This is a genomic window from Streptomyces sp. V3I8, assembly GCF_030817535.1.
In the GTDB taxonomy this organism is placed as follows: domain Bacteria; phylum Actinomycetota; class Actinomycetes; order Streptomycetales; family Streptomycetaceae; genus Streptomyces.
In genome coordinates this window covers 4,676,955-4,733,866 of the sequence record NZ_JAUSZL010000002.1, presented here as the reverse complement: position 1 = coordinate 4,733,866, position 56,912 = coordinate 4,676,955, and the positions used below count along the sequence as shown (strand labels likewise).

Below are 56,912 nucleotides of genomic sequence, written 5' to 3'. Positions count from 1 at the left end.
AGAGCTCCAGCGCCGTCGGGTCGTCGAGCGCCCGCCGTACCCGGCCCACCCAGGTCGGGTCCGTACCGACGACGTCGGCCGGTGTCGGGAACTCCCCCGCCTCCGGATTGTCGAAGAGCACGACCCCGGGGGCCGTGGCGAGGATCTCCCGGGCCCGGTCCACCGTCACCTCGCCCTGGAAACGGGCGTGGACGGTCAGCGAGTGCGTGGTGATGACCGGCACCCGTACGCAGGTGACGGCGACGGGCAGATTCGGCAGGCCGAGGATCTTGCGGGACTCGTCCCGCACCTTCATCTCCTCCGAGGACCAGCCGTCCTCGCGCACGGTCCCGGCCCACGGCACCACGTTCAGTGCCACCGGTTCCGGGAACGGCCCGGTGTTCTCCCCCACGGCCCGCCGTACGTCGCCGGGGGTCGTCCCCAGTTCCGTACCGGCGACCAGTTTCAGCTGCTGCCGCAGCGTGTCGACGCCGCGCTGCCCCGCCCCGCTCACCGCCTGGTACGAGGACACCACCAGCTCGCGCAGCCCGAACTCGGCGTGCAGCGCGCCCAGGGCCACGATCATGGACAGGGTCGTGCAGTTGGGGTTGGCGATGATGCCCCGGGGCCGGACGCGGGCCGCGTGCGGGTTGACCTCCGGCACCACGAGCGGCACCTCGCGGTCCATCCGGAACGCGCCGGAGTTGTCGACCACGACAGCGCCCTTGGCGGCCGCCACCGGCGCCCACCGCTCCGCCACCTCGTCGGGCACGTCGAACATCGCGACGTCGATCCCGTCGAAGGCCTCCTCCGACAGGGCCACCACCTCGACCTGCTCACCGCGCACGGCCAGCTTGCGGCCGACCGAGCGCGGTGAGGCGACGAGACGGATCTCGCCCCAGATGTCCGCGTGCTGGGACAGGATCTGGAGCATGACCGTGCCGACGGCTCCGGTCGCGCCCACGACCGCGAGCGTCGGCCGCCCGGTCATCGTCGTACGCCTCCGTACGGGGGGACGGTCATCGTCCGGTGCCTCCGTAGACGACGGCCTCGTCGCTGTCGGAGTCGAGCCCGAAGGCGGTGTGCACGGCGCGCACGGCCTCGTTGACGTCGTCCTGGCGGGTCACGACCGAGATGCGGATCTCGGATGTCGAGATCAGCTCGATGTTGACGCCCGCGTCGGACAGCGCCTGGAAGAACGAGGCGGTGACGCCCGGGTTGGTCTTCATACCCGCGCCGACCAGCGAGATCTTGCCGATCTGGTCGTCGTAGCGCAGCGAGTCGAAGCCGATCGCGCCCTTCGCCTTCTCCAGGGCGTCGATGGCCTTGTGGCCCTCGGTCTTGGGGAGGGTGAAGGAGATGTCCGTCAGGCCCGTGGAGGCCGCGGACACGTTCTGCACGATCATGTCGATGTTGATCTCGGCGTCCGCGATGGTCCGGAAGATCACCGCGGCCTCACCCGGCTTGTCCGGGACGCCGACGACCGTGATCTTGGCTTCGGAGACGTCGTGCGCGACTCCGGAGATGATGGCGTGCTCCACCTTCGCGTCCCCTTGCGGATTCTCGTTGCTGACCCAGGTGCCGCGCAGTCCCGAGAAGGACGAGCGGACGTGGATCGGGATGTCGTAACGGCGTGCGTACTCGACGCAGCGGTGCAGCAGCACCTTGGAACCTGAGGCGGCGAGCTCCAGCATGTCCTCGGAGGAGATCCAGTCGATCTTCCGGGCCTTCTTCACCACCCGCGGGTCGGCGGTGAACACACCGTCGACGTCCGTGTAGATCTCGCAGACCTCGGCGGCGAGGGCGGCGGCGAGGGCGACGGCCGTGGTGTCGGAACCGCCGCGCCCCAGCGTGGTGATGTCCTTCTTGTCCTGGCTGACGCCCTGGAACCCGGCCACGATCGCGATGTTGCCCTCGTCGAGCGCCGTCCTGATGCGGCCCGGCGTGACATCGATGATGCGCGCTTTGTTGTGGACGGAGTCGGTGATGACACCTGCCTGGCTGCCGGTGAAGCTCTGGGCCTCGTGGCCCAGGTTTTTGATCGCCATGGCCAGCAGCGCCATGGAGATCCGCTCTCCCGCGGTCAGCAGCATGTCGAACTCACGCCCGGCAGGGATCGGGGATACCTGCTCGGCGAGATCGATCAGCTCGTCCGTCGTGTCACCCATCGCCGACACCACGACAACGACCTGATGGCCGTTCTTCTTGGCGTCGACGATTCGCTTGGCGACACGCTTGATGCCCTCGGCATCGGCTACGGAGGAGCCTCCGTACTTCTGCACGACAAGGCCCACGTGCGCTCCTCGCTCAGTCCGTCTCGTACCGCACGATCGCGGCCGGCTCAGTCTATCGAGCGGCCGGATCCCACCCGGGTGATATCGCATCGTGAGACGTCCCGCTCACGTGCTGATCACCGGGCGATCCTCCGGCCGCTTCCGGACCGCACCTGCCCAGACCGGACCGGTCCCACTCGCAAAGTGCGCCTAGTCACACGCTCCGGCGCGTCACAGGCAGTCACAGGCAGTCACGCGCTCCGGCGGGCCGGCGGCCGGGTCATTTGACCTGGCGCAGGCCCAGGGGCCCCGCGATCTCCTCGACCATCACGCGGCCCGCCGCCTCCGCGAGGGCCTCCTCGCCGAGGTCCTGGTCCGTGTCCAGGCCGTCCAGCTCCTCCAGGGGCTGGTTGAGCCGGACATGGGCGACCAGGGACTGCAGGGCACGCAGGGTGGCCGAGGCGGTGGAGCCCCAGTTCGAGAAGTACGAGAACTGCCACCACCACATGGCCTCCGTGGTGCGGCCCGCGCGGTAGTGGGCCATGCCGTGGCGCAGGTCCGCCATGACGTCGGCCAGGTCGTCCGAGATACGGGCCGGGACGGGGGACTTGCGCGGCTCGTACGGGTCGAAGACCTCGGAGTAGACGTCGACCGGGTCGAGCATCTCGGCGAGCCGCTCGCGCAGTTCGTCGACGTCCGGCTCGGGGCCCAGGTCCGGCTCGTAGCGCTCGTCGGGAAGGATGTCCTCGTGCGCGCCCAGGCGGCCGCCGGCCAGCAGGAGCTGGGAGACCTCCAGGAGCAGGAAGGGGACGGCCGAATCCGGCTCGTCGCCTCTCGCGACCTCGGTCACGGCGACGAGGAAGCTCTCGATCTGGTCCGCGATCTGGACCGAGAAGTCGTCGGGGTCGGGAGCGGTCGCGTGCAGCGTGGCGTCAGACATCTAGGAGCCGGCCTTCCTCGAGAACTCCATGGCGAAATCCGTGGAGAGATCAGTGGAGAAGTCCGTGGAGAGATCCGCCGGGCACTTCTTCCGTGCGACAACCAGTCGTTCAGACATCCAGCAGCCGCCTTCCCTCGAAGGCACGCCCCAGGGTGACCTCGTCGGCGTACTCCAGGTCGCCGCCCACCGGCAGCCCGCTGGCGAGGCGGGTGACCCGCAGTCCCATGGGCTTGATCATGCGGGCGAGATAGGTGGCCGTGGCCTCGCCCTCCAGGTTCGGGTCCGTGGCCAGGATCAGTTCGGTGACCGCGCCGTCGGCGAGCCGCGCCAGCAGCTCCCTTATCCGCAGGTCGTCCGGGCCGACGCCCTCGATCGGGCTGATCGCACCGCCGAGCACGTGGTACTTGCCCCGGAACTCGCGGGTCCGCTCGACCGCGACCACGTCCTTCGGCTCCTCGACCACGCAGATGACCGAGAGGTCACGGCGCGGGTCGCGGCAGATGTTGCACAGCTCCTCCTGCGCCACGTTGCCGCAGGTGGCGCAGAAGCGGACCTTCGCCTTGACCTCCATGAGGCACTGCGCGAGCCGGCGGACGTCCGTCGGCTCCGCCTGGAGGATGTGGAAGGCGATCCGCTGCGCGCTCTTGGGACCGACGCCGGGCAGTCGCCCCAGCTCGTCGATGAGGTCCTGGACCACGCCTTCGTACACGGATTGCCTTCCTGTTCCTGCTCGTTCTCGCGTTGGTTCCGGTGCTGGTGCTGGTTCCGGTGCTGGTACTCGTGTTCGTCCACGTGCTTCGGCCGGTGCCGCGGCCCGCTCGTCCGGTACGTACCGTAGTCGCGCCCGCTTCCCTGGTACGTACGGTAGTTGGCGGTCGGCCTTCTTAGAAGGGACCGCCGGATCGACTTAGAACGGCAGGCCGGGGATGCCGCTGCCGCCGCCCAGCCCCTGGGCCAGCGGACCGAGCTTCTGCTGCTGGAGCGCCTGGGCGTTCTCGTTGGCCGCCTGGACCGCCGCGACGATCAGGTCGGCGAGGGTCTCGGTGTCCTCCGGATCGACGGCCTCGGGGTCGATGACCAGGCCGCGCAGTTCACCGGAGCCCGTCACCGTCGCCTTCACCAGACCGCCGCCCGCCTGACCGTCCACCTCCGTCCGTGCCAGTTCCTCCTGGGCGTTGGCGAGGTCCTGCTGCATCTTCTGGGCCTGCTGCAGCAGCTGCTGCATGTTGGGCTGGCCACCACCGGGAATCACGATCAGCTCCTGGTTTCGTACGGCTGTCCGGCGGGTTTTCCGCCTTGGGACGAGCCTACGTGGTCTACCGGGCCGTCGCTCCAGCACTCTTTCGAGTGAGGAGAGAGATTGTCCTATACCTGATCAAGCCCCACATCCGGGCGGAAAGGACCGGAAAGTGGGGCCGTCGCCACCCGTTGGGAGGTAGGAAGGGTGCGGTGCATCGGCGCCTCGCACCGTAAACCTCATCACGCAACATCACACAGCGCCACACAAAGTCATATGACATCACGCAGCGTCGCGCTTTAGGGAGCCTCGGGTGAGCCAGCCGGACATGCAGCCCGAGGGGTCGGCCCAGGAGGGCCGGGGCGACGGCCCGGGACCCGGCGAGCTGGAACCGGGCAAGCACCCGCTGGGCGGGCAGCGGCCGGGCGGTGCCGGTCCCGCGGGGCCCCCGGGACTCGTGCCCCGGGGGGCGGCGACCGGCGATCTGACGGGGCGGGCCTTCCCGCTCGGCGACTGGGGCGAGCCGGCCGAGCGGCTCCACGAGCTGTACCGGTGGGTGGAGGCGGGGGCGCTGACCACGGTGTCCTGGTACCTCGCCGACCGGGTGTGGAAGCGGCGGTGCGCGCGGGCGCTGCGCGCCGGGGCGGCCGCCGGAGCTCTCGCCGGTGCCGCCCTGCCGCTGCTGGACCTCGCCGGGGTGCTGGGCGGGGGCGCCTCCTGGGGGTACCTGGCGTTGCTCCTGGCGGTCGGCTGTGTGGCGGGCGACCGGTGCTTCGGGGTGACCTCCGGGTGGATGCGGGACGTCGCGACGGCGCAGGCCGTGCAGCGGCGGTTGCAGGCACTGCAGTTCGAGTGGGCGTCCGAGTGCGTGCGGGAGGTCCTGGGGCCGACCGAGGGGACCGCCGGAGAGGCGGCCGAGCGGTGTCTCGGGGTGCTGCGGCGGTTCTCGGAGGACGTGACGGAACTGGTGCGGGTGGAGACCGCGGACTGGATGGTGGAGTTCCGGTCGGGGGCGACTCCGGGCGCGCTCCGGGCGGGCGGGGGCACGGGGGCCGGTTCCGGCGGCGGGGGCGCCGCCGGCGGGGGCGGGCGGGGTGACGCGTGGGCGCCGGGGTGGCCGCCGGTCCCTCCGGGGACCCGGCCGAACATGCCCCGGCAACGACCTCCGGAGTCTCCTCGGTAGGGAAGGTCCCGCCCCCTCCCCTTGAGGGCCAAGGGGAGAACGGCCGGGTGAGAGCCAGGGGGGGAACGGCCGGGTGAGAGCCAAAGGGGGAACGGCCGGGCCGTCACTGCTTCGTGTACGTCAGTTCGTCGCCGCTGCTCGTGTTCACGCGCCGCAGCCGGCCGTCCGGCAGGACGGTCAGCTCCGTCGTCCCGCCCGGTGCGCAGGACGAGGCCGGCTCTCCGACGGTGACCTCGGACGGGCCGATCCGCAGGGAACCGCCGTCGCCCGGGGCCTCCTCCAGCGCCGCGCTGAACACACAGTGGTACGTGCCGTCGCCCGCCGGTCCGTCCGCCGTCAGCGAGAGCACCGTGTCCCCCACCTCGCCCTGCTCGATGGTGAGGCGGCGGGTGTTGCGGCCCGTGTCATTGTCGATGGACGCGGTCCAGGTGCCGAGGTACGCGGCCGGGACCGCGCCGTCCGCCGGGGTCTCCCCCGCCGTGCTGGGCGGCTGTGTCGAAGGGTCCCGGGTGGACGGTCCGGGAGTGGTCGGCGCACCCGTCGTCGGCCTGCCGGTGGGGTCGCCGCCGGCCCGGCCGTCGCCGTCGCCGTTCATGAGGGCGTACACGGACGCGCCCGCGCCGAGCGCGACGATCAGTGCCACGGCGATCAGCAGCGCGGTGGACCGGCCGCTCCTGCGCGGCGGCTCCGGCTGTCCCGGCTGCGGGGCGCTTCCCGGTCCGTACGGTCCGTACGGGGGCGTCGGTCCGTACGGAGGGGTCGAGCCCGCGGCGGGTGCGTACCCGGCCGGGGCCGCCGACCAGGCATCGGGCCGCTGCTGGTGCGGGTAGCCGTAGCCGATGGGCTGGGGGTGCTGCTGGGGATAGCCGTAGGCGGGATGGACCGGGCCCGGGGGCGGGGGTGTGCCGGGCAGGCCCGCCGTCATCGTGGGGAGGCTGTCGACGGGGGCGCCGGGCGGGCCGGACGGAGGGCCCGGCCGGGACGGGGAGGAGGCGTCGGGCGTGGGGGCGTGTTCCGGGGAGGCCTCGGGGGTGGTGGCCGGGGTCGGGGTGGGCGTGGGTGTGGGTGCGGGTGCGGATGCGGATGCGGGCGCGGGTGTCGAGGGGCTCGGGGGGCCAGGGGGGTCCTGGCCCTCAGGACCCTCGTCGGCCCGGACGGCCTCGTCCTCGAACGCCGGACGGGCTCCGGGGCCGGGCGCCGGACGGGCCGAGGTGTCCGGGTCCTCCGCGTCCAGCAGCTGGACCGCGTGGCGGCCCAGCTGGGCCACCAGCATGCCCGGCAGCCAGGGATCGCGGCTGCGGCCGTCCGCGACCGTGTCCTCCGCTCCCGTGCGCCGCAGGATGTCGTCGAGGGTCGGGCGGGAGGCGGGATCCTTGCGCAGGCACTGCCGGACGAGATCGGCGATGCCCTCCGGGACCCCTTCCAGGTCCGGCTCCTCCTGGGCGATGCGGAACATCAGGGCGTGCCCGCCGCTGTTGGCCGAACCGAACGGCAGGGCCCCGGTGGCCGCGTACGACAGGACCGAGCCGAGGCAGAAGACGTCGCACGCGGGGGTGATCCGGTCGCCGCGGACCTGCTCGGGGGCCATGAAGCCGGGCGAGCCGACCAGGGCGCCGGTGCGGGTGAGGCCGCCGTCGGCGACCGTCTCCAGGGCGCGGGCGATACCGAAGTCGATGACGCGCGGGCCGTCGATCGTGACGAGGATGTTCGACGGTTTGAGGTCGCGGTGGATGAGACCGGCCGTGTGGATGTCCTTCAGCGCGTGGGCGAGACCCGCCGCGAGGATCCGTACGGAACGCTCGGGGAGCGCGCCGTGGTCGTGGCCGACGACCTCCTCGAGCGAGGGCCCCGCCACATAGCCCGTGGCCACCCACGGGACCGCCGCCTCCGTGTCGGCGTCGAGCACCGGCGCCGTCCAGTACCCGCCCACCCGCCGGGCCGCCCGCACCTCCTGGCGGAACCGGGCGCGGAACTCCTCCTGCTCGGCGAGTTCCCGGCGGACGAGCTTGACCGCGACCGTCCGCCCGCGGTCGGAACGCGCCAGGTACACCTGGCCCATCCCGCCGGCGCCCAGCCTGGCCAGCAGTCGATACGCGCCGATCCGGTGCGGATCCGCGGGCCCGAGTTTCTCCATCGAAACGCCGCCCTCCCCCCGTGCATGTGCGACAGGCCGAGGATAGTGCGGCACGACGGGGTGGCGGCAGGAGCGGGGTCTACGGTTCCGTAACAGCCGGTGCCGTCTGCGTGACCGCGTCGGAGAGGGGGCCGGGACCGGGTCACCCGACAACCTGTCGCGTTACCGGCCGCGTCGCAGACAGGACGCCGATGGTGTGCCCGCGCCGGGGCCCCTACGCTCTGGCCGCATGACCCCTCAGCCCCATCCCCGTCCCCGTCCCCGTCCTCATGTCCAGGCCCGTTCCCAGGCCGGCGCCGCCGTGAAGGCCGCGGACCGCGCGCACGTGTTCCACTCCTGGTCGGCGCAGGAGCTCATCGACCCGCTCGCCGTCGCAGGTGCGGAGGGGTCCTACTTCTGGGACTACGACGGCAACCGGTACCTGGACTTCACCAGCGGACTCGTCTTCGCGAACATCGGCTACCAGCACCCCAAGGTCGTCGCGGCGATCCAGGAGCAGGCCGGGAAGCTGGCCACCTTCGCGCCCGCGTTCGCCGTCGAGGCCCGGTCGGAGGCGGCCCGGCTGATCGCCCGGCGGACGCCGGGCGACCTGGACAAGATCTTCTTCACCAACGGCGGCGCCGAGGCCGTCGAGAACGCCGTCCGGATGGCCCGGCTGCACACCGGCCGCCCGAAGGTGCTGAGCGCCTACCGCTCGTACCACGGCGGGACCGCCGCCGCGATCAACCTCACCGGCGACCCGCGCCGCTGGGCGAACGACACCGGGACGGCCGGGGTCGTGCGCTTCTGGGCGCCCTTCCTCTACCGCTCCCCCTTCCACGCCGAGACCGAGCGGCAGGAGTGCGAGCGCGCGCTCCAGCACCTGGCCGACACCCTCGCCTTCGAGGGTCCGGCCACCGTCGCCGCGATCGTCCTGGAGACGATCCCGGGCACGGCGGGCATCATGATCCCGCCGCCGGGCTACCTGGAGGGCGTCCGCGCGCTCTGCGACGAGTACGGCATCGTCTTCGTCCTCGACGAGGTCATGGCCGGCTTCGGGCGGACCGGCAAGTGGTTCGCCGCCGACCACTGCGGCGTCGTACCGGACCTGCTGACCTTCGCGAAGGGCGTGAACTCGGGATACGTGCCGCTCGGCGGTGTCGCGATCTCCGGGGCGATCGCGGACACGTTCGCCCGCCGCCCGTACCCCGGCGGTCTCACCTACTCCGGGCACCCGCTCGCCTGCGCCGCCGCCGTCGCCACCCTGAACGTGATGGAGGAGGAGGGGATCGTCGAGCAGGCCGCCCGGATCGGCGAGGACGTCCTCGGACCCGGACTGCGCGAGCTGGCGCGGCGCCACCCGAGCGTCGGCGAGGTGCGCGGCACCGGAGTCTTCTGGGCCCTGGAGCTCGTACGGGACGCGGAGACCCGCGAGCCCCTCGTCCCGTACAACCCGGTGGGCGAGGCGAACGCCCCGATGGCCGCCTTCGCCGCCGCCGCGAAGGCACACGGTCTGTGGCCCTTCGTCAACATGAACCGCACCCACGTCGTACCGCCGTGCACCATCACGGAGACGGAGGCCAAGGAGGGCCTGGCCGCGCTCGACGAAGCCCTCTCCGTGGCCGACGAACACACCTCTTGACGGGGGTGTCGCACAAACCCGTCGGCCCTTCGTCGAACGCGTAAGGTGACTGGCTCGTAGACATGAGCGAGTACTTATCCGTTGGAGGAAGGACCCGGACGATGCCCGGCACCGGCAGCGGCAATGGCGCCGTCACGCGCAGCACCCTGCGGCAGCAGATCGCGGACGCGCTGCGCGACGAGGTGCTCGCCGGGCGTCTGCAGCCGGGCAAGGAGTTCACGGTCAAGGAGATCGCCGAGCAGTACGGCGTCTCCGCGACCCCCGTCCGTGAGGCCCTGGTCGACCTGTCGGCCCAGGGCCTCCTGGACGCCGACCAGCACCGCGGGTTCCATGTCCACGAGTACTCGCTGAACGACTACCGGGGCATGATCGAGGCCCGCACGCTGGTCACGGAGAGCATCTTCCACGGGCTGCTGGACGCGACCGGCGCGACCACCAAGGGAGCCCGCGCCGCGCTCGCCACCCGCGCAGACGACCCGCGCACCGCCGCCGCGCTCGCCGGGGTGCGCCGCCGCGGCGAGGAGGCGCAGCGGGCCGCCACGGCCGGTGACCTGAACATCCTCATCGGCTACGACCTGCGCTTCTGGCGCGAACTGAGCAACCTGTTCGGCAACCCCTACCTCGCCGACTTCCTGCACCGGCTGCGCGTCCAGTCCTGGGTGTGCGCGGTCCAGCACCTGCGCCGGCTGGAGGATCTGCGGGGCCACCTGTGGGCCGGGCACACGGACCTCGTGGACGCCCTCACGCGCCGGGACGCCCCGGCCGCGCACGACATCGTCGCGGCGTACAACACCCACTCGCTGACCCTGATCGAAGTGCTGTCGCAGGGCTGAGGGCCGCGAATCGGCAACGGAGCGGGCAGGTGGGCCGACTGCGGAGCGGGCAGATGAGCCGGCGGCAGGGCGGGCAGATGGGCCGGCGGGTGTGGGGTATCCGACCCGCACAGGGGGGACCGACCGCGCCCCCACCCATTACGCTGCCTTGACCACCGTGCTGAACGAGGAGCTCTCAGTTGGCCTGTGACCTGTGGCTGGTCCCGCTCGTCGACGTGTTGTGCCACACCCCCGACAACCCCTTCGCCGAGGAACTCGCGCTCTACGACAAGACGCTGGGCGAGGCCGGACTACCGCCGGTACCGGTGTACGCGTACATGCCGGGGCTCTCCGGCGACGTGGCGCCGGTCGCGGGCTTCGACTACGACGCACTGCACTTCCTGCGCCGCGCGTACCTCCTGCAGGTGTGCCAGCTGCCGGTGACCCCGGTCGGCGAACTGGGCGGCGACTACGAGCAGCTGCTGGAGATGTTCGACACGACGGCCCGGCAGTCCCACCTGGTCTGGCACTACGACCACGCGGGCGCGTACGTCCCGGTGGACTTCCCGCATCCCCTGTCGAACGACGAACTGCTCGCCGGCGGCGGCCCGTTGGGATCCTCCCAGGTGCTGCTGCGCGAGCTGGAGTTCGTCGCGCCGTCGATCGGCATCGACCCGGCGAACCCGCCGGTCCCGCCCCGGCCGCCGGCGGCCCCCACGGAGCTGGAGGAGCCGGCCGCGCCCGCGCCCTTCGACGACAGCCCGTTCGCCCGGGAGCGGCACGTCTGGCTGGGCCTGCACGCGGCGGCGACCCGCAGCCTGGCCCAGGGCTCGATGATCATCTTCAGCTAGGCCCGGTACCGGGCCGCGGGTCCCGTGACAGGCCGTGCCCCCGGCCGGCCGGAGCCGGTCGGGGGCACGGATGTCCTGGTCCCGCCGTCTACTTCAGGAACGAGTTGATCTCGATCGTCTCCGTGCGGCCCGGGCCGACGCCGATGGCGGAGATCGGGGCGCCGGACATCTCCTCCAGCGCCTTCACGTACGCCTGGGCGTTCTTCGGCAGGTCGGCGAAGGTCTTGGCCTTCGTGATGTCCTCCGACCAGCCGGGCAGGGTCTCGTAGACCGGCTTCGCGTGGTGGAAGTCGCTCTGCGAGTACGGCAGCTCCTCGACGCGCCTGCCGTCGATCTCGTACGCCACGCAGACCGGGATCTGCTCCCAGCCGGTGAGGACGTCGAGCTTGGTGAGGAAGAAGTCGGTCAGGCCGTTGACGCGCGTCGCGTACCGGGCGATGACCGCGTCGAACCATCCGCAGCGGCGGTCACGGCCGGTGGTGACACCGCGCTCGTGGCCGATCCGGCGCAGCGCCTCGCCGTCCTCGTCGAACAGCTCGGTGGGGAACGGACCCGCCCCGACCCGCGTCGTGTACGCCTTCAGGATGCCGATCACGCGGCTGATCTTCGTCGGGCCGACGCCCGAACCCGTGCAGGCGCCGCCCGCGGTGGGGTTCGACGACGTCACGAAGGGGTACGTGCCGTGATCGATGTCCAGCAGCGTGCCCTGGCCGCCCTCGAAGAGGACCACCTTGTCGTCGTCGAGCGCCTTGTTGAGCACCAGGACGGTGTCGGCGACGTACGGGCGCAGCTTCTCCGCGTAGGTCAGCAGCTCCTCGACGACCTGGTCGGTCTCGATGGCGCGGCGGTTGAAGACCTTGGTGAGGAGCTGGTTCTTGCCGTCGAGGGCCGCCTCGACCTTCTGCGTCAGGATCGACTCGTCGTACAGGTCCTGGACGCGGATCCCGACGCGGTTGATCTTGTCGGCGTAGGTCGGGCCGATGCCCCGGCCGGTGGTGCCGATCTTCCGCTTGCCGAGGAAGCGTTCCGTCACCTTGTCCACCGTCACGTTGTACGGCGTGATGATGTGCGCGTTTCCGCTGATGAGGAGCTTGGACGTGTCGACGCCTCGCTCGTTCAGTCCGTTCAGCTCGGAGAACAGGACCGACGGGTCGACAACGACTCCGTTACCGATGACCGGGGTGCACCCCGGCGAGAGGATTCCGGAAGGGAGGAGGTGGAGGGCGTACTTCTGATCACCCACGACTACCGTGTGGCCGGCGTTGTTGCCGCCTTGGTAGCGCACCACATAGTCCACGGAACCACCGAGCAGGTCGGTGGCCTTTCCCTTGCCTTCGTCACCCCACTGAGCACCGAGCAGCACAAGTGCGGGCACGCGCGTACACCCCTTCCGGGCGGGGCATGTCCAAGGTCGGGGACGTACGCTGCCGCTTCTGGTATGGCTGCGTACGCCCGCGACCATCTTTGGCCGCGACCGTCGGACCGGATGCCCCGGAATAGACGAAGCCCCTGGCGCAATCGCGCAAGGGGCTCTTGCACAAAGATGCTACCCGAGGAAGCGAGGCATGACCGAGGTGGCGACTTCCGACCAGCTCCTGGTGGTCATCGACCCGGTCGCCCGTCACGGTGACGGTGAGGCGGTACGGATCGCAAAAGACGTGCTCAGTGCGGGTGCGACGACGAAAGTGTGCCTCCCCGACGGGCCCGAGGAATTCGACCGGGCACTGGCCCGGAGGGGGTCGCGGCGGCCCGTCGTGATCGGGGACGACCGGGCGCTGCTGCGTGCCGTGTCCCTCCTGCACCGGCGGCGCGAGCTGGCCGGATGCGCGCTGTCCCTGGTGCCGGTGGGCGTGGACGACGGCGCCGTGGCGCTCGCACGGGCCCTCGGGGTGCCCCTGGGGGCCGTCGCGGCGGCCCGCGCCGTGCTCGACGGCTCCGAACGGCGGCTCGACCTGCTGGTGGACGACAGCGACGGGGTGGTGCTCGGCGCGCTGCGGATTCCGCCGCTGGGCCGGGATGCGGATGATCCGGGCGCTCATGCCGGTTCCGGGGACGGCGGGAGCGCCGGGGATGCCTGGGGTGCCGGGGGTGCTTGGGGTGCCCGGAGTGCCGGTTCCTCGGCGGACGGGGGTCACCGGCACCATCACCACCACTGGCTGCACACCTGCCGATCTCTCGTCCGTACGCTCGCCGCGCGTCCCGTCCGGGGTGCGGCGCCCTCCGCGCCCGGGCCCACGCGGTTGCGGATCGAGGTCGACGGTCGCACCCTCGTCGATCTGGACCAGCCCGTGGCGGCCGTGTCGATCACCACGGGGGACGGCGAAGGCAGGGGCGGGGGCGGCGGGGGTGGTGGCGGGGGCAGGGCACGGGTCGTGGTCCGGCCCGCCTCCGTCGGCGCGTCGGCCGCGCCGCTGGAGGCCGTGGCCCGGACGATCACCGTGTCCGGGGCGGACTTCCGCTACCGGGCGGACGCGGTGGTGGGCGGGCCCGTGCGGACGCGGACGTGGGTGGTGCGGGAGGGGGCGTGGGGGCTGACCTTGCCGAGGTGACCCGTGGCGCCGACCGGGGCTCCTCCGGGAGGGAGAGAGGGAGGGCGGCGGGAGCGCGGGAGGGCGGGAGGGGGTGGACGAGGAGTTTGTCGCCCCCGCCGCCCCTACCCGATCCCATCACCTGCTCAGGGGCTCCGCCCCCGAACCCCCGCTCCTCAAACGCCGGAGGGGCTGGGGGAGGCGGGGGGACTGAGGGAGCGGAGAGCGAAGGGGAGAAGGCGGAGGTGTTGAAGGCTGGGTGGCGGGAGGGGCGAGGTGGTGACCAGGAGGCTGGTTTGTCATAGTTCCACTTGGAGTTCCTCCAGTCCTCGGATCACGAAGTTCGGTTTGCGGTGGGGGTCGGCCGCCAGGCGGAGTGACGGGGCCTGTTCCAGCAACGCGCCCATGGAGGCCGCCAGCTCGATACGGGCGAGCGGTGCCCCGATGCAGTAGTGGATCCCCGCGCTGAAGGAGATGTGCGGGTTCTCCCCGCGGGACAGGTCGAGCGTCTCCGGATCGGCGAACACCGCCGGATCGTGGTTGGCGGATCCGAACAGCAGCGCCACCTCGCTCCCCCTCGGGATCACCGTCCCGTCGACCTCGATCTCGTCCAGCACCCAGCGCTCGAACAGCTGCAGCGGGGTGTCGTACCGCATCAGCTCCTCCACCGCCGTGCCCACCAGGCCCCGGTCGGCGCGCAGCGCCGCCAGCTGTTCCGGGTGCCGGAACAGGGCCCACCAGCCGTTCACCGTGGCGTTCACGGTCGCCTCGTGGCCGGCGTTCAGCAGCAGTACGCACGTCGAGATCATCTCCTGCTCACTGAGCCGGTCCCCCTCGTCGTAGGCGGCGATCAACCCCGACACCAGGTCGTCGCCGTGCTCCTCGCGCCGTACCGCGATCAGCTCCCGCAGGAACTCCGTGAACTCGACCGACGCCCGCACCGCCTTCTCCGCGGTCTCCTCGGACGGGCTCAGCTCGTACATTCCGCAGATGTCCGCCGACCAGGGCCGCAGCTGGGCCCGCTCGGACTCCGGGATGCCCAGCATCTCCGCGATCACCGCCACCGGGAGGGGCTCGGCGACGTCCTTCAGCAGATCGCCGCCGCCTGCCGCGACCAGGTCACCGACCAGCTCGGACGCCAGCCGGTCCACGTACGGGCGCAGCCGGTCCACCGTCCTCGGGGTGAACGCCTTCGACACCAGCCGCCTGATGCGTGTGTGGTCCGGGGGCTCCAGGTCGAGCATGCCGTGGTCGTTGAGCACGTGGAACGGTTCGTGCTCCGGGGGTGGAGCGGTCCGGCCGAAGTCCTCGTGGGTGAAGCGGTGCTGGTAGGTGCGGCCGAGGCGGCGGTCGCGCAGCAGCGCCGACACGTCCGTGTGGTGGGGGATCAGCCACTGGTTCGTGGGCTCGTAGTAGTGCACCCTGCCGTGTGCGCGGAGGTCCGCGTACGCGGGGTACGGGTTCTCCACGAAGGCTTGGTCCCAGGGGTCGAAGGACTTCGGGGGGTCGATGGCTGTCATGAGCGGACGCTAGCCGGGGGCGCCCCTGTCTGAACAGGGCCGTCTTCCTCTTCACACGGCTCCGCCGGGGTGCGCGGCCCCCGCGCCGCTGAGGACGTCAGCCCGGAGTCACCAGCTTGGCTTCGTAGGCGAAGACCGCTGCCTGCGTCCGGTCCCTCAGGCCCAGTTTCACCAGGACGCGGCTCACGTGGGTCTTGATAGTGGACTCGGCCACGACCAGGCGGCCCGCTATCTCCGCGTTGGACAGGCCCTGGGCGATGAGCACCAGTACCTCCGTCTCGCGCTCCGTCAGGTCTCCGTACGCCGCGTGCGCGGTGGCCGGGAAGCGGGGCTCCTGGGACATCTTCGAGAACTCCGTGATCAGCCGCTTCGTCACCGAGGGGGCCAGCAGGGCCTCGCCGGCCGCCACCACCCGCACCCCGTCCGCGAGCTGACGGGCCGAGGCGTCCTTGAGGAGGAAGCCCGACGCTCCGGCGCGCAGCGCCTGGTACACGTACTCGTCGAGGTCGAACGTCGTCAGCACGAGCACCTTCGCCGTACCGTCCGCCGCCACGATCTCGCGCGTCGCCTCGATGCCGTTCATCTCGGGCATCCGGATGTCCATCAGGACCACGTCCGGTGTGAGCTCCCTGACCCGGTCGACCGCCTCCCGGCCGTTGACCGCCTCGCCGACGACCTCGATGTCCGGCATCGCGCCGAGCAGCACCGAGAACCCCTCACGGACCATCATCTGGTCGTCGGCGATCAGTACCCGGATGCTCATGCCGGGTCCTCCGTCGCCCCGGCCGACCTGACCGGCAGGAAGACCGCGACCTCGTAACCGCCGTCGTCCGTCGCCTCCGCCGTCATCTCCCCGTCCAGCATCGACACCCTTTCCCGCATCCCCGTGATGCCGTGCCCGGCGCCAGGTGACGGCTTGACCAGCCCGGTGGGCGGACCGTTCACTATGCGCAGTCCGAGCCCGCCGAGCACGTAGCTGACCTCCACCTCGGCCGATGCGCCCGGCGCGTGGCGCAGGCTGTTGCTCAGCGCCTCCTGGACTATGCGGTAGGCGGACAGCTCGACGCCCTGCGGAAGCTCCCGCACCGCCCCGGTGACCGTGCTGTTCACCTGGAGGCCGGCGTCGCGCACGTTCGACAGGAGGCGGTTCAGGTCCGCCAGCTTGGGCTGCGGGGCGTCCGGGGCCTCGTAGTCCTCGGCGCGTACGACGCCCAGGACCCGGCGCAGCTCGGACAACGCTATGACCGCGTTCTCCCTGATCACCTTGAAGGCGTACTCCAGCTCCGGCGGAGGATTCTCCACGCGGTACGGCGCGGCCTCCGCCTGGATGGCGACCACCGACATGTGGTGGGCGACCACGTCGTGCAGCTCCCGGGCGATCGTCGTGCGCTCCTCGAGGAGGGTGCGCCTGGAGCGCTCGTGCGCGGTCACCGTCTGCTGAGCGGTCACCTTCTGCGCGGCCTCGCGGCGCACGTGCCACACCGTGACGACGAGCAGGGCCAGCGCGCTCACGAACAGGAAGGGCATGGTGTTCGTGTAGTAGGAATCACCGCTGAAGAGGATCTCCTCGAAGAGGCCGTAGGCCGCGGTCAACGCCCACATCCAGGCCGCGGTGCGGGGCCTGGTGCGCATCGCCACGATCGTGAGCACGATCAGGTGGGTCGCGAAGGCACCGGGCCGCCAGGGCCAGTCGGCGCTCCCGTCGCTGCCGAACAGGGCTATGACCGGGGTCAGCGCCATGGAGACCCAGAAGGCGCCGACCGGCCTGAGCAGGGTCAGCGAGACCGCGCCCAGCGCCAGGAGGCCGGTCAGGAGCTGTGGCAGGTCGCCGCCGCCGTTGCCCGCGAGGGAGATGAGCAGCGCCATCATGCCGGCCAGCACCACCAGGGCGTGCGGGAGCCGGGTGGCCCGCTCCCGCAGGCGCGGCGGCAGCCGTCGCGTGAGGGGGCCGTCCACGCGCATCCTCGGGAGCGGACGGAAGGCGAAGGCGTCCTGGAACAGGTCCTGCCGCAGCCCCTGCGACGCGTCCATCGCCAGCTGGAACTCGGGGCTGCGCGGCCGGCCGCCGGCCGGCGGTGTCGTCTGGGTCTGGGTCGTCTCGGTCACATACGAACCGTAGGCGGAGACGGGGACGGCGGTCGTCACCAGTGAGAGGGGTCCTGCGGCCTCCCTCTCAGGTACTACGGGTCCTGGCAGGTCAGGGCCGGGACGTCAGTAACCGGTGGGGCGCACCAGCCCGCACTCGTACGCGAACACCGCCGCCTGCGTCCGGTCCCGCAGCCCCAGCTTCACCAGGATGCGGCCCACGTGGGTCTTCACGGTCTGCTCGGCGACGAACAGCCGCTCGGCGATCTCCGCGTTCGACAGGCCCTGGGCGATGAGGGACAGGACCTCGGTCTCGCGCTCGGTCAGCTCGCCGACGCGCTGCTTGAGCGGGGCACGGGGTGCGGAGCCCAGCCGGGAGAACTCGGCGATGAGGCGGCGGGTGATCCCCGGCGCGAGCAGCGCGTCGCCCGCGGCGACGATCCTGACCGCCTCCGCCAGCTGGTCGGCCGACGCGTCCTTGAGCAGGAACCCGGAGGCACCCGCCCGCAGCGCGTCGTACACGTACTCGTCGAGGTCGAAGGTGGTCAGCACCAGGACCCTGATCTGCGGGGTCTCGTCGGTGATGCGGCGGGTCGCCTCGATGCCGCCGAGCTCGGGCATGCGGATGTCCATCAGGACGACGTCCGGGGCGAGTTCGGCCACCTTCGCGATCGCGTCCAGGCCGTCGACCGCCTGGCCGACCACCTCCATGTCGGGCTGGGTGTTGAGCAGCACCGTGAAGCCCTGCCGGACCATCTGCTGGTCGTCGGCGATGAGTACGCGGATGGTGCCGCTCGTCATGTGGTGTCTCCAGTGGGGTTCTCGGGGTCTGTCGTCGGACTCGTGGTGTCCGTCGTCGAACTCGTGGTGTCTGTCGTGGAGTCCGGCGCGGGGCTGGTGGGGCCGCCGGGTGGCGGGCCGGCGGGTGGAGCACCGGCGAGGAGGAAGTCTTCCAGGACCGAGGAGCCGGACGGTCGGCGGTCGGGAGCCGCGCGGTCACCGGGTGCGGGACCGTCGGCAGTGGCGGCGGCACCGGGGCGGCGGTGGCGGCACGGGGGAGGAACGCCGCCACGGTGAAGCCGCCGCACGAGGTCTCCACGGCCATGAGCGTGCCACCGAGCATCGTCGCCCGCTCCCGCATCCCGAGCAGACCGTGGCCCGCGCCCGGCGAGGGCGGGGCGGTGCTTCTCGGCGCCGAGTTGACGACGCGGATCTGCAGGCCGCGCGGGAAGTGCGTGAGCTCCACCCTCACCGTCGAACCGGGTGCGTGCCGCAGCGCGTTGCTCAGCGCCTCCTGGACGATCCGGTACGCGGACAGCTCGACACCGGGCGGCAGCGGCAGCCGTTCGCCGCTGACCTGGGAGATCACCGTCAGTCCGGCGGCACGGGTGTTCTCAACCAGGACCCCGAGGCGGTCGAGGGTGGGCTGTGGCGCATGGGGGGCGGTGCCGGTGCCGGGTGCGCCGAGCCCGTACGGGTCGTCGGGGTTCTCCGAACGCAGCACTCCGAGAACCCTGCGCAGCTCGGTGAGCGCCTCCAGGGCGTTCTGCCGGATGCCGGCGAGGTTCTCCTTCAGTTCGTCCGAGGGGTTCTCCACCAGGTGCGGGGCGACCTGGGCCTGGATGGAGATGACCGACATGTGGTGGGCGACCACGTCGTGCAGTTCGCGGGCGATGCGGTTGCGCTCCTCGAGGAGGGTGCGGCGGGAACGTTCCTCGGCGGTCAGGGACTCCTGCTCGACCAACTGGCTGCGTGCCTCCCTGCGGCCGCGCAGGGCGATGCCGAGGAGGACGAGACCGGCGAAGAGCGCCACCGCGACGACACCCGTCGACGAGTAGTTCGCAGCGCCGATGAGCCCCTGCATGACGTAGGTGACCAGCACCGTCAGGGCCAGGGCCTCGGCGGCGACGCGCACGGGCACCCGCAGCGCCAGCAGGAACAGCACCAGCGCGTGCGCGGCGATCATGGCCGGCCCCCACGGCCATGGAGGCGACACGCCGGCCTGCCCGGACAGCAGTTGGGACCGTGCTTCGAAAGCGATCACCACGGTGGCCGTCAGGGAGAGCCACAGCGCCGGAACCGGCCGCCACAGCGCCAGCGCCACCGCCGCGCCCTGTGCCAGCGAGCACAGCAGGCCGTAGTTCTCGTTCTGGCGGTAACTACTGGTCATGGTTTCGGTGTTGATCAGTATGAGACCGAACGCGGCCAGCAGCACCAGGCTGTGCGGCAGCCAGCGCAGCCACACCGAGGGCGGAAGCGGGTCCGCCCTGCTGGTCCACAGGTCGTCGCGCAGGGTCCGCAGTCCACGCGTCAGCCTCTTCTCCAGCGTCCTCATCCGCACCACCCTAGACATGGCGCACCGCCCCGTCCCTCGTCCTTTTCGGCCGCCGCCGCCCGGTCCGTACCACTCGGGCGGCTCTCGCACCGCGCCTGCGGGCGCCTCCACGTCGGCCGTCCTCACCTCGGCCGTCCTCACCTCGGCCGTCCTCACGTCGATCTCTCTCACGTGGACGGTCTTCATGTCGACCGTCCTTCTCGTAGCCGTGGAACGCGGCCCGGCAGACCATGAGGGCCAGGACGAGGACCGGGAGCCAGGCGAGGCGGAACATCACCCAGGTGAGGTCCTCGGGCCGGGTGTGCAGGCCGGGGAGGCGACCCGCGAGAAGGCCGGTCGCGGTGACCGACATCAGGGCCGTCTGGTGCCACAGGAAGATCGTCATCGCGGAGAGGTTGACGGCTGCCACGCACGCCCAGGGCACGGGTCGCCGCATCACCCGCCGCAGCGGCTCCCTCAGGAGGAGGGCGAGGCCGCACTGGGCCGTACCGAACACCACGGCGGCCAGGGTCGGCGGATCGAGGTTGGAGACCGCGGCGCCGGGGACCCCGACCATCGACGCCGGGTAACCGCCGTACACGACCAGCGCCGCCGTCACCGCCGCGCCTCCCGTGAGCAGTACCCAGCCGGAACGCCGGGTCAGCTCGCCGCGTGTCCAGGCCGCGCCGAGCGTGAACGGCACCAGCCAGCCCGCCGCCACGTTCACCCAGCCCAGCCAGGACGGGCCGCCGAGTCCGAACCGGATGAGGTCCACATGGAGGACGACGGCCAGCGGCCACAGCGGATTGATCCGCGCCACCAGTGGGGTCAGCGCCGTCAGCCCGGCGAACACCAGCAGGAACCACAGGGGGGACAGGACCAGCTTCAGCAGGGCGTGCACGGTGCCCACGTCCGCGCCCGTCAGGAACAGTCCGGCCGTGGCCACGGTCCAGAAGCCGAGCACGGCGGCCACCGGTCCGAAGAGGCGGGAGAGCCGTGTCCGCAGCCACCGCCGGTACGTGGTGCCGCGCGCCCGCGCCGATGCATGACTCCTGGTCGCCACGTGCCCGCCCACCAGGAAGAACACGGCCAGTGTCTGGAAGAGCCACGAGACGGGGGCCAGCCACGGCAGGTGTGTCAGCGGGCTCGACGTGTGCAGGGTGCCGCCGTCGGCGACCAGGGCGGTGACGAGCCAGTGGCCCAGCACCACGCCGAGTATCGCGAAGGCGCGTAGGGCATCGACGCTGCGGTCGCGGTCGGGCGGGGTCGCCGCGTCGATCCGCTTGGCGCGCGCGACGACGCCGGCGGCGGCGGTCGAGGCGGTCGAGGCGGCAGAGGCAGCCGGGACAGCAGCGGCACCGATGCCGGTGACTGTGGCTGTCGCTGTCGCAAGACGGCGTATCGCCTCACGCACGGGTCACCTCCGACGTGCGGCTCAGTACGATCCGGGCGAGGTTGGCCAGGGACACCGAACCCGGCTCGAAGTAGTCGCTGTGGCCGCCGTCGCCCGCCGCGAACACGCGGGCGCCGAAAGCCTCGGACACCGGGTCGGTGCCGAAGCCGACCGTGGTGCCGAACAGGCCGGCCCTGGCGTGCGGGACGTCCGCGATCCAGTCGTCCGCGCCGCGGCCGGCCCAGACACGGGCCTTCGTACGGAGGTCGGCGGCGGACCCCGCTCCGGTGCCGGGGCTGCCGAAGAGGACGAGATCGGTGACACCGCGGCCGTTCGCCGCGCGGGCGCCCACGGCCGTTCCGTACGAGTGGCAGAGCAGGGTAATGCGGACCTGGGCGTTCAGCGCTCTCAGCCGGGCGGTGAACGCATGCAGGCCGGGGGCCGCCTGTTCGGCCCGGGTCGTGGTCAGGACGTCGGGACTGATCGTGCCGGGCGTCTCGTAGCCGAGCCAGGCGACCACCGCGGCACGGGTTCCGAGTTTCCGGTGCAGGGCGAGAGCGCCCGCGCGGAAACGCTCGTAGGTGTCGAGACTCGTGTCGGAGCCCGGTACCAGGACCGCCACCCGGTCGGCCTGCGCCAGATCGCCCAGCACCTCTACGGCCCGGCCGGGGCCCCGTGCGTCGAAGGAGAGGTAGTGGCGGGACGGGTCCGCCATGGTGCGGACGGCGGAGGCGCGGCCGTGGTCGCCGTGGGCCGCGGCCATGCGGGACGCCTCGGCGGCGTTCGCGCGGTTCGCCGCGTACGCCCTGTCCAGGGTCGCCGCGGTGACCGTGCCGACGCGGGCCGGGGCGGGAGCGGGTATCTCCGGGTGCGCCGCCGCGGCGGCGACCGGGACGACCACGGCGCCGGTGACCAGCAGGGCGAGCAGGCCGCGCCGCAGCCTGCCCCCACGGGTGCTGGCGCTGGCACTGGCACTGGCACTGGCACTGGCACTGGCACTGGCACTGGCAACGCTACTGTCGCTGTCGGCGTCGGCGCCACCGCCGGCGCCCTTGTCACCGGTCGGCCGGCTCGGCGTCCCGTCCGGCGGCCGTCCCTGCGACAGGCTCGGCTTCAGATTCAACTTCGGCTTCGGCTTCGGCTTCGGCTTCGGCTTCGGTGCCTGCCGGAAAGCCTGCCCGGCCCTCCCCCACATCCACATGACTCGCCCCGTCCAGTCCGCCCGTTCATCGGGTTCCGCTGGAAAAGAAGCTATGGATCAGAGCTTGTGGTCGGCGTCCCGCCAGGGGACTCACCTGGCGGGTAGCTCTCAGGTACTACGGGTACCACGACCCTGACGGGTACCACGGCGGGCCAAGCCGCCCCGGCTACCAGGCCAGTTGTGCGATCTCCTCCGCCACCACCGCGCACGCGTCCGCAGCCGGGTCGATCAGGGGGAAGTGGCCCACGGCCTCCAGGAGCGTCACGCCCACCACCTCGCCGGCCTTCGCCGCCGCCTCCGCGTACGCCTCCGCGACCGCCTGGGGTACGACGACGTCGGTCGTGCCCTGCACCAGGGTCGTGGCGATCCCCGTCGGGAGCAGCAGGGCCGGGTCGGCGTACGGCTGCCTCTCCTCGAACTTCTCCTCACCGCCCAGCAGTTGGAGCGCTGCCCCGGAGCAGACGTCCAGCTTCTGCGCGACCGTGAAGTCCGCGATCGGGGCCAGTGCCACGACACCGCGCAGCGGGGCCGGCCGGTCCAGGTACCAGGGTGCGTCTTCCGGCAGCAGATGACGGGCCGCGGCCCAGAGGGCCAGTTGCCCGCCCGCCGAGTGGCCCGTGACCACCGTGCGGCGCGCGTCCGCCGTCGGGAGCGCCTGCCGCACCAGCTTCGGCATCGCGTCGAGCGCCGCCGCCACATCGTCGAAGGTGTCCGGCCAGCGTCCCGCCACCGGGCCCGTACCGCCCTGCGCCGGGATCGTGCCGCCGCGCCGGTACTCGACGTTGGCCACGGCGAAACCCCGCCTGGCCAGGAAGTCCGCGAACGGAGTGATGTGCCGCCGGTCGTACGGGGCCCGCCAGGCGCCGCCGTGCAGGACGACGACGAGCGGGGCCGACTCCTCGCCGCCGCGCGGGGCGTAGAAGTCGACGACCTGGTCGGGGTGGTCGCCGTACGCGGCGGTGGCGTCGGGGTCGACGGGCGGATGCGAGAAGGCCGACTCCTCCTCCGCGGCGTCGCGGGCGTCGTCCGGCATGCTCCAACCTCTCAGCGGTGCGGTGTGTGTTTCCCGGACCCGGGGGCTCTCGGCCAAGGTGCGGCGGAGCGCGGGTCGTTGGCCGGACGTTATCAGGCCGGTGACGTGCGCCTACACGGGGTCGTGACGCTCGGTCAGCGACAGACGGCGCTGTTGTTTCGTTACGGCCGACCGTCCTCTCGGTGACGCCGCCGGGCAGTCGCCGCCCTCACCCGGTCCCAACCGGTCCCAGCCAGTCCCAACCGGTCCCGCCCGGCCCTACCCGGTCCCGCCCGGCCATGTTCGATCACGTCCGGTCCCGTCACTTGCTCAAGGGCTCCGCCCCCGGACCCGGCGTCCGTCAGAACATCTCTCCCAGCACCCGAGCCGCCCTCTCCACCTCCCCGAAGCCCACGTACAGCGGGGTGAAGCCGAAGCGGAGGATGTCGGGTGCGCGGAAGTCGCCGATCACTCCGCGGGCGATGAGGCGGCGCATCACGTCACCCGCCTCCGCGCAGCGCAGCGCGACCTGGCTTCCGCGCGACGCGTGGGCGGACGGGGTCACCGACTCCACGGCGCCCCCGGGCACGTACGCCTCGACGCATTCCAGGAAGAAGTCCGTCAGGGCCAGGGACTTGGTGCGGACGGCCTCGACCGGGACGTCGTCCCAGACCTCCAGGGCCGCTTCCAGGGCGAGCATGGAGAGGATGTCGGGCGTACCGACGCGGCCGCGGACGGCGCCCGGGGCCGGGGTGTGGTCCGGACTCATGCCGAAGGGATCGGCGTGGGAGTTCCAGCCCGGCAGCGGGGAGTCGAAGCGGGGCTGGTGGTCGCGGCGGACGTAGAGGTACGCCGGCGAACCGGGGCCGCCGTTCAGGTACTTGTAGGTGCAGCCGACCGCCAGGTCCACGCCGTGTTCGTCGAGGCCGACCGGCAGGGCGCCCGCGCTGTGGCAGAGGTCCCAGACCGACACCGCTCCCGCCGCGTGGACCGCCGCCGTCAGGGCCGGCAGGTCGTACAGGCGGCCCGTGCGGTAGTCGACGTGGTTCAGGAGCACCGCGGCCGTACGCCCGCTCAGGGCGCGCGGTACCTCGTCGGGCGCCACCGGGCGCAGCGTGCAGCCCGTCAGACGGGCCGCCGACGCGGCTATGTAGCCGTCCGTGGGGAACGTGGTCGCGTCCACCAGGATCTCGTCCCGGGTGCCGGCGGCCGAGTCCTGGGAGCCACTCCCGGCCGAGCCACCGGCATCATGTCCGGCCGAGTCGCCGGAGGAACGCCCGTTCGCCAGGCGTACCGCGCCCACGACCGCCTTGAACACGTTCACGCTGGTCGAGTCGCCGACGACGATCTGGCCCGCCGCCGCGCCCACCAGCGGCGCGATCCGGTCGCCGATCCGCTCCGGCGCCGTCCACCAGCCGCTCTCGTCCCAGGACCGGATGCGCAGCGAACCCCACTGCCTGCGCACGACGTCCTCGATCCGTCCGGGCACCGAGCGCGGCAGTGCGCCGAGCGAGTTCCCGTCCAGGTACACCGTGTCGTCCAGGACGAACTGCGCGCGCAGCTTCGCCAGTTCGTCGGCGGCGTCCAGCGCCGCCGCCCTGTGCCGCAATGACTCGCCGGACGCCTCAGACATGCGACCGTGCCGTCCACAGCTCGGGGAAGACGTTCTTGCGGGCCCGCTTCTCCAGCCAGGCCACACCGGCCGAGCCGCCCGTGCCCGTCTTGGAGCCCATGGCCCGCCGGGTGGCGACCAGATGGTCGTTGCGCCAGCGCCACACGAGTTCGGCGACGTCGGTCAACGCCTCGCCGAGCCGGGCGAGTTCGGAGCTCTCGTCACCGGCGTACAGGTCCGTCCACACGGCCTCGACCTCGGGGGACGGCTCGTAGCGGCCGGACACGTCACGCTGGACGACCGACGCCGGGATCGCGTGCCCGCGCCGCGCGAGGAGCCGCAGCACCTCGTCGTACAGGCTCGGTTCCTGCAGGGCCTTCTCCAGCTCGGCGTGGACGCGGGGCGCGCCGCGGTGCGGTACGAGCATCGACGCGGACTTGTCGCCGAGCAGGAACTCCATGCGGCGGTACATGGCCGACTGGAAGCCGGAGCCTTCACCGAGGGCGCTGCGGTACGAGTTGAACTGGGCCGGAGTGAGCTGGCCGAGGGGCTTCCAGGACGCGTTGAGCGCCTCCAGCTCCCGTACCGACCGCTTCAGGGCCGCCACCGCGACCGGCACCCGGTCCTCGCGCAGTGCCTTCGCCGCGGTCTCCCACTCGTGCACGATGACGGTGAACCACAGCTCCATGACCTGGGTGGTCACCAGGAAGACCATCTCTCCGGGGTCGTCGGAGAGGGTGTGCTGGAGGTGGGTCAGGACGTCCGCCTGGACGTAGTCCTCGTACGGGGTCGTGCCCTGGAAGTCGAGATGCGGGGTCTCGGGCTCCGAAGCCACCGCGTGGGCTTCGTGCGCTTCGTGTGCCTTGTTCGCTTCACGGGGCTGAGCCTGTTGGGACATCGCTGTCTCCTGCTGTACTCCGGGTAGCGGTCCGCCCCTGCCGAATTCCGACACGGGGGCCCCGGTCCCCAACCGGCATCCTCCACAATCGTGCCCCAGAACCGCAAGGTCCGCCTGGTCACACCAGGCGGACCTGCACATACGTGGCCCTGCGGGGTCTTACGTGGCCGGTGGGCCGGGACCGAGGGCCGGGGTCAGGAACCGGGACCGAGGGCCGGGGCCGAGGGCCGGGGCCGAGGGCCGGGGCCGGGAGCCGGTGGGGCTAGCCCAGGGTCCGGGCCGCGGTCTCGGAGGAGTCCTTCAGGAACTGCGCGCAGCGCTCGTACTCCGCCTGCTCGCCGATCGCCTGCGCGGCGCGGGCGAGGCCGTGCAGGGCCCGCAGGAAGCCGCGGTTCGGCTCGTGCTCCCACGGCACCGGGCCGTGGCCCTTCCAGCCGCTCCGGCGCAGGGAGTCGAGGCCCCGGTGGTAACCGGTGCGGGCGTACGCGTACGACTCGACGACACTGCCGCGCTCGTACGCCTCGTCGGAGAGCCGGGCCCACGCGAGCGAGGAGGTCGGGTACTTCGCGGCGACGTCGGCGGGCGCCGTGCCGTTCGCGAGGAGTTCGCGCGGCTCCGGGTCGTCGGGCAGGTGGGTCGGGGGCGGTCCCCCGAGGAGGTTCTCGTGAATGGACATGGGTTCCAGTCTGCGGCATTCGCTGCCGCGGGGTCGGCGGGTGGGGGGCCTTTCTCGGAAAAGGTGCCCCCGGGTGTCGGCCTGTGGATGCTCCAGGCCTTCTTGGCGGGGCCGGGCGGGGCCGGGCGGGGCCCGGCGGGACCGGGCGGCGGGACCGGGCCGGACCGGGCGGGGCCGGGCGGCAGTCGTCGACCGCGGGTCGGCTGTGGCTGGTCGCGCAGTTCCCCGCGCCCCTGACGGGGCCGTACGTGGCGGAGCGCGTTCCTCCCCGCGCCCCTGAAGGGGCCCCGTACATGGCGGAGCGCGTCCCTTCCCGCGCCCCTGACGGGGGTCCCTGGAGGGGGCGGGGTTTTACTTCAGTCGTCCCCGGGAGCGGTTCGGTTCCAGTGGGGGTGCCGTCACACCCGCGTGTGTGCGGCATTCCGGGCGGAGGCAGCCCGGCGGGGGCCTGCGTACCGTGGTGAACGCGATCAGCGCGCCCAGCGCGAGGACACCCGCGCACAGCGGCATCGCCCGGTGGAACGCGTCGTCGAAGGCGGACGCCGAGCGGTACGCCTCCTCGCCCATCCCCGCCAGCAGCGGCAGCGCGGCGACCGCGACCAGGCCGGCCGCGCGGGCCGCCGCGTTGTTGATGCCGCTGGCGAGGCCCGCCCGCCCGGTGTCCACCGAGGCCAGCACGGTCGCGGTGAGGGGTGCCACCAGCGTCACCATGCCGGCGCCGAGCACCAGGACGGCGGGCAGCACGTCGGCCACGTACGAGGCGCCCTCACCCACCCGCAGCATCAGCAGCATCCCGGCCGCGCACAGCAGCGGGCCCACGGTGAGCGGGATGCGCGGGCCTATTCGCTCGCTCAGCTCACCCGAGCGGGCCGACAGCAGCAGCATCAGGACCGTCGTCGGCAGCAGGGCCGTACCGGCGCCGAGGGCCGAGTACCCGGCCACGACCTGGAGCTGGACCGCGGAGAGGAAGAAGAACCCGCCGAAGGCCGCGTACACGCACAGCGTGACGAGGTTGATCACCGTGAACTGGCGCGACGCGAAGACGTCGAGCGGCATCATCGGGTCGGCCCGCCGCCGCTCCACGGCCACGAAGGCGACACCCGCCCCGACACCGGCCGCCGCCGTCACCGCCACGACGGGGACCTGACCACCGGGCGCCTCGATGAGGGCGTACGTCACCAGGGCGAGCGCCAGCGCGCCGAGGACGGCGCCGAGCACGTCGAAACCGCGCCCGTGCACCCGGCCGTCCTTCGACTCCGGTACGTGGCGCAGGGCGATCGGGGCGCAGAGCAGCGCGAGCGGCACGTTCAGGAGGAACACCCAGCGCCAGCCGGGGCCGTCCACCAGCCAGCCGCCCAGGAAGGGGCCGACCGCCGCGCCGATACCGCCGAACCCCGACCACAGGCCGACGGCTCGGGCCCGGTCGTCCGGATGGAACGACGCCTGGATCAGGGCCAGCGAACCGGGGGTGAGCAGCGCACCGCCGACCCCCTGCAGGGCGCGGGCCGCGATCAGCACACCCGCGTTCGGCGCCAGCCCGCACAGCAGGGACGCCGCCGCGAACCAGACCACGCCGACGACGAACACCTTGCGGCGTCCGAAGCGGTCACCGAGGGAGCCGCCCAGCAGGATGAGGCCCGCGAGGGTCAGCATGTAGGCGGTGACGGTCCACTGGAGGGCGGCCAGGTCCGCGTCGAGGTCGCGGCCGATCGTCGGCAGCGCGACGTTCACCACGGTCGAGTCCAGCATCGCCATGCTCGATCCGAGCACGGTGGTCAGCAGGATCCACCTCCCCGCGGGAGAGGACATCCTGACAGCCGGAGACTTCGGCGACTCCGCGGACTCCGGAGACTCCTGTGGTGGGGCAGCCATGCTCCGGATGATACGGACATGCGGCGGGGCCCGGTCTGCCTGTGGACAACCGGGCCCCGCCGCACCTGCCTGCTCACCTACCTAGCCAGCCAACCAGGTAGGTAGGTACTGCCTGTGACGCCTACTTGATCCTCGTACCCGTGGAACGCAGGTGGCCGCAGGCCTCGGTGACGCGCTTGGCCATCGAGCCCTCGGCGAGCTTGCCCCAGGTGCGCGGGTCGTACGTCTTCTTGTTGCCGACCTCGCCGTCGACCTTCAGGACGCCGTCGTAGTTGCGCAGCATGTGGTCCGCGACGGGGCGCGTGAACGCGTACTGCGTGTCCGTGTCGATGTTCATCTTCACGACGCCGTTCTCCAGCGCCGTGCGGATCTCCTCCTCGGAGGAGCCGGAGCCGCCGTGGAAGACGAAGTCGAACGGGGACGGCTTGCCGTACTTCGCCGCCACACCCTCGTTGAGTTCCTTCAGGAGCTCGGGGCGCAGGACGACGTTGCCCGGCTTGTAGACGCCGTGCACGTTGCCGAAGGACGCGGCCAGCAGGTAGCGGCCCTTCTCGCCCAGGCCCAGGGCCTCGACCGTGCGGATCGCGTCGTCGACCGTGGTGTAGAGGTTGTCGTTGATCTCGTGCGAGACGCCGTCCTCCTCACCGCCGGTCGGGGTGATCTCGACCTCAAGGATGATCTTCGCGGCGGCGGCGCGGGCCAGCAGCTCCTGGGCGATGGCCAGGTTGTCGGCGAGGGTCTCCGCGGAGCCGTCCCACATGTGGGACTGGAACAGCGGGTTCCGGCCGGCCTTGACGCGCTCCTCGGAGACCGCGATCAGCGGACGCACGTACCCGTCGAGCTTGTCCTTCGGGCAGTGGTCCGTGTGCAGCGCGACGGTGACGTCGTACTTCGCGGCGACGATGTGCGCGAACTCGGCCAGCGCCACCGCGCCGGTGACCATGTCCTTGTTGTGCTGGCCGCCCAGGAACTCCGCACCGCCGGTGGAGATCTGGATGATGCCGTCGCTCTCGGCCTCCGCGAAGCCGCGGAGCGCAGCGTGCAGGGTCTGCGTCGAGGTCACGTTGATGGCCGGGTAGGCGAACTTGCCTGCCTTCGCCCGGTCGAGCATCTCGTTGTAGACCTCGGGGGTTGCGATGGGCATCTGTCCGCTCCTTGTATGTGCGGGTGGCGTTCTGATTACGGCCCTGACCTGGCCCTGACCTAGGGGGCGACGTCATCGTCGGCCCCATCTTCCCAGACGTCGCCGGATGCTCCGGCCTGGGACCGGGATCGGTCCCAGGCCGATCCGGAACCTGGATCGGCCCCGGAACCCGGATCGACCCCGGACCCGGACCGGGTCAGGCGAGACCGAGTTCGTCCTTGGAGTAGGCGTAGAGGTACGGGACGCCCGCGCCCTCCTGGATCTTCTCCGCGGCGCCGGTGGCCCGGTCGACGATGGTCGCGACGCCCACGACCTGCGCGCCGGCCTCGCGCACGGCCTCGACGGCGGTGAGCGGGGAGCCGCCGGTGGTCGAGGTGTCCTCGACGACGAGTACGCGGCGGCCCGCGATGTCCGGGCCCTCGACCCTGCGCTGCAGGCCGTGCGCCTTCGCCTCCTTGCGGACGACGAAGGCGTCCAGGCGCCGGCCGCGCGCGTGGGCGGCGTGCAGCAGGGCCGCGGCCACCGGGTCGGCGCCCATCGTGAGGCCGCCGACCGCGTCGAAGTCCAGGTCCGCCGTCAGGTCGAGCAGCACCTGTCCGACCAGCGGGGCCGCCTCGCCGTCCAGGGTGATCCGTCGCAGGTCGACGTAGTAGTCGGCCTCCAGACCGGAGGAAAGGGTCACCTTGCCGTGCACCACGGCCTTGTCCTTGATCTGCTGCAGCAGCTCGCCGCGCACGTCGTCGCTCATGGGGGTCAGCTTAGAGGCGGCGCCAGGTCCAGGTGGTCGCGGCTTCGAGCGGTTCGATGGGGGTGACCAGGCGGGGCGCGGTGTTGAGACCGTTGGGCGGGCCTGTCTGCGGTTCGACGCACACGGCGGCCTCCTGCTCGTCGTACACGACGACCCACTGCTCGCGGCTCGCCACGTTCAGTTCGAGCTGCCCCGGCCAGGTGAGCGTGACGTGGACGCCGTCGGGCATCCCGAAGCAGTCGTCCCAGGGACTCGGCCGCGGGTCGATGCGGCGGCCGGTCGGCAGGTGGTCGTCGCCGCGCTCCTCCTGCCAGGCGGCGGTGAAGTCGACGCGCACGCCCTGGGGGTCCTGGCCGTCCTGGGCGCCGGTGAGGGTGCGGTTGAACCAAGGGTGCCAGCCGATCTGCGCCGGGAAGCTCTCGTCGTACGTCTCCACCGACATGGTGAGTGTCAGGGAGTCCTCGGTCAGCGTGACGGCCTGGGTGACGCGGCCGGTGTACGGCCAGGGTTCGACGAGGTCGTACGTGATGACGGCCTCGTCGGCGCTCTTGCGCGCGGTGCGCCAGGCTCCGTCGCGGGCGGTGCCGTGGATGGCGTGGGGCGGGGAGTTGAGGGGGAGTTGGTGGGGGGTGGCGCCGTTCAGGAAGTGGCCGTTCCTGGTGCGGCCGCACCAGGGGACCATGGGGAAGCAGCCGAACTTGTCGCCTTGGCGCAGCAGTTCGACGCCGTCGACCTTCAGGCTGCCGATGCGGCCGCCGTTGGCCGGCTGGACGGTGGCTTCCACGTCGCCGTTGCCGGCGGTCAGCGTGATGTCTTCGTTACTCACGGGCCCGACCCTACGGGGTCCTCCGGAAACTCCGCCCCACCGGTCCCGGCCGGGCTCGCCCCTGACCGCCGCCGGTGACGTGGCGCGCCGTTCTCCGCGCCCCTGACGGCACGGCTCCGCCGACGCCCCGTCAGGGGCGCGGGGAACTGCGCGACCCGCCCCCACCACCCGCGGCCGAAACACCCGGTGCAGGACCCTGCCCCGCCGAACCCCGCCGAGCCCCGCCGCAGCGGTCAGTGGCGTTTTCTGAGGGCCCGGCCCACCACGATCGCCGAGGCCAGGGCGAAGGCCGCCGCCGGGGCGGCCCAGCGCAGGGCCGCTCCCGTACCCGCGGACTCCGGCACGGGCACCGGCGCGTACCGGCCCCGCGGCGGCGCGTGGTCGACCTCCTCCGCCGAACGTCCGATCATCGTCCGCCGCGCGTGCGCCGCCTCCGCCGGTGCCCCCGGCGGCGACGACCCGTCGTCCTCGAAGCCGCCCTCGAAGTCCCCCTCGGCGAACGGCACCGCCGAAGCGGGCAGATCGTCGAGGGACGGCATCTCCTCCTCCGACGCAGCCGCAGCCTCGGGCTCGGGCTCGGGCTCGGGCTCGGGCTCGAACTCAGGCTCGGGCTCGTCCGTCGGCGGCGCGTCCCCCAGGTGCTCCGCGAACCGCGTCAGCAGCCGGATCGTCGCCGTCGCCACCTCTTCCGGCGGCAGATCGGCGATGCGGCCGCCGGCCGTGGCCGTACCCGTGAAGGTGACCGTCGTGCCCCCCTCCGCCGGCCCCAGGGACAGCGTCAGCTCCAGCTTCGCCGTGCCGGAGCCCCGCGCCTCCGTGGCGTCCGCCCGGACGGAGTACGAGCCGTCGTCCTGTCCGGAGACGGCGAGCGTGCCGCGGTACGTGATGGAGTGCCCGCCGATACGTACCTTCAGGCGGCCCGAGACGGGCGCCGTCTCCGCGTCCGGCTGGAGGCCGGGCAGCGCCCTGGCCACCCGCGCGGGATCGGCGAGAGCCTCGCGCAGACGCTCGACGGGAACCGGAACGAACACCTCATGCTCCATGTCGGCCGAGCCTACCCAGCACCACCCGTACCGCACCCCCACATGCGCCGATTCCCCCGGATCCACCAGGATCCGCACGGATCCGCACGCGGACGGAGGCAGCCGCGAGGGCAGGCGTGGTGGCAGGCGCGATGGCGGGCGCGGTGGCGGACGCGGACTCAGCCGGCGTACCTCGGATGGACGAGCGTGGAGGGCGGCAGCCCCTCCAGCCGGGTGCGCTCGGCCGCCCGGACGCACGCCCTGAGCGCCCCCGTCCCGAAGTGCGCCCCCGTCCTGAGATACGGCCCTGTCCCGAGGCGCGGCCGCGCACGCGAGGCGAGCACGTACCCCCAGTCGTGGGCGCCCCGCGACCCGCCCGCCGTGTCGCGGCCTCCCACCGTGTCGCGGCCCCTCGCCACGTCACGGCTCCCCACCACGTACGGCACGGTCCGCAGCCCCGCCGCCCGTACCGTCGCGTCGACGGTCCAGAAGGCGCGCGGCCGTGCCGCCACGGGTCCGGCGTGCACGGCGAGCCGCCCGCCGCCGGCCAGCACCTCCCGGGCCAGCCCGTAGAACTCCTGCGAGTACAGCTTCGTACTGGACGTCTCCCGCGGGTCCGGCAGGTCGCAGACCACGACGTCGTACGCGTGCAACGGGGCCCGCCGCAGCCAGCCGAACGCGTCCGCGGCCACCACCCGCACCCGCGGATCCCGGTACGCGTGCCCGTTCAGCGCGGACAGTGCCGGATCGGTGCGCGCCAACCGCACCAGCTGCGAGTCGGGTTCGACGACGTCGACGTGCCGTACGCCCCGGTGGCGCAGCACCTCGCGCACGGCGAGCCCGTCGCCGCCGCCGAGGACCAGCACGCGCGCGCGGGAACCGTTCATCGCGGGGTGGACGAGGGCCTCGTGGTAGCGGCCCTCGTCACTGCCGCTGACCCGCAACCGCCCGTCGAGGTAGAGGCCGAGCCGGCGGCCGTCCGTGCCGCCGGTGAGGACGACGTCCTGCACCTCGGTGTGCAGGACCACGCGTACGTCCCGGCCGTACATCGCGTGCCGCGCGGACCGCTCGAAGTCGTCGACGAGGACGGCGGCCGCGGCGAGCAGCGCGAGCACGAGGAGGTTGGCGGCGACCAGCAGCCGGCGGTCGCGCCGGGTGAGGTCGTGCCGGAACACGCCGAGGACGAGCGCGCCGCCCGCGAGCGCGTTGACCGTCCCGGTGATCAGCGTGGCGCTCAACTGGCCCAGCAGCGGCAGCAGCAGGAAGGGGAACGCGAGCCCGCCGGCCAGGGCGCCCACGTAGTCCGCGGCGAACAGGTCGGCGACCGCACCGCCCGCGTCCTGTCTGCGGACACGCTGGATCAGCTCCATGAGCAGGGGCACCTCGGCCCCGATGAGCAGGCCGATGGCGAGCGAGAACGCGACCAGGAGGTGACTGGAGCCGCCGGCCCAGGCGCCGCCCCAGTCACCGGTCCAGGCGAAGACGGCGTACAGGGCCATCGCGCTGCAACCGCCGACCAGGGCGAGCAGTGCCTCGACGGCGCCGAAGCCGGCCGCCGCACGGCAGCGCAGCCGTTTGGCGAGCAGCGAGCCAATGCCCATCGCGAAGACCATCACGGACAGCACCACGGAGGCCTGGGTGACGGAGTCGCCCATCAAGTACGAGGCGAGGGCGACCAGTTCCAGTTCGTACACAAGTCCGCAGGCCGCACAGACGAACACGCCGGTGAGCACGAGGAACCGCCCGGTGGCCGGCCTGACCGGCAGACGCGCCGGGCCCGGACCGGTGCGGGGCGGCGGTGGGACCGTACCGGGCGGGGCGGGGGCGTGCGACTCGATCACCCAGGGAACGCTACGTCACCGCTCCACTGCGCCACGTCACCCACACGTGTGTAAATCCCGGCCCCTGTGCATACTTCGGTCGTTTTGGGGACGCCTCCGGACCGACCCCGGGAGAGCCAGGACCTACAGGGGCGCGGGCACCCGCGCCCCGACCCTCGTGCGGGTGGCGACCAGTTGGCCTTCCTGGGGGTACGCGTGCCAGGTGCGCCAGTGCACCTGGCCCTCGTGCCGCTGCGCGAGCATGGCGGTGAAGGCGTGAGGGCTGCCGGGGAAGACCCCCGCAAGTCCGTTCGGATGGTCGGCGACGAGGGCGAGCAGCTCCTGGGCCCGGCCCGCGAAGGAGCCGCGCGACAGCGTCTCCACGCGCGCGGCGAACTCGTACTCCCAGTCGCCCACCCGCTTGGCGACGCCGAGCGGCAGCGGTGTGCTGCTGCCGGCGATGCAGGCGACGGTCTCGGAACAGCTGCCCCGCTCCTCCTCCAGGAGCACCTGGTGGGAGGCGCCGAGCAGCCTCAACTGCAGTTTCGCGTCCGCGAGTTCGATGTCGAGTGTCGCGAGCGCGGGCAGCGCTTCGCGTCCGAGAGCCCAGGCGAGGTCGGCCGCGCGCGTGTCGGTGTAGGCGGTGTTGAGGGTCGTGAGCATGGGTCGGCTCCGCTGCACGCAAGGGTGGGGTCGGTCCGTCGCACCCCGGTCGGCACCGGGCGGTGATCGGGCCCGGTCGGCCAGGTCAGAAGGTTGTTCCGGGGTCTGCGTCGGCGATACGAGGGAATCATGAACGGCGCGTCCGCCACAGCGCTTTTACCCAACTTCGTGCGGTTTCCATCCCCCCGGGGGCTCCACAGCTCAACTGTTCACGCAGAAAGTGCGCCCTCGACTCACGCATGCGCCCTCGCGCCCCCCGTCACACAAGGACGGAGCGCCCGCCGGGAGATGGCCCCGGCGGGCGCTCGTCATGCGAGGGGACGTGGATCACGGCGGACGCGGTTCACCCCCGCGGAACCCGGCCGCCCCGTGTCGGCCGCCGTCCCGGTCAACTGCCGCTCCGGTCAGCTGCCTCCGCCGCATCCGCCGCCGCCCCCGCAGGACGAACCGCCTCCGCAGGACGAACCACCGCCGCACGAGTGGTGACCCGACGAACCGGACGAACAGGAGGATGAGGAGCCGCCGTCGCCCCCGCCCACCGCTCCGCTGCCGGCCCACCAGCTGTCACTGTTGCGACGCGAGCGCCCCCGCCCCCGTCCGCGCCCCCTCGACGCGGACGCGGTCCGTGCGACGACGACCACCATGAACACCACGACGAACCCTGTCAGGACGATGCCGAAAACCATGGCGCCACCCTCCTTCCGTTCCCCCGAAGCGGCCCCCCGTGGGCTCTGCTTCTCGTCTGTTCTCCTGCTGTGACCCCTGCTCGATCCCTGCTCGGTTCCGCTCTGATCACTGCTGTTCACTGCTGTGCCGCTTGCCGTGCGACTTGCGTGTGAGGGGGATGCCCTCCTGCCTCACGGACCAAAGCAGAGTTGAGCAACTCCAGAGGTTGAGCGCAGGATGACGGCCGCCGACCCGCTCAGCAGAGCGGCGCAGGGGTTGTCCGCCGTTCATGGAGCCCTGGAGCACATGACGCTCGCGTGAGCCGGGGTTCGACCCTGTTCCCCGCCTCCGGACACCGCTTCATCATGTGCACATGCGATTCACCCAGGCTGAGGCAGTACTCAGTGGCGCCGGAGTGGCCGGCTTTTTCACGCTCCTGGCCGTCCTCGTCACGCATTTCGCGTCACGTCGGCGAGAGCACGATCAGCGACAGGAACAGCGCTACTGGGAACACGAACACCGTCTTTGGGAGCGACGCGCCAATGTGTTCGACGACGTGATGACGGGGGTGCACAAGTTCGCCTCCGTCCGGGAGACCGTCATGGACAGCGAGGAATTTCCCGAGTACGAGCGCTACCTCAAAGAAACGGACGAGTCCTTTCCTGCCCTGGCCGGCCGCATCGAGCTGTACAGCACGGACGAACTGCTCGAGGTGCACGCCAAGATGTTCGACACCAGGCAGGCCTGGATGGCTGCCTGGAGGAAGTACGCCTCCCGGCCACTGGACGAGCGCTTACGCGATGCCGATCCGCGGTGGCAGGAATTCTCCGCACAGGTGGCGGCGTCCAGAAAGGCGGACGTCGAGGTCGTACTCATGCTCCGCAAATACCTTCACAGCAGGGTGACACCACCGGATCTCACGGCATCACCGAATCCCCACTGAGTCACACCTCTCACAGCGAACTCATTCAGCTCATGAGTTCCAGTGCCGGTTGAAGGCCGCACCGATATGAGGATCAAGGCTACGATTGTCCGCTCCGGGAGGGACGCCCGGAATTCCAAGGGCTCAGAGGGGGGCTGACCTGACGCATGACGGACTCCTGGCACCTGATCGACATATATCCCAACGGGCAGCGGCGCTGTCCCGGAATGCGCATCACTCGGACATTTGCGCTGACGGCAGCTCATCAGCTCACCAAGAAGACGGTCGCCGGCGACAGAGTGAAGGCCCGACTGGCCCCCGACGGCAAGAAGATCGATGCCGTGGTGACGAGACGCCACCTCACGTCCGATCTTGCTCTGCTGAAGCTTGAACTGCAGGACGAGTACGGCTCCTTGGTCGGAGTGTGCTTCGACGACGCGCAGGACGAGGAGAGCTGGCGAACCACCTTCGAGGATCCGGCCACCCACATGCCCCTGACAGGCACGGTCGATGCTTCGTCGATCCTCTACGGCAAGTCCCAGGACAATCTGGAAGTGAAGGCCGCCCGCCTCGCGTGCGATGTGTCGCCACCAGGCCAGTCCGCCTATGCCGGCAGCCCGGTCGAGCGCTCCTCCCGATACCCCCTGCCTGTCACTCTTGGTCTCCTCGTCAAGCAGTCCGAGTTACCCGCCGCGGACCAGGAGAAACTCTTCGCCATCACGATCCGAGAGGTCATCAGACTGCTCGGATTCCTTGGGCTGGAGTCCGAGGTGATGCCGGAGGGAGAGTGGCCGGACCCCTCACTCGATCATCCCTTCCGGGTCGTCGAATTCGAAAGGCAGAGTCATGTGAAGCAGGTTTGGCACAATCGGCTCCCCAAAAACTGACCAGGCGAAGAGTAGAGCGCATATGAATCAGAACCTCGACAACGCACTCAAGACGGTGGAGAGCATACGAGGCGGAAGCGCCGGCCTGTCCCCCACCAGTGCACTGTGGCTCACCCATGATGTCGCGCATCTGGACGGAGCATCGAATCTTCGTCACGTGGACGCCTTCACCGTCCAAAGGCTGACGCACCTGGCCGAGGCCCTGGCCGAGCTCGGAATGAGGCAGCAGTCCCTGGATGTCGTCGTTCTGGCCCTGCGCAACATGGAGCTGTCCGAGACGGAGAAGGAATGGGAATCGTCAGCCAGTCTGTGGAACCGCCTCGGCACGCTGCTGGCCGAGCACGATCAGCTGCCGCACGCCCGAACGGTCCTCACCTGCGCACTCCGGCGTGCGGATCGCTACGGCTCGCTCGAAACCCCTCATATTCTCTCAAATTTAAGTATCGTCAGCCTGCGGGCCGGTGATCTCCCGAGCGCCGCGATATGGGCCAAGAAGGTTCTGCGAATGATCGGGACCGACTGGCAGGACAACCTGGAGGCCCGGCTCACGGCCCACTCGGTACTAATCGATGTCGCCGCGGCCCGCGACGACATCCCCGGCCTGCAGCAGGCCGTCGAGGGTTTCCAGGAGTCGCTGAAGTCTTTGGTGGAAAGAGTGGGCGACACGGACGTCCAGGTCATCGCGGCACGTACAACGCTGGCCGATGCCAGATACATGATCGCAGCGGCACTGAACGACACGGAGGGGCGCAACCGCGAACTGACCGCTCTCGAGCTCAATCACCTGCATGCCACGGCGGCACTGGGCATGAACCACCGCGAGACCATCGTGACCCAAGCCGCCCTGGCCGCAGCCGAGTTCCATGCCGCGGGCGAGGCAGGCGAGGCAGGCGAGGCTCATGAGGTGGAGGACGGCGGTGACCGCACGCACGGCCCACGCAGAGGCCAGGCCCTCCACGTCGCCGAAGCGGCCATGACGCTCGCTCAGCAGGCACCCGCGCTCGGCAGGGAACACGCACAGACACACGCGCTCCGCCGGTCATTGGCCGGCATGCGCGCCGTGGCGAAACCGGAAGCCGATCTGCCATACGAGATAGAGAAGCTCTACACGCCCTTGCAGAACGGCGAGCGCAACGAGGCGAAAAAGGCAGCGATAAAGCGCGAGCAGAGCAACAACACGATCCGCCTCATTGCTCACGCAGGTGCGTCCTATTTCCTTTACAACCAGAGTTTCTACTCCGACATAGTCAAATCCCTCGATCGGGGGGTACAGTTCCATGCGATCATCAGTAATCCGTGGAACAATCTGGCCGTCTCCATACAGCGCGACGCGGCCGACGACCCGCCCAGCTCGCAGAACATCGTGGAGTCGGTGAAGCAGAGCACTTATTACGCGGAGACCTTTCAGCGGGTGACCGACGCCTACCAGGTCCTCCGAAACGAATACGCAGATCTTGTGGAACTACGCCTGACGACCGTGGACATTCCCGGCTCGACGCTGCTCACCTCGGACATCGGTTTCCTGGAGCCCTACATCACTTCCAACATCGAAGACAGAACCGGCCGCGGGCTCGGCGTCTTCGAGGTGCGTTTCGGGGTGAACAGCCGGTACTACGCGGACAGTCTTAGCGAGTTCATGAGGCTGTGGGACCGCTCCAGCACGTGGCAGCAGTTCAAGGACAACGAGGAGAGGCACAAGTCGACCCTCCGCTCCGCCGTGGACGCCCTTGCAGACATCCATCTCGGGCAGGGAATCAGGGAAGGTGGACGACCCCGTCCCTGACACTGCGCAGGACATTGGCCGAGCCCACGAACAAGGCGTCGGGCAGATCATCGACGGGCCAGAAGGCCCAGCGTTCGCACCGCTCCGGCTCCCGCACCCTGAGGTCCCCGGTGTAATCGAGGATCTCCACCCCCACCTGCATGTGGTGATTGGCGGCGGGATCGGGGTCGGTGACACAGACCACCTGGGAGCACAGCGCACGGATGCCGGTCTCTTCCTCCAGCTCACGGCAGGCCGCGCCCATCAGCGTTTCTCCCAGTTCGAGATGTCCGCCGGGTAGACCCCAGGTGCCCTCTCCGAAGGTATTGGCCCGCAGACCGAGCAGGATGCGGTCTCCCGAGCGGACGATGGCCTGGACTCCCACCCGCACATGTGCAGTCATCAGACTCCCTAGAGTTCCGGATACGTTTTCATAAAATTTCCGACGTTCCGTTCCGCAAGAACCACATCCGCAGCGGGGCTCTCTCCCGCGAGCAAGGAAAAAAAGTCTCCGAGTCTTCGTTCACCCTTTTCATCGATCACGACGACTGTACAGTCGGGGTCGATGAAGAAATAACTGCCGGAGCGGGTAGAATTTCGGTACACCTCCAGGCGGACCCCCCGATCGGCTGCCGTTCGTCGGCACCGAGCCACCACTTCTTCGAATTCCATTTCCTCGACGGAAAGCCAGTCCCCATTGTCCGCGCCGTAGCTGGTCTCGGACATCTGGTAAATTTTCCAGACATCTGGCAGCCATTTGTCGTCCTCGATGAGATCGAGAACCCGGGATGCACCGGCAGTATTTCGACGTGTCACCACGGTTCCCAGCTTCACCCGCACATAGCGGTGATGCTGCCGGATCTCCCGCAGCAGTCTCAGAACGCGGTCACGGTGCGGCGCGGCTCCAGTTCTAAGTTGTCGATGTTCTGTTTCGTCCGCGGACTCCAAGGGCAGTGCAACCCAGGACAAGTGCGGCAGCACGCGCTCCATCACCGGCAACGGAGCCAGGCCGTTCGTACTCAGGACCAGCTTCATGGGCGTTTCCGAGGGAGGAGCCGACCTCAATTCGGCGGAAAGTTCGGCAAGGTAGGGAAGAAGCGTCGGCTCACCCCCGGAAACAACGACTCCTCGAACAGAATTCTGCTGGAGTACCGATGCGATGCGCAGTGCTGTTTCGCGAGTCATGGAAGGGACTTCATGTCTCGGACCGAAACAGAAAGGGCAACTCAAATTGCACCTTCCGATCGGTCTGAGATCGACGAACGAGGGGAGTTGCATGGAGGGACTGTAGCGACTCGTGTGACGATCACGACTCAAAACGAACACATGGATTCGAACCACTGAGCGGGCATGGGAGGTCTACCCGAATGACCGAACTGACATTCCGCCGACTGATCATCCCGGAACGCGGTCCGTCATGGAGCGGCTCGTCATGGTCGAACGGTCCGACTGCCGCGTCGTGGCAGTGAGGCAGTGTCCGAGGGACCGGACCGGACCGGACCGGACCGAGGCCGGCGTCCGGCCCTGACCCGCGAAAAGCAGCCGCTCAGGCCGACAACCCTAGGAGTGACGTTCCGCAGGACACCGCGGTCGGTGGTTCGCGCGTCAGAGTTCTCGCCGGAGTCCGGCTCCGTGCCTTCATCCGGGCGAGGTCCACTGTCGTCAACCGACATGTCGGCCGACCGGAAGACCGTGAGGCGGCACCGTGGACGCCGGCGCGCGCGTTCGTCACCGAACACGCGAGTTGAGCAAGTCCGAAGGTTGAGCGCAGGATGGCCGTCATGACCTCCAGTGCACGCCGTCCTCTCCTCAACCGCCGTCTTGCCGAGTTCGGCACGACGATCTTCGCCGAGATGTCCGCCCTCGCCCTGAGCACCGGCGCGATCAACCTCGGCCAGGGCTTCCCCGACACGGACGGCCCCGAGGAGGTCCGGGAGGCGGCCGTGCGGGCGCTGCGCGACGGCCGCGGCAACCAGTACCCGCCGGGCCCGGGCGTCCCCGAGCTGCGTACGGCGATCGCCGCGCACCAGGAGCGCCGGTACGGCCTCACGTACGACCCCGGCACCGAGGTCCTGGTCACGGCGGGCGCGACCGAGGCCGTCGCGGCCAGCCTGCTGGCCCTGCTGGAGCCCGGCGACGAGGTGGTCGCCCTGGAGCCGTACTACGACTCGTACGCGGCTTGCATCGCGATGGCGGGCGGCACCCGGGTGCCGGTCACCCTGCGGCCGCACGAGGAGAGCGTCGACGGGACCGTGCACCGGCGCTTCCGGCTGGATCTGGACGAGCTGCGGGACGCGGTCACGGACAACACCCGGCTGCTGCTGATCAACACCCCGCACAACCCGAGCGGCACGGTCCTCACCCGCGAGGAGCTCACCGCGATCGCCGGGCTGGCCGTGGAGCGGGACCTGCTGGTGGTCACCGACGAGGTGTACGAGCACCTGGTGTTCGACGGGGCCGAGCACATCCCGCTCGCCACCCTGCCCGGTATGCGCGGGCGCACGGTCACCATCGGGAGCGCCGGCAAGACCTTCTCGTTCACCGGCTGGAAGGTCGGCTGGGTGACGGCGGCGCCCGAGCTGGTCACGGCGGTGCGCTCGGCGAAGCAGTACCTCACGTACGTGGCCTCGGGGCCTTTCCAGTACGCGGTCGCCGAGGCGCTGGCGCTGCCCGACACGTACTTCGACGCGTTCCGCGCGGACATGCTGGCCAAGCGGGACCTGCTGAGCGCGGGGCTCGCGGAGGCGGGCTTCGGGGTGTTCCGGCCGGCCGGGACCTACTTCGTCACCACCGACATCCGCCCGCTGGGCGAGCGCGACGGCTTCGCGTTCTGCCGCGCCCTCCCCGAGCGGGCCGGGGTCGTCGCGATCCCGAACGCGGTCTTCTACGACCACCGGGACGCCGGGGCGCCCTTCGTGCGGTTCGCGTTCTGCAAGCGGACGTCGGTGCTGGAGGAAGCGGTGAGCCGCCTCAAGACACTCGCCGGCTGAGCCGGGTACGCCCGGCACATCCCACAGGCCCGGCAGTCCGGCAGTCCGACGGCCCGACGGCCCGGCAGCCCGACGGCCCGGCGACCCGGCCGCTCACCGTCACTGCCGCTCCCCGTCACCGCGGCTCACCGTCACCGCGGCTCACCGTCACGGCGCCGTGCCCCGGCCGTGGGAAACCGGTGGAATCGGGGCTCGCCGGACCCGCTCGGCCGCGCGTTGCTGGCAAATAGGCATGATTGCCCTCAATCTGCTCATGTGACCCTCGCACATACCCGCGCGCAGCCCGCCGTCGCGCCACCCGCCGCCGAGGGCCGCGCCCGTCCCCGCCGCCCGATCCCGGCCGCGACGATGGGCACGGCCCTGGGGCTGTTCCTGGCCGCCCGGCTGCTGGGTGCCGCAGCCGTGGCCATGGCCGCCCGGGCGACCGGCGGGCACCCCGTCCTGCTGCTCGGGCGGTCCTGGGACTCGGTCTGGTACCTGCGGATCGCCGGGGACGGCTACGGGCGCAGCCTGCGCTTCCACCCCGATGCCGTCCACAGCGACCTGGCGTTCTTCCCGCTCTATCCGGGGCTGCTGCGGGCCGTCACCGAGCTGTCCCCGCTCAGCGGCCCCGCCGCCGGGCTGCTGGTCTCCTGGACGGCCGCCGCGGTCGCCGCCTGCGGGATCTACGCGATCGGGGCCCGGCTGCACGACCGGGCCGTCGCCACCGCCCTCGTCCTCCTCTGGGGGCTGCTGCCGCACTCCGTCGTGCTGTCGATGGCGTACACGGAGCCGGTCCTGACCGCCTTCGCGGCCTGGTCGCTGTACGCCGTCCTCACCGGCCGCTGGGTGTGGGCGGGCGTCCTCGCGACGGGCGCGGGGCTGGCCCGGCCGAACGGGTTCGCGGTGGCGGCGGCGGTCCTCGCGGCGGCCGCGTACGAGCTCTGCGCGCGGCGCGGAAAGGTTACCCACAGGCTGTGGACGGGCGTGGCGCTGGCACCGCTCGGCTGGGCGGGGTACGTGCTGTGGGTGGGGCGGCGGCAGGGGGATCTGTTCGGCGGGTACTTCGAGGTGCAGCGGCTGTGGGGCTCGCGCTTCGACTTCGGCCTCGGCGCGCTGCGGTTCGTGCGGCACCTGCTGCTCGAACGCGACCTGCTGGTCTTCCCGGTGTCGATGGTGCTCGTGGCGGCGGCGCTGCTGCTGTACGGGCTCCTGGTCGCGGACCGCGCTCCCCTGCCGTTGCTCGTCCACGCGGGCGTGCTGCTGGCCGTCGCGGCCGGCGGCGACGGCTTCTTCGAGTGCAAGCCGCGGTTCCTGCTGCCGGCGTTCCCGCTGCTGCTGCCGCTCGCGTGCGCGCTGGTACGGACGGCGAGAGCCCGGCCGTGGCACGCGACCCTGGTGGTCGGCGCCCTGGCCGGGCTCTCGTTCGCGTACGGGGCGTATCTCGTCGTGCTCGCCCACAAGCCGCTGTGAGGACTACTGAGCCGTCGTGGTGAGGACTACTCGTCCTCTTCGGGCTTCTCGGCCTCGTCGATCTCCTGCTCCAGGCCCAGCTGCTCGACGAGCCACTTGTCGAACTCGATGGCGGCCCGCACCCAGCTGACCGTCGACGACACGAAGTGCTCCAGGCTGACGCCCGTGCCGATCAGCATCTGCGCCTCGCCGATCAGGCGGACGGTGCCGTCGTCGTGCGTGTGGCTGTAGACCTTGGGCCACAGCGTGCGGCGGTTCCAGTCGTCGATCGACTCGAGGAGCTGCTGCTTCTCCTCGATCTGGTGCGGCCGGTCGTAGAACGTCCGCACCGAGAAGACCTGCTGGTCACCCTCGCCGCGGAACATGAAGTACGTACGGAACTGCTCCCACGGCGCCGCGAGGTCACCCTCGTCGTCGACGACGTACTTCAGCTCCATCTGCTCCAGGAGCTGCTTCACAAGGTCCTGATCCGGGACGACGGGGCCCGCCGGTCCGCCGGGGTTCGGCTCTGGCTGGCCCCCGAAGTTCGGAATCGAGGACGGGTCGATGCTCACCGTGATTTTCCCTTCGTACGGATTCCGCCATCCTCTCCCATCCGGGGCGGGGGCCCGCAACCCCCGCCCCCGCAGGTGACGGAATTCCGCTCAGAGCGTTTTGCCCGGCGCCGGACCGCTTGCCGAGCCGTTTGCCGGGCCGTTTGCCGAGCCGTTTGCCGGACCCTCCGTGGGAGCTGTCGCCGGACCCACGATCAGCCCGTCGCCGAAGGCGTCCACGCGGACCGTGTCGCCGTCCTTGACCTCGCCCGCCAGGATCTCCTTGGCGAGGCGGTCGCCGATGGCGGTCTGGACGAGGCGGCGCAGCGGGCGGGCCCCGTACGCCGGGTCGTTGCCCTCCAGCGCCAGCCAGGCCAGCGCCGCGTCCGTGACCTCCAGGGTGAGCCGGCGCTCGGCGAGCCGCTTCGCGAGGCGGCCGACCTGGAGCTTCGCGATGCGCTCCAGCTCCGGCCCGGTCAGCGCGGAGAAGACCACGAGGTCGTCGAGCCGGTTGAGGAACTCCGGCTTGAAGGAGGCCCTCACCACCTCCAGGACCTGCTCCCTCTTCTGCTCCTCGCTCGTCAGGGGGTCGACCAGGAACTGGCTGCCCAGGTTCGAGGTGAGGACCAGGATGGTGTTGCGGAAGTCGACCGTGCGGCCCTGCCCGTCGGTGAGGCGGCCGTCGTCCAGGACCTGCAGCAGGATGTCGAAGACCTCCGGGTGGGCCTTCTCAACCTCGTCCAGGAGCACGACGCTGTACGGGCGCCGGCGGACCGCCTCGGTGAGCTGGCCGCCCTCCTCGTAACCGATGTAACCGGGGGGCGCGCCCACCAGACGGGCGACGCTGTGCTTCTCGCCGTACTCCGACATGTCGATGCGGATCATGGCCCGCTCGTCGTCGAAGAGGAAGTCCGCGAGCGCCTTGGCCAGCTCGGTCTTGCCGACGCCGGTGGGGCCGAGGAAGAGGAACGAGCCGGTCGGGCGGTCCGGGTCGGCGATGCCCGCGCGCGTACGGCGGACGGCGTCGGAGACGGCCTGTACGGCCTCGCCCTGGCCGATCAGGCGGCGGCCCAGCTCCTCCTCCATGCGCAGCAGCTTCTGCGTCTCGCCCTCCAGGAGGCGGCCCGCGGGGATGCCGGTCCAGGCGCCGACCACGTCCGCGATGTCGTCGGGGCCGACCTCCTCCTTCACCATGGTGTCCTTGGCGACCGCCTCCTCGGCCTCGGAGGCCTCCTCCAGGTCCCGCTCCAGGGTGGGGATCTCGCCGTAGAGGAGCTTGGAGGCGGTGTCGAAGTCGCCGTCGCGCTGGGCCCGCTCGGCCTGGCCGCGCAGTTCGTCGAGCTTCTCCTTCAGCTCGCCGACCCGGTTGAGGGACTTCTTCTCCTTCTCCCAGCGGGCGGTGAGTCCGCGCAGCTCCTCGTCCTTGTCGGCGAGGTCGCGGCGCAGCTTCTCCAGGCGCTGCTTGGAGGCCGCGTCGGTCTCCTTGTCGAGCGCCAGCTCCTCCATGCGCAGCCGGTCGACGACGCGCTGGAGCTCGTCGATCTCCACGGGGGAGGAGTCGATCTCCATGCGCAGCCGGGACGCGGCCTCGTCGACCAGGTCGATGGCCTTGTCGGGCAGGAAGCGGGAGGTGATGTACCGGTCGGAGAGGGTCGAGGCGGCGACGAGCGCGCTGTCCGCGATGACGACCTTGTGGTGGGCCTCGTACCGCCCCTTGAGGCCGCGCAGGATGGCGATGGTGTCCTCGACGGACGGCTCGGCGACCAGCACCTGCTGGAAGCGCCGCTCCAGCGCCGGGTCCTTCTCGATCCGCTCGCGGTACTCGTCGAGGGTGGTGGCGCCGACCATGCGCAGTTCACCGCGGGCCAGCATGGGCTTCAGCATGTTTCCGGCGTCCATGGCCGAATCCCCGCCGGCGCCCGCGCCGACGACGGTGTGCAGCTCGTCGATGAAGGTGATGATCTGCCCGTCGGAGTCCTTGATCTCCGCGAGCACGGTCTTGAGCCGCTCCTCGAACTCGCCGCGGTACTTGGCGCCCGCGACCATCGCGCCCAGGTCGAGCGAGACGAGCCGCTTGTTCTTGAGGGACTCGGGCACGTCGCCCTTGACGATGCGCTGGGCGAGTCCCTCCACCACGGCGGTCTTGCCGACACCCGGCTCGCCGATGAGGACGGGGTTGTTCTTGGTGCGCCGGGACAGGACCTGCACGACGCGGCGGATCTCCTGGTCGCGGCCGATGACGGGGTCGAGCTTGCCCTCCCGTGCCGCGGCGGTGAAGTCGGTACCGAACTTTTCGAGCGCCTTGTACTGGCCCTCGGGATCCGGGGTGGTCACCCGGCGCCCTCCCCTGCTCTTCTGGAACGCGTCCAGCAGCTTCTTGGCGCTGGCGCCTTGCTGGGAGAGTACGTCGCCGGCCGCGCCGCCCTTCGCGGCGATCCCGATGAGCATGTGCTCGGTGGAGAGGAACTCGTCCCCGAGCTCCTTGGCCCGCTCGGACGCGTCGGCGATGACCGCGAGCAGCTCGCGGTTGGGCTGCGGCGGGGCCACGGTGGAGCCGGTCACGCTGGGCAGCGCGCCCAGGACGCGCTCGGCACCGGTGCGTACGGCGGCGAGGTCGGCCTCGACCGCGGCCAGCAGATCGGTGATGTTCTCGTTCTCCTGCCCGGCCAGCAGCGCGAGCAGGAGATGCGCGGGGGTCAGGTCCGGGTGGCCCTCGGACACGGCTCTGCTGCTGGCCGCGTTGATCGCGTCCCGGCTCCTGTTGGTCAGCTCGGCATCCACGTTCGCGTTCTCCTCCTCGTACTCGTACCCGTGCGCGTACTCCTGAGTGTGCTCGTGCTGCGACGTGCCGCACTCCGGCGTTGGCTGACCCAACCAACGTACACAAAGTTGAGTCTATTCCACTCAAGAGGATGACGGGAGCGTACGGTTCCGCCCATGTCCTCGTACCCCGTGAATCCACGCGATCCCGGCGACCCGTATCTCGCCTTCTGGCGGGAACGCCACCTGTGCACCCTGACCACCTTCCGTCCCGACGGCACCCCGCACGTGGTGCCCGTCGGAGTCACCTACGATCCGCGGGCCGGTCTGGCCCGGGTGATCGCCGACGGATCCAGCAGGAAGGTGCGGAACGTGCTGGCCGCCGGGCCCGACGGCATGGCGGTCGCCGTCTGCCAGGTGGACGGGCGGCGGTGGGCCACGCTGGAGGGGCGCGCGACGGTGTCCTCGGACCCCGGGCGGGTCGCGGAGGCGGTGCGCCGGTACGCCGAGCGGTACACGAGGACACCGGGTCCGAACCCGTCCCGGGTGGTCGTCGAGATCGCGCTGACATCAGCGATGGGAAATCCGTGACTCCGGCGGACCCGCTCGGGCATACGGCCGGTTTCCGCCCTTGTGAAGTCGCGGAGCAGCCTGAAACATGCCTGTCGCGACATGCCTGGAAACTGCAGCGGCGTCACCGTGTTCAGGTCACGGTGACGCCGCTGCGGGGGGAAGCGCCTGAGCGATCTACAACGACGGGGGAATCGCGTCAGGCACTGCGGGGGGTGGCTGAGATGGTTCGTACGTCCGGGGCTTCCGGCTCGGCCAGCCGATGGTCGCGCTGATCGAGGTTCACAAAGATCATTCCGTACCGGATGGCACACCGCACCGGCTGCGGCGCCCCCCGGGGCCGTCGCAGACAGCGGTACGCCCGCACGTCGTCCTCGTCGTCCCGGGTCACCACGACCGGCTCCCCGAAGACGGTCACCATCAACGAGTCACCGCTGTGGGGGATGGCGGTGGCCAGGTCGATGAAGTGCCATCCGGAGCGGTAGGCCGTGGCCATTTCCCTGCGGAAGGAGCGGTCGTCGGGAGGAGTGCTCATGTCAGCCCCCGATGCTGCCGTCTACCGGAGGTGCCGGCCAACTGGTGTCGAAGTCCGCCGGAGCCACCGGTGCCACCGGATCGGCCGGTGCCGCCGGCCAACTGGTGTCAGGGGGGACAGCAGCGTTCCCCGCGGCCACCGGCCAGCTCGTGTCCGCTCGAACGTCGTCCTTCGCGTCGGAGAGGCCATTCAGTGCTCCGAAGGCCACAACGGCGGAGAAGACGGCGACAAGCGCCGAGCGAAGCATTCTCTTACCCATAGTCGGCTTCGTCCTCACTTGAAGGTCCCTCTCCCCCGTCGGATACGACGATGGCTCATTCGGGCACGTCATGGCCACATAATCGATGCATCATGTTCCTGCACGTTCAGGACCCTGGGGGGTGGAGATTTGATGGCGAACCGACCTAAACCGGCACATCCCCATGCGGTGACCGAGCTGTGCGAGGAGGGTGGCCGTCTCTATGCGAATGCGCTCCGTACGGGACGTATCGCTCGCGAAGAGGTCGAGTCCACTCCCTGCTTGATGGAGTTCGCCCTCCTTCACCCCGATCCGGACGACGCGGGCTGGTTGCGCCCGGTCCCCCCGACGGTCGCCCTGGCCCAGCGGCTCAACCCCATAGAACGGGAAATCACGGCGCACCGGCGGTTGTCGATCGAACTGACCGACGCTTTCGAGCCGTTCATGGCGCTCAGTGCCCAGGTGACCGCGCCCACCCACTCCATCACGGTGCTGGAGGGCGGCGACCGGATCAACGCGGCGCTCAACCTGGCCACGGCCCAGTGCCAGACCGAGGTGCTCACGATCCAGCCGAGCAACCGCATCTCCGAACGCAACCTGATGCACGGGCTGGAGCGGGACAGGCCGCTGACCGAGCGCGGTGTGCGCATCAGGACCCTCTACCAGCACACGGCCCGCTACAGCCAGGAGAAACTGGCCTACGTGGCCCAGCTGTCCAACGGCAAGGTGGAGTACCGCACCATCGACGAGCTGGTGGAACGGCTCATCATCTGCGACGAGACCGTCGCCTTCATCCCCACCCGCGACGACCAGCAGGTCGCCCTGGAACTGCGCCACCCGGGCCTGGTCCGCTACCTGATCAAGGTCTTCGAGTTCGTCTGGGGCCGAGCCGTCCCGCTGAGCGCCGGCGCACCCTACGAGACCGCCCCCGACGGCATCACGAACATCCAGCACTCCATCGCCAAACTCCTGGTGGAGGGCCACGTCGACGAGGCGATAGCCCGGCGCCTCGGCATGAACGTACGGACCTGCCGCGCCCACATAGCGAAGCTGGCCACCGCCCTGGGCAGCGGCAGTCGGGCACAGCTCGGCTACCTGATAGCCGAATCAGGGATCCTCAAGCAGGACATCGCGGAATGACGTCTCCACATCCGGAACATGGTGTGGAGGAACTGTGCGCGGCCGGCGCGGAGCTCTACGAGCGGGCCCTGCGCGAGGGCCGCGTGCCCGGTGCGGACGCCGAAAGGGCTCCCTGCCTCGTCGGCTTCGGACTGCTGCATCCCGCCGTGGCGGACCCGGGCCGTCTGGAACCGGTCGCACCGGTCGTCGCCCTGCACCGGTTGCTGCGGAGGTCCGGCGAACGCATAGCGCACGAGCGACGGCGCGAGGAGCGGCTGGCCGCGGCGTTCGAACCGCTGATGCGGGTCGGCGGCCACCGGACGGCGACCGCGGACACACCGGCGACCACCGTCCTCAGCGGTTCGCAGCAGATCAACGAGGCCATCACCGAGGCCATGGCGCGCGCGTCCCGTGAACTCCTCACCGTCCAGCCCCACACCCATACCGGTGAGCGCCGCCATACGGCCGAGGCCGTCTCCCTGGAGCGCGACCAGGCCCTGCTGGACCGCGGCTGCCGGATCCGCACCCTCTACCAGCACACGGTGCGCCATTCGCCCACCGTTCTCTCCCGCTACGAACAGCTGGAGGGCGACGTCGAGGCCCGTTCCCTCGACGAGGTCACCGACCGGCTCATCGTCGTCGACCGCACCGTCGCCTTCATCCCCGCCGACCGGGACGGCGGCCTCGCCCTGGAAGTCCGCCACCCGGCCCTCCTCGGCTTCTTCGGCACCACCTTCGACCGCCTCTGGCGCCTGGCCGACCCCATGTACCCGGTCGCCGTGCACCGCCCGTCCCTCAACGGCGTCACCCCGCGCCAGCAGGCCGTCGCGAGTCTTCTCGTCGAAGGGCACACCGACGCCGTGATCGCCGAGCGGCTCGGCCTGAACGTCCGCACCGCCCGCGTCCACATAGCCAAGCTCGCCTCGACCCTCGGCAGCGGGAGCCGGGCCCAGCTCGGCTACCTCATCGGCCGGTCGGGGATTCTGGACCAGGAGCGCTGAGCGGCTGGAGCTCCACGGAGCGCGGCGGGCCGTCCAGGCCGGCCTGGGCGATCCGCACCCCCAGCTGCGTACGGCTGGCGGCGCCCAGCGTCTCCGAGAGGCGGGCGATGTGCGCCCGGCACGTCCGGACGCTGATGCCCAGGCGCTCCGCGACCACCGCGTCCTGGTGCCCCTCCGCGAGCAGCGCCGCGATGGAGCGTTCGCGGTGGGTGATGCCCTCGATGCCGGTGTCCGGGAGGGGAGCGGTCAGGGGGATCGCCAGGCGCCAGAGCCGTTCGAACACGGTGACCAGGTAGTCCACCAGCGCCGGGTGCCGCAGCTCCAGCGCGACCGTGCGGTCGGGGCTCGCGGGTATGAACGCGACCGTGCGGTCGAAGACGATGAGCCGCTCGGTGACCTCGTCGAGGGTGCGGGCCTCCGCCGCCTCCTCCATCAGCTCCATGTAATTGCGCAGGCCCTGGCCGTGCCGGGCCACGTGCGTGTACAGGTCGCGCATGCGCACGCCGCGGCGGCGCAGCGCGAGCGCCCGGTGCAGGCCCTCGGAGAGTTCGTCCTCGCGGCGGATGCCGCCCGGCTGGACGGCCAGCACCTCGGAGGTGCACGCCTCGGTCGCCTCGTCCATCGCGGCGCGGATCCGGGGCAGTCCGTCGAGCACCCGGATCGCCACTCCCTCGGTGGGTGAGCGCGCGCCGCCGAGGGCCGCGTACCACTCGAAGGCGGAGACCGCCTCGCCCATGCGTGACTGCGTGGCGACGACGTGGTCGTGCATCTCCCGCAGCAGGCGCGTCATGACCTCCTGCGGCGAGGTCGGCACCAGCCATCCCATGTCGTCGGGGTCGGGGTGCAGCAGCGCCAGTTCGACCAGGCAGGGCACCGGTTCGGCGTCCTCGCGGGACACCCGTCCGCGCCGCACCGCGCGGGAGTAGACCCGGTCCCCGGCATCGCACAGGCGGTCAGCACCGTGTGGATGCGCTTCCGTCCTGTGCCCGGCCATCTCCCCAACCCCCGGTTCCAGCCTCTTCGGAGCGCAACTATGCGCGGCCGACCCCGCCTCCGCAACACGGCTCCCCTCTCCCCATGCCCCCTATCGCACCGCTTGATCCGTCTTTGGGCACGGCTCCGTATGACTCGTTGCAGCAAGCGGGGGGCGGCGGCACCGCGCATCCGCGCCCCGGGGTGCGTCGCCCGCGTGAGCCGCCGGAAAACCCCGGGCGGCCGTGGCGTGATGTGCCGCGTGCGACGTCAGGTCGTCGAGGACCCGCGTGGGGCGTACGTGCCGGCGCCCGCGCGCAGCGTGCCGCGCGGGCGGCCGGACCGGGCCGCGGCCGTCCGCGGACCCGCACCGGCGGCGCCCCGGACCGACGGAACCGGCCGAATCCCGCTCCGGGGTCCGGAACGGGGGGCGAGCGGGGTGGGGAGGGGGCTACTTGATGCCGAGCGAGTCGCACGCCGCCTTGTACTTGGCCGTGCAGATCTCGTCGACCGAGTAGATGCCGTCCTGGACGACCGTCGAGTCGATGGTGTCGCGGGTCAGGGCGGAGACCTGGACGAGGTTGGCCGGAATGTTCTTGGCGGTGGGGCTGGAGACCCGGTCGGGGGTGAGCGAGTCGAACTCGATGCCGTAGCCGCGGACCCGGGCCACGGCCGCCTCGGCGGCGGCCTCGGCCTCGTCGGGGTACGGCTTGTACACGCTCATGAACTGGTCGCCCGAGAGGACGCGTTGCACCGCGTCCAGCTCCGCGTCCTGGCCGGTGACCGGCGGCAGCTTGTTCACCCCGGCGGCCTTGAGCGCGGAGATGACGCCGCCCGCCATGCCGTCGTTGGCGGAGTACACCCCCGCGATGTTGTCGACGCCGATGGAGGAGATGGCCGCCATCATGTTGGCGCGGGCGTTCGCCGGCTTCCAGTCCTTGGTGTCGTACGTCTTGGCGACGGTCACCTTGCCCTCCAGCTCGGCGAGGGCGCCCGCCTTGAACTGCGCGGCGTTCGGGTCCGTCACGGCGCCGTTCATCATGACGATCTTCTGCGCCTTGCCGCCGTCGCCCAGCCGGTCGGCGAGGGCCCGCCCCTGCACCTGCCCGACCGCCTCGTTGTCGAAGGAGATGTACGCGTCGATCGGGCCCTCGGCCAGCCGGTCGTACGCGATGACGGGGATCTTCGCCGCCTTGGCCTTCTTCACACCGCCTGCGATGGCGTGGGAGTCCACGGCGTCCACCAGCAGCACGTCCACCCCGTCGGCCACCATCTCGGCGAGCTGGCGGTCCTGTGCGTCGGCGTCCTGTCCGGCGTTGGCGTAGACGACCTTCCCCTTGCCGTTGGTCAGTTCGCCGACCTTCTTCTTGATGATGGGGTAATCGAACTTCTCGTAGCGGGAGTTGGACTTCTCCGGCAGCAGCAGGCCCACGGTGATGTCGTCGCCCTTGGTCGGGGTCGCCCCGGCTCCACCGTCGTCACCGCCGCCGCACGCGGCGAGGGTCAGGGTCAGGGAGGAGGCGCTGATGACAAGGGCGGTACGACGTATGGCGCGGTTCACTTCGGTGCCTTCCGGACGAGGGCGACAGTGCGGGCCCAGGTGACAAAAAGACAACGCGGGGGTTTGCGGGGCGTCAAGGAGTAACTGCTAACGACATCGCAACAGAAACCTGTGAAGGGACGGGGGTGAAGTCGGGCGGATCCACCGAGTGACGGTTCACGCTCTCCCCGCACCGCGATCCCGCACGAAAGGTGCGATACCGGATAGCCCGTTCCGACCACCGGGACCCCGGTGCCGTACCGGACCTGGGCTACCGTCTGACGCGTCCGCTCCCGTTCCCGCTCCCACCCGGTGAGGTCCGCGATGCGAAAGATCATCCTGAGCATGTCCGTCTCCCTCGACGGTTTCTTCGAGGGACCGAACCGCGAGATCGACTGGCACATGGTCGACGACGAACTGCACCGGCACATGAACGAACGCATCGGCGCGCTGGGTGGCCTGCTGACCGGCCGCGTCACCCACGAACTGATGGTGCGGTACTGGCCGGCCGCCGACCAGGACCCCGCGAATCCCGAGGCGATCCGCGAGTTCGCCCCCATCTGGCGGGACATGCCGAAGATCGTCTTCTCGCGGACGCTGGACAGGGCCGACTGGAACGCGACCGTCGTACGGGAGGTCGCCCCCGACGTCATCAGGGCGCTCAAGGAGCAGGAGGGCGGGGACCTCGCGGTCGGCGGGGCGGAGCTCGCGGCGGAGTTCCGGCGCCACGACCTGATCGACGAGTACGCGATCTACGTCCATCCGGTGCTGCTCGGGCGCGGCCGCCCCCTCTTCCACGACACGGACGCGTTCGCCCGACTGCGGCTGGTCGAGTCCCGGGTGTTCGGCAACGGAGTGGTGCTGCTGCGCTACACGCGCGCGGGAGCGGACGCGGCCGCGGACACAGCCACGGCCACGGCGGACACGGCCAGGGAGGCCGGAGCGGGGACAGGGGCGTAGGCGTAGGCGGGGGCGTAGGCGGGGTGGGGGCAGGAGCGGGAGCGGAGACAGACGCGTAGGCAGGGACGGCGGCAGGGGCGGCGGCGGGGACAGAGGCGCGGGCGGCCCGAGTCGGCCCCCTCAACCGCCGTCGTCCGAGGGGTGTTCATGGCCCCTCGGACGTTCGGGGAAGGGGAGGAGGCGGGCCGGTGGCCGGTCCGGGCCCACCAGGTCCTCCTGGCCGGACGCCCGGGCGTGCTCCTCCCAGCCCGCGCGGAACCAGCTCAACTGGTGCCGCTGCAGCTCTTCCTCGGTGAGCACGCGGACGGCGTCCGGGCCCGCCGAGCGGACCTTCTCGGCCAGTACGCCGAGGAGTTCGCCCACGAGTCCGGCGACGCGCCGCCCCTCGCCGCCACCGACACTGCCGGTGCTGCCGTCGTCGTCCACGTCATTCATGCCGTGCTCCGGCTCCTCGTCCGTCAAGCGCCCTCCGGCAGGAACTGCCGGGCCACCCCGGCGAACAGGTCCCGCAGTTCGGGCGGGACGCCCATCCGGCGGGCGGCCTCCTCGGGGCTGAGCCGCGGCTGCTCCTCACCCTCGGCGGGACGGCCGCCGCCCGTGAGCGGCAGATCCTCCTCGGTCAGCCGGCCCGAGCGGATGAGCATCTCCCGCAGGGGCACGCCGAGTACGGCCGCGATGCGCCGCATCGTCTCCAGATCGGGCATGGACTGCCGCTGGAGCAGCCGGCTCACGGCGGCCCGGTGCACCCCGGCGTCGTCGGCCAGCTTCGAACGGCCGCCGCCGCGCGGGCTGTCGATGTCGTAGTCCCGGGCGCGCAGCAGTTCCTCGATCCAGCCGGCGAACTCGCCGAGCCCCGTGGCCCGGTGGTTCTGATCCGCGCGGGTACCCGCCCGCGAAGTCGAAGCCATGTGTCCGCTCTCCCCTCGTCGCCGGGGCAGCGTACCGAGCACACCCGCGCCAAGGTGTGTGCGCGCTCGCACGTAACTGTGGAGATTCGGCGACGTCAGTAACTCTGCGCAGGAAAAACGGGAATACCGGGCCGTCACCGCGCCTCCCCTCACGGAACGTAATCACTTGCGTACGCGCTCGCAACATGTAACCCTGTCCGCTCGCCCGCAACTGTCGAACACATGTTCCCATAAACAGGGAGGGGCTGCACGTGACCGACCAGCCGTCCGCGACCGCCACCACATCCACCGCCACCCGTCGCCCCCTTGCGTTTCCCTCTACACCGAACACGGAACTGGACTGGCGCAGAGAGGCCGCCTGCGCCCACCTGTCCGAGCACTCGGTGTTCACCCGGGTACCGGCCGAGGCCGAGCCCGTCTTACGCGCCTGCGGCCGGTGCCCGATCCGCAAGCGGTGCGAGGCCGTCGTCGACCCCTCGCACACCTGGTTCGACGGGGTCAGCGGTGGCCGCCTGTGGCGCAACGGACGCGAGGTCACCCGATGAGCGAGAACCAGGACGGAACCGTATGGATCGCCTCACTCGTCCGCCGGTGGCCGGACCTCGTCGACGAGTTGTCCCCCGCGGGCCGCGGCGGACCGCGGGAACGACGTGGCGACGGACCCGTCGGCGGTACGACCACTCCGGTCCGTCTCTACGTCTCGGACGCCGTACGGGACATCACCGACGGAGTCGTCGAGCTGGAGGAGGCCGTACGCGAACGGCTCGGTCTGCGGCCGGTGCCCCCGGCGTCCGTACCGGTACGGCTGCGCCGTGTCGCCGGACTGCTTGACCGCATCGCCGCCGACCCGCTGCTCGCTCCGCACGTCGAGGACGAGACCCGGCGGATGGCCGCACGCTGCGCCCGCGCGCTCGGCGACCCGGAGCAGCTCGTACGGCTGCCCGGCCGCTGCCCCGCATGCGACTGCGTCTCCCTGCGGGCGCTCCCGGAACGGGCCGAGATCAGGTGCGTCAATCCCGCGTGCCGGCGGGTGCTGGAGGCCGAGGCGTAGTGAACAGAACCCTGAACACCCCATTGATCACTACTGAGCTGGCCGCCGACGAGGCGGGGGTCACCACCGCGACCATCCGCAAGTGGGTGCAGCGCGGCCATCTGCGGTCCGCCGACACACAGGGCCGACGACGCCTGTTCCGCCTGGAGGACGTCTTCGCCGCCGAACGGACGACGCACCGCGCCCGGCGCCACGACCACTGATCCGCGGTACGAACGACCGCTGATCCGCAGTACGAATGACCGTTGGCCCGCGATCCGTACGACCACCGATCCCGCCGTACGCAGGAGGGGCCCCGCCGCAGCACGCGGTGGGGCCCCTCCTGCGTACGCCCGAACAGCCCCGCGGCATAAGCCGGTTGCACGTTTGCCCGACCGGTGTCACATTGGATGCAGCGGCAGAGCTGCGCCCGGCGGACGGGCGGCGGACCTGCCGCTTTGTGTTGCCCGGAATCTCGGGGCAGCCCCGGGCACGACGCCCGCAGATCCCCGTAGATCCCCCGGATCCGGGAAACCCCGTCTCCCGAAGGGAGCGTCCATGTGGCCATCCTGACCTTCCCCGACGCCGAACAACTGGTCGTCGACTTCCTCAAGAACCGGAGCGAGCTGAGCGGCGTCACCGTCGACAGCCGCCCGCCGGCCGGGTTCGACGGCACCCAGAAGGTCGTCCTCGTCTCCCACATGGGCGGCGCCTGGATCGACGACCAGCATCTCGACCAGCCGCTGCTCGACCTGGAGGCGTACGGCCCGGACAAGCCCGCGGCGCACACCGTGGCACTGTCCGCCCGTGCCTGTGTCCTGGAGCTGGCCGACACGGTGTACGGGTCCGCGGTGGTCGTCGATGTCTCCGAGGCCGACGGACCGCGCTGGCTGCCCGACTACACGCGGTCGGCGGCGAACCGCTACCGCTCCACGATCCGGCTGCTGCTGCGGCTCCGCTGAGCCTGCCCGGCACACCCGTTACCTCCCTGCACTTTTCCGACCTGAACTTTTCTGACCCGAAAGAGGTGTTCGCATGGCAACGAACAACGGCAAGGAAATCCGCGTCGCCGGTACCGGCCGGGTCCTGGTGGCCCCCGCCGGCACCACCGCGCCGGTCAAGTCCGACGACGTCTGGCCGGTCGGCTGGGTGGAGCTGGGCTACACCTCCGTCGACGGCATCAAGCTCAACAAGAAGGACAAGATCGACCCGGTCGACACCTGGCAGTCGGCGAGCCCGGGCCGTTTCATCTACTCCGACCGCGACCTGACCGTGAAGTTCCAGCTGCTCCAGATGAACAAGAGCACGCTCTCCTTCTTCATGGGCATCCCGGCCACCGACATCGCCCAGACCTCGGTGGGCGGTACCGCGGTGGCGGACACGTACGAGTTCCTGATCCCGAGTACGCCGTCCAAGGACGAGCGGGCGCTCGGCATCGAGTTCACGGACGGCACGGACGCCGTGTACCGCTTCATCCTGCCGCGCGGGCAGGTCACCGAGACCGAGGAGATGGGCTTCACCCGGACCGGTTCGGTGAAGCTCGGGGTCACCTACACCGCGCTGGAGGCGGAGACCACCAAGCGCGAACTGGCTAAGTGGATCATGAAGGACAAGGCGTACGCCGCCCTCTGATCCACCTTCCGTGACAGCCCACCGGCCGCGGTCGCATGTCGGCTGCGCGGCCGGTGGGGCCGAGCGCGCAC

The 56,912-nt window shown here is 70.9% G+C and carries 51 protein-coding genes and 2 pseudogenes (1 of these 53 only partly in view); 19 read left to right on the top strand and 34 right to left on the bottom strand.

All coding sequences use genetic code 11. The features are described 5' to 3' along the window. The 5 genes from QFZ75_RS21060 to QFZ75_RS21040 all read right to left on the bottom strand — a co-directional run. Positions 1-970, bottom strand: partial view of an aspartate-semialdehyde dehydrogenase gene (locus tag QFZ75_RS21060; RefSeq protein WP_307539127.1) — the 5' portion only. The gene continues 80 nt to the left of window position 1, outside the view; the window shows 970 of its 1,050 coding nt (coding positions 1-970); it begins with the start codon at positions 968-970; the stop codon falls past the left edge of the window. Positions 971-998: 28 nt separating this feature from the next. After that, positions 999-2,273 carry an aspartate kinase gene (locus QFZ75_RS21055; protein ID WP_307539125.1) on the bottom strand — a complete coding sequence of 425 codons (1,275 nt, stop codon included), beginning with the start codon at positions 2,271-2,273 and terminating at the stop codon, positions 999-1,001. Positions 2,274-2,532: 259 nt separating this feature from the next. Next, positions 2,533-3,192 (bottom strand): DUF5063 domain-containing protein, encoded by a 660-nt coding sequence (locus tag QFZ75_RS21050; RefSeq protein WP_307539124.1) that lies wholly within the window; start codon positions 3,190-3,192, stop codon positions 2,533-2,535. Between the two features lie 109 nt (positions 3,193-3,301). Further along, positions 3,302-3,901 carry a recombination mediator RecR gene (gene recR, locus QFZ75_RS21045; protein ID WP_189773119.1) on the bottom strand — a complete coding sequence of 200 codons (600 nt, stop codon included), beginning with the start codon at positions 3,899-3,901 and terminating at the stop codon, positions 3,302-3,304. 198 nt (positions 3,902-4,099) lie between these two features. Further along, positions 4,100-4,444 (bottom strand): YbaB/EbfC family nucleoid-associated protein, encoded by a 345-nt coding sequence (locus QFZ75_RS21040; RefSeq protein WP_307539122.1) that lies wholly within the window; start codon positions 4,442-4,444, stop codon positions 4,100-4,102. 298 nt (positions 4,445-4,742) lie between these two features. On the opposite strand from QFZ75_RS21040, the gene QFZ75_RS21035 reads away from it, so the two are divergent. After that, positions 4,743-5,612 carry an SLATT domain-containing protein gene (locus QFZ75_RS21035; protein WP_307539120.1) on the top strand — a complete coding sequence of 290 codons (870 nt, stop codon included), beginning with the start codon at positions 4,743-4,745 and terminating at the stop codon, positions 5,610-5,612. Positions 5,613-5,715: 103 nt separating this feature from the next. Here QFZ75_RS21035 and QFZ75_RS21030 read toward each other — a convergent pair whose 3' ends face one another. Further along, positions 5,716-7,746 carry a serine/threonine-protein kinase gene (locus QFZ75_RS21030; protein WP_307539118.1) on the bottom strand — a complete coding sequence of 677 codons (2,031 nt, stop codon included), beginning with the start codon at positions 7,744-7,746 and terminating at the stop codon, positions 5,716-5,718. Positions 7,747-7,975: 229 nt separating this feature from the next. On the opposite strand from QFZ75_RS21030, the gene QFZ75_RS21025 reads away from it, so the two are divergent. The 3 genes from QFZ75_RS21025 (at position 7,976) to QFZ75_RS21015 (ending at position 11,030) form a co-directional block, all read left to right on the top strand. Next, positions 7,976-9,367 (top strand): aspartate aminotransferase family protein, encoded by a 1,392-nt coding sequence (locus QFZ75_RS21025; protein WP_307539116.1) that lies wholly within the window; start codon positions 7,976-7,978, stop codon positions 9,365-9,367. Between the two features lie 101 nt (positions 9,368-9,468). Further along, positions 9,469-10,200, top strand: a complete 732-nt coding sequence (locus tag QFZ75_RS21020; protein WP_307539114.1) for a GntR family transcriptional regulator — start codon at positions 9,469-9,471, stop codon at positions 10,198-10,200. Positions 10,201-10,379: 179 nt separating this feature from the next. Then, complete coding sequence (locus QFZ75_RS21015; RefSeq protein WP_307539112.1) at positions 10,380-11,030, top strand: hypothetical protein; 651 nt, start codon at positions 10,380-10,382, stop codon at positions 11,028-11,030. An 88-nt stretch (positions 11,031-11,118) separates the two neighbouring features. Here QFZ75_RS21015 and QFZ75_RS21010 read toward each other — a convergent pair whose 3' ends face one another. Continuing rightward, entirely contained in the window at positions 11,119-12,405 is a 1,287-nt protein-coding gene (locus QFZ75_RS21010) for an adenylosuccinate synthase (RefSeq protein WP_307539110.1), read from the bottom strand. A gap of 190 nt (positions 12,406-12,595) precedes the next feature. Between QFZ75_RS21010 and QFZ75_RS21005 the strand changes: the two genes are divergently transcribed. Further along, positions 12,596-13,579 carry a diacylglycerol kinase gene (locus QFZ75_RS21005; protein ID WP_307539108.1) on the top strand — a complete coding sequence of 328 codons (984 nt, stop codon included), beginning with the start codon at positions 12,596-12,598 and terminating at the stop codon, positions 13,577-13,579. Between the two features lie 278 nt (positions 13,580-13,857). On the opposite strand, the gene QFZ75_RS21000 is transcribed toward QFZ75_RS21005, so the two are convergent. The 18 genes and pseudogenes from QFZ75_RS21000 to QFZ75_RS20915 all read right to left on the bottom strand — a co-directional run bounded on the left by QFZ75_RS21000 (position 13,858) and on the right by QFZ75_RS20915 (position 34,364). Further along, entirely contained in the window at positions 13,858-15,078 is a 1,221-nt protein-coding gene (locus QFZ75_RS21000) for a cytochrome P450 (RefSeq protein ID WP_307539106.1), read from the bottom strand. 97 nt (positions 15,079-15,175) lie between these two features. Continuing rightward, the gene (locus QFZ75_RS20995; protein WP_307539104.1) at positions 15,176-15,841 is read right to left on the bottom strand and encodes a response regulator transcription factor; all 666 of its coding nucleotides are present in this window, start codon (positions 15,839-15,841) and stop codon (positions 15,176-15,178) included. After that, on the bottom strand, positions 15,838-17,223 hold the full coding sequence (locus tag QFZ75_RS20990; RefSeq protein WP_373465909.1) for a sensor histidine kinase: 1,386 nt from the start codon (positions 17,221-17,223) through the stop codon (positions 15,838-15,840). Before QFZ75_RS20990 ends, QFZ75_RS20995 begins: the two co-directional genes overlap by 4 nt. A gap of 66 nt (positions 17,224-17,289) precedes the next feature. Continuing rightward, a complete protein-coding gene (locus QFZ75_RS20985; RefSeq protein ID WP_307539100.1) occupies positions 17,290-17,964 on the bottom strand; it encodes a response regulator transcription factor in 675 nt (224 codons plus the stop codon). A 220-nt stretch (positions 17,965-18,184) separates the two neighbouring features. Further along, positions 18,185-19,516, bottom strand: a pseudogene (locus QFZ75_RS20980) (histidine kinase); the annotation flags it as partial. Then, positions 19,509-20,756, bottom strand: coding sequence for an acyltransferase (locus tag QFZ75_RS20975; protein WP_307544636.1), 1,248 nt, complete (start codon positions 20,754-20,756; stop codon positions 19,509-19,511). The gene QFZ75_RS20975 and the pseudogene QFZ75_RS20980, both read right to left, overlap by 8 nt. Before the next feature lie 127 nt (positions 20,757-20,883). After that, entirely contained in the window at positions 20,884-21,810 is a 927-nt protein-coding gene (locus tag QFZ75_RS20970) for an alpha/beta hydrolase (protein ID WP_307544635.1), read from the bottom strand. 427 nt (positions 21,811-22,237) lie between these two features. Beyond that, positions 22,238-23,104 (bottom strand): alpha/beta hydrolase, encoded by an 867-nt coding sequence (locus QFZ75_RS20965; RefSeq protein WP_307539099.1) that lies wholly within the window; start codon positions 23,102-23,104, stop codon positions 22,238-22,240. 340 nt (positions 23,105-23,444) lie between these two features. Beyond that, complete coding sequence (gene kynU, locus QFZ75_RS20960) at positions 23,445-24,716, bottom strand: kynureninase (protein WP_307539097.1); 1,272 nt, start codon at positions 24,714-24,716, stop codon at positions 23,445-23,447. Beyond that, positions 24,709-25,593, bottom strand: coding sequence for a tryptophan 2,3-dioxygenase family protein (locus QFZ75_RS20955; RefSeq protein WP_307539095.1), 885 nt, complete (start codon positions 25,591-25,593; stop codon positions 24,709-24,711). Before QFZ75_RS20955 ends, kynU begins: the two co-directional genes overlap by 8 nt. A 262-nt stretch (positions 25,594-25,855) precedes the next feature. Beyond that, positions 25,856-26,269, bottom strand: coding sequence for a DUF3151 domain-containing protein (locus QFZ75_RS20950; RefSeq protein WP_307539093.1), 414 nt, complete (start codon positions 26,267-26,269; stop codon positions 25,856-25,858). 351 nt (positions 26,270-26,620) lie between these two features. Then, complete coding sequence (locus QFZ75_RS20945) at positions 26,621-28,078, bottom strand: MFS transporter (protein ID WP_307539091.1); 1,458 nt, start codon at positions 28,076-28,078, stop codon at positions 26,621-26,623. A 184-nt stretch (positions 28,079-28,262) separates the two neighbouring features. Beyond that, on the bottom strand, positions 28,263-29,285 hold the full coding sequence (fbaA, locus tag QFZ75_RS20940) for a class II fructose-bisphosphate aldolase (protein ID WP_307539089.1): 1,023 nt from the start codon (positions 29,283-29,285) through the stop codon (positions 28,263-28,265). Positions 29,286-29,481: 196 nt separating this feature from the next. After that, positions 29,482-30,033 carry an orotate phosphoribosyltransferase gene (gene pyrE / locus QFZ75_RS20935; RefSeq protein ID WP_307539087.1) on the bottom strand — a complete coding sequence of 184 codons (552 nt, stop codon included), beginning with the start codon at positions 30,031-30,033 and terminating at the stop codon, positions 29,482-29,484. A gap of 10 nt (positions 30,034-30,043) precedes the next feature. After that, the gene (locus tag QFZ75_RS20930; protein ID WP_307539086.1) at positions 30,044-30,859 is read right to left on the bottom strand and encodes an aldose 1-epimerase; all 816 of its coding nucleotides are present in this window, start codon (positions 30,857-30,859) and stop codon (positions 30,044-30,046) included. Between the two features lie 233 nt (positions 30,860-31,092). After that, entirely contained in the window at positions 31,093-31,902 is an 810-nt protein-coding gene (locus tag QFZ75_RS20925) for an SRPBCC domain-containing protein (RefSeq protein ID WP_307539085.1), read from the bottom strand. 158 nt (positions 31,903-32,060) lie between these two features. Next, positions 32,061-33,722, bottom strand: a complete 1,662-nt coding sequence (locus QFZ75_RS20920; RefSeq protein WP_307539083.1) for a polyamine aminopropyltransferase — start codon at positions 33,720-33,722, stop codon at positions 32,061-32,063. A 123-nt stretch (positions 33,723-33,845) separates the two neighbouring features. Further along, the gene (locus tag QFZ75_RS20915; protein ID WP_307539081.1) at positions 33,846-34,364 is read right to left on the bottom strand and encodes a DUF2617 family protein; all 519 of its coding nucleotides are present in this window, start codon (positions 34,362-34,364) and stop codon (positions 33,846-33,848) included. Between the two features lie 1,039 nt (positions 34,365-35,403). Here QFZ75_RS20915 and QFZ75_RS20910 point away from each other — a divergent pair. The 3 genes from QFZ75_RS20910 (at position 35,404) to QFZ75_RS20900 (ending at position 38,622) form a co-directional block, all read left to right on the top strand. After that, entirely contained in the window at positions 35,404-35,973 is a 570-nt protein-coding gene (locus QFZ75_RS20910; protein ID WP_307539080.1) for a hypothetical protein, read from the top strand. Between the two features lie 146 nt (positions 35,974-36,119). Then, positions 36,120-36,839 (top strand): hypothetical protein, encoded by a 720-nt coding sequence (locus QFZ75_RS20905; protein ID WP_307539079.1) that lies wholly within the window; start codon positions 36,120-36,122, stop codon positions 36,837-36,839. 22 nt (positions 36,840-36,861) lie between these two features. Continuing rightward, on the top strand, positions 36,862-38,622 hold the full coding sequence (locus QFZ75_RS20900; RefSeq protein WP_307539077.1) for a hypothetical protein: 1,761 nt from the start codon (positions 36,862-36,864) through the stop codon (positions 38,620-38,622). Here the strand turns inward: QFZ75_RS20900 and QFZ75_RS20895 are convergent. Next, positions 38,594-39,004: an NUDIX hydrolase gene (locus tag QFZ75_RS20895; protein WP_307539075.1), complete on the bottom strand. Its 411-nt coding sequence runs from the start codon at positions 39,002-39,004 to the stop codon at positions 38,594-38,596. The genes QFZ75_RS20900 and QFZ75_RS20895 overlap by 29 nt on opposite strands. 8 nt (positions 39,005-39,012) lie before the next feature. After that, on the bottom strand, positions 39,013-39,879 hold the full coding sequence (locus QFZ75_RS20890) for a radical SAM protein (protein WP_307539073.1): 867 nt from the start codon (positions 39,877-39,879) through the stop codon (positions 39,013-39,015). Between the two features lie 494 nt (positions 39,880-40,373). Here QFZ75_RS20890 and QFZ75_RS20885 point away from each other — a divergent pair, with 494 nt between their 5' ends. Both QFZ75_RS20885 and QFZ75_RS20880 read left to right on the top strand, forming a co-directional pair. After that, on the top strand, positions 40,374-41,591 hold the full coding sequence (locus QFZ75_RS20885) for a pyridoxal phosphate-dependent aminotransferase (protein ID WP_307539071.1): 1,218 nt from the start codon (positions 40,374-40,376) through the stop codon (positions 41,589-41,591). Positions 41,592-41,846: 255 nt separating this feature from the next. Then, positions 41,847-43,043, top strand: a complete 1,197-nt coding sequence (locus tag QFZ75_RS20880; RefSeq protein WP_373465908.1) for a hypothetical protein — start codon at positions 41,847-41,849, stop codon at positions 43,041-43,043. A 26-nt stretch (positions 43,044-43,069) separates the two neighbouring features. Here the strand turns inward: QFZ75_RS20880 and QFZ75_RS20875 are convergent, their stop codons facing one another. After that, positions 43,070-43,597 carry a YbjN domain-containing protein gene (locus QFZ75_RS20875; RefSeq protein WP_307539069.1) on the bottom strand — a complete coding sequence of 176 codons (528 nt, stop codon included), beginning with the start codon at positions 43,595-43,597 and terminating at the stop codon, positions 43,070-43,072. 168 nt (positions 43,598-43,765) lie between these two features. Beyond that, a pseudogene (gene clpB / locus QFZ75_RS20870) lies at positions 43,766-46,357 on the bottom strand (ATP-dependent chaperone ClpB); the annotation flags it as partial. 156 nt (positions 46,358-46,513) lie between these two features. Between clpB and QFZ75_RS20865 the strand changes: the two are divergent. Next, positions 46,514-46,927: a pyridoxamine 5'-phosphate oxidase family protein gene (locus QFZ75_RS20865; RefSeq protein ID WP_307539068.1), complete on the top strand. Its 414-nt coding sequence runs from the start codon at positions 46,514-46,516 to the stop codon at positions 46,925-46,927. Between the two features lie 178 nt (positions 46,928-47,105). On the opposite strand, the gene QFZ75_RS20860 is transcribed toward QFZ75_RS20865, so the two are convergent. Beyond that, entirely contained in the window at positions 47,106-47,441 is a 336-nt protein-coding gene (locus QFZ75_RS20860) for a hypothetical protein (protein ID WP_307539066.1), read from the bottom strand. Positions 47,442-47,832: 391 nt separating this feature from the next. Between QFZ75_RS20860 and QFZ75_RS20855 the strand changes: the two genes are divergently transcribed. Beyond that, positions 47,833-48,819 (top strand): helix-turn-helix transcriptional regulator, encoded by a 987-nt coding sequence (locus QFZ75_RS20855; protein WP_307539064.1) that lies wholly within the window; start codon positions 47,833-47,835, stop codon positions 48,817-48,819. Further along, positions 48,816-49,799 (top strand): helix-turn-helix transcriptional regulator, encoded by a 984-nt coding sequence (locus tag QFZ75_RS20850; protein ID WP_307539062.1) that lies wholly within the window; start codon positions 48,816-48,818, stop codon positions 49,797-49,799. The genes QFZ75_RS20855 and QFZ75_RS20850 overlap by 4 nt, the downstream gene beginning before the upstream one ends. Here QFZ75_RS20850 and QFZ75_RS20845 read toward each other — a convergent pair. Together QFZ75_RS20845 and QFZ75_RS20840 are read right to left on the bottom strand one after the other, a co-directional pair. Then, positions 49,762-50,793: a LuxR C-terminal-related transcriptional regulator gene (locus QFZ75_RS20845; protein WP_307539060.1), complete on the bottom strand. Its 1,032-nt coding sequence runs from the start codon at positions 50,791-50,793 to the stop codon at positions 49,762-49,764. The two genes, QFZ75_RS20850 and QFZ75_RS20845, sit on opposite strands and share 38 nt — an antisense overlap. A gap of 429 nt (positions 50,794-51,222) precedes the next feature. Next, positions 51,223-52,332 carry a substrate-binding domain-containing protein gene (locus QFZ75_RS20840; protein ID WP_307539057.1) on the bottom strand — a complete coding sequence of 370 codons (1,110 nt, stop codon included), beginning with the start codon at positions 52,330-52,332 and terminating at the stop codon, positions 51,223-51,225. 303 nt (positions 52,333-52,635) lie between these two features. On the opposite strand from QFZ75_RS20840, the gene QFZ75_RS20835 reads away from it, so the two are divergent. Continuing rightward, on the top strand, positions 52,636-53,271 hold the full coding sequence (locus QFZ75_RS20835) for a dihydrofolate reductase family protein (protein ID WP_307539055.1): 636 nt from the start codon (positions 52,636-52,638) through the stop codon (positions 53,269-53,271). 120 nt (positions 53,272-53,391) lie between these two features. Here the strand turns inward: QFZ75_RS20835 and QFZ75_RS20830 are convergent, their stop codons facing one another. After that, the gene (locus tag QFZ75_RS20830) at positions 53,392-53,706 is read right to left on the bottom strand and encodes a hypothetical protein (RefSeq protein WP_307539054.1); all 315 of its coding nucleotides are present in this window, start codon (positions 53,704-53,706) and stop codon (positions 53,392-53,394) included. Positions 53,707-53,729: 23 nt separating this feature from the next. Continuing rightward, entirely contained in the window at positions 53,730-54,179 is a 450-nt protein-coding gene (locus tag QFZ75_RS20825) for a helix-turn-helix transcriptional regulator (protein ID WP_307539052.1), read from the bottom strand. A 251-nt stretch (positions 54,180-54,430) separates the two neighbouring features. Between QFZ75_RS20825 and QFZ75_RS20820 the strand changes: the two genes are divergently transcribed. From QFZ75_RS20820 to QFZ75_RS20800, 5 genes are all read left to right on the top strand, one after another. Beyond that, positions 54,431-54,724, top strand: a complete 294-nt coding sequence (locus QFZ75_RS20820; RefSeq protein WP_307539050.1) for a hypothetical protein — start codon at positions 54,431-54,433, stop codon at positions 54,722-54,724. Continuing rightward, a complete protein-coding gene (locus QFZ75_RS20815; protein ID WP_307539048.1) occupies positions 54,721-55,230 on the top strand; it encodes a hypothetical protein in 510 nt (169 codons plus the stop codon). The genes QFZ75_RS20820 and QFZ75_RS20815 overlap by 4 nt, the downstream gene beginning before the upstream one ends. Then, positions 55,230-55,433, top strand: a complete 204-nt coding sequence (locus QFZ75_RS20810) for an excisionase family DNA-binding protein (RefSeq protein WP_307539046.1) — start codon at positions 55,230-55,232, stop codon at positions 55,431-55,433. The genes QFZ75_RS20815 and QFZ75_RS20810 overlap by 1 nt, the downstream gene beginning before the upstream one ends. Before the next feature lie 336 nt (positions 55,434-55,769). Continuing rightward, positions 55,770-56,171 (top strand): hypothetical protein, encoded by a 402-nt coding sequence (locus tag QFZ75_RS20805; protein WP_307539044.1) that lies wholly within the window; start codon positions 55,770-55,772, stop codon positions 56,169-56,171. A gap of 73 nt (positions 56,172-56,244) precedes the next feature. Further along, complete coding sequence (locus QFZ75_RS20800; protein ID WP_307539042.1) at positions 56,245-56,841, top strand: phage tail protein; 597 nt, start codon at positions 56,245-56,247, stop codon at positions 56,839-56,841. Positions 56,842-56,912: the final 71 nt, after the last annotated feature.

Bases quoted from the DNA above. Each gene is read 5' to 3' on its own strand.
- QFZ75_RS20800 (WP_307539042.1), top strand. From the start codon at position 56,245: ATGGCAACGAACAACGGCAAGGAAATCCGCGTCGCCGGTACCGGCCGG.
- QFZ75_RS20865 (WP_307539068.1), top strand. From the start codon at position 46,514: ATGTCCTCGTACCCCGTGAATCCACGCGATCCCGGCGACCCGTATCTC.
- QFZ75_RS21000 (WP_307539106.1), bottom strand. From the start codon at position 15,078: ATGACAGCCATCGACCCCCCGAAGTCCTTCGACCCCTGGGACCAAGCC.
- QFZ75_RS20985 (WP_307539100.1), bottom strand. From the start codon at position 17,964: ATGACGAGCGGCACCATCCGCGTACTCATCGCCGACGACCAGCAGATG.
- fbaA (WP_307539089.1), bottom strand. From the start codon at position 29,285: ATGCCCATCGCAACCCCCGAGGTCTACAACGAGATGCTCGACCGGGCG.
- QFZ75_RS20850 (WP_307539062.1), top strand. From the start codon at position 48,816: ATGACGTCTCCACATCCGGAACATGGTGTGGAGGAACTGTGCGCGGCC.
- QFZ75_RS20900 (WP_307539077.1), top strand. From the start codon at position 36,862: ATGAATCAGAACCTCGACAACGCACTCAAGACGGTGGAGAGCATACGA.
- QFZ75_RS20925 (WP_307539085.1), bottom strand. From the start codon at position 31,902: ATGGAGCATGAGGTGTTCGTTCCGGTTCCCGTCGAGCGTCTGCGCGAG.
- QFZ75_RS21005 (WP_307539108.1), top strand. From the start codon at position 12,596: ATGACCGAGGTGGCGACTTCCGACCAGCTCCTGGTGGTCATCGACCCG.
- QFZ75_RS20825 (WP_307539052.1), bottom strand. From the start codon at position 54,179: ATGGCTTCGACTTCGCGGGCGGGTACCCGCGCGGATCAGAACCACCGG.
- QFZ75_RS20855 (WP_307539064.1), top strand. From the start codon at position 47,833: ATGGCGAACCGACCTAAACCGGCACATCCCCATGCGGTGACCGAGCTG.
- QFZ75_RS20965 (WP_307539099.1), bottom strand. From the start codon at position 23,104: ATGCCGGACGACGCCCGCGACGCCGCGGAGGAGGAGTCGGCCTTCTCG.
- QFZ75_RS20955 (WP_307539095.1), bottom strand. From the start codon at position 25,593: ATGTCCCAACAGGCTCAGCCCCGTGAAGCGAACAAGGCACACGAAGCG.
- QFZ75_RS20950 (WP_307539093.1), bottom strand. From the start codon at position 26,269: ATGTCCATTCACGAGAACCTCCTCGGGGGACCGCCCCCGACCCACCTG.
- QFZ75_RS20905 (WP_307539079.1), top strand. From the start codon at position 36,120: ATGACGGACTCCTGGCACCTGATCGACATATATCCCAACGGGCAGCGG.
- QFZ75_RS20845 (WP_307539060.1), bottom strand. From the start codon at position 50,793: ATGGCCGGGCACAGGACGGAAGCGCATCCACACGGTGCTGACCGCCTG.
- QFZ75_RS20945 (WP_307539091.1), bottom strand. From the start codon at position 28,078: ATGTCCTCTCCCGCGGGGAGGTGGATCCTGCTGACCACCGTGCTCGGA.
- QFZ75_RS20890 (WP_307539073.1), bottom strand. From the start codon at position 39,879: ATGCAACTCCCCTCGTTCGTCGATCTCAGACCGATCGGAAGGTGCAAT.
- QFZ75_RS20915 (WP_307539081.1), bottom strand. From the start codon at position 34,364: ATGCTCACGACCCTCAACACCGCCTACACCGACACGCGCGCGGCCGAC.
- QFZ75_RS21050 (WP_307539124.1), bottom strand. From the start codon at position 3,192: ATGTCTGACGCCACGCTGCACGCGACCGCTCCCGACCCCGACGACTTC.
- QFZ75_RS20995 (WP_307539104.1), bottom strand. From the start codon at position 15,841: ATGAGCATCCGGGTACTGATCGCCGACGACCAGATGATGGTCCGTGAG.
- QFZ75_RS21020 (WP_307539114.1), top strand. From the start codon at position 9,469: ATGCCCGGCACCGGCAGCGGCAATGGCGCCGTCACGCGCAGCACCCTG.
- QFZ75_RS21025 (WP_307539116.1), top strand. From the start codon at position 7,976: ATGACCCCTCAGCCCCATCCCCGTCCCCGTCCCCGTCCTCATGTCCAG.
- QFZ75_RS20815 (WP_307539048.1), top strand. From the start codon at position 54,721: ATGAGCGAGAACCAGGACGGAACCGTATGGATCGCCTCACTCGTCCGC.
- QFZ75_RS20860 (WP_307539066.1), bottom strand. From the start codon at position 47,441: ATGAGCACTCCTCCCGACGACCGCTCCTTCCGCAGGGAAATGGCCACG.
- QFZ75_RS21030 (WP_307539118.1), bottom strand. From the start codon at position 7,746: ATGGAGAAACTCGGGCCCGCGGATCCGCACCGGATCGGCGCGTATCGA.
- QFZ75_RS20910 (WP_307539080.1), top strand. From the start codon at position 35,404: ATGCGATTCACCCAGGCTGAGGCAGTACTCAGTGGCGCCGGAGTGGCC.
- QFZ75_RS20830 (WP_307539054.1), bottom strand. From the start codon at position 53,706: ATGAATGACGTGGACGACGACGGCAGCACCGGCAGTGTCGGTGGCGGC.
- QFZ75_RS20835 (WP_307539055.1), top strand. From the start codon at position 52,636: ATGCGAAAGATCATCCTGAGCATGTCCGTCTCCCTCGACGGTTTCTTC.
- QFZ75_RS20885 (WP_307539071.1), top strand. From the start codon at position 40,374: ATGGCCGTCATGACCTCCAGTGCACGCCGTCCTCTCCTCAACCGCCGT.
- QFZ75_RS20895 (WP_307539075.1), bottom strand. From the start codon at position 39,004: ATGACTGCACATGTGCGGGTGGGAGTCCAGGCCATCGTCCGCTCGGGA.
- kynU (WP_307539097.1), bottom strand. From the start codon at position 24,716: ATGTCTGAGGCGTCCGGCGAGTCATTGCGGCACAGGGCGGCGGCGCTG.
- pyrE (WP_307539087.1), bottom strand. From the start codon at position 30,033: ATGAGCGACGACGTGCGCGGCGAGCTGCTGCAGCAGATCAAGGACAAG.